Genomic DNA, 57,461 nt, shown 5'->3' on the forward strand with positions numbered 1-57,461 from the left:
CCACACCATAAACACGACGATGATGATGGCTAGAATACTTGCAAGACCGATTCCGATTCGTTTGATCCATTTCTTCATATTCATCTCTCCCCTCTCTTTCTTCTACCCCTTACAATGTGATACATCACATATGAAAATTAAGTTTTGAATTTTCAGTTAATGTAAGCGTATCTATCTCTTTTTCAATATTTGGTTTAAGATAAAAAAAGTATCGGTTATTCGAAAGGGGAATCATTTGTTTTGCCACGTACTGTTGTCTCTACGATTCAGTGGTTTTTATTTATCATTTGTACGAACATCGCCCCGCCGCTTGCGATTGCTGCCGCATTTGAACTGTCAAGTGCAGATACACTCGCTTTCCTCTCACGTTGTTTATTCGTTTTTGCGATTTTAAGTCTCATTCAAGTTTTATTTGGTCACCGTCTGCCGATCATGGAAGGACCTGCCGGAATCTGGTGGGGTGTATTCGCCCTCTACTCGTCGATTGGCATCACATTATACGGCAGTTATTCCACGACACTGCAGTCGCTTGGATTCCTGCTGATCCTCAGTGGGATCATCTGTATCATTCTCACCCTGACCGGTGTCCTGCGTCGACTGGTTCCGTTGTTCACGCCACAAGTCATCGGTGTTTACATGTTACTGTTATCTGCTCAATTATCAGGGTCCGTCATGAAAGGGTTGCTCAACATCGAGGGCGGCAAGATTCAAGTCCTTCCTGCCATCATCTCCATCTTGACCGTCATCGTCTCGCTTTATCTCGAACGCAGTGACCGATTGCGGCAATATGCGTTATTGATTACCTTACTCGTCGGCTGGAGTATGTTTGCCTTAATTGGACGTGCCGAAATGCCGACGTTTGATGGTCCGTTCTTTACCTTCCCTGATCTGATGCCGTTTGGTGGCATTCATCTCGACTGGAGCCTGCTTCCGACCGCATTGATCATCTCGTTGTTACTGATGACAAACGTTCTGGCGAACATCAAAGTCATTGAACGCATCATCAGCGCGAAGCGTGGCGAACAGGTCAAAGGACAAGTCGCGACAGCGGGTGTCACAGCCGGAATCGGTCAAATTTTCGCTGGAATGTTCGGAACGGTCGGTCCGGTCGCGATTTCCGGAACAGCCGGGTTCATTGCTTCGACAGACAATACGGATCGTAAAGCCTTTGCGATTGCCAATGTCATCTGTCTTTTTCTCAGTATCGTCACGCCGTTCGTCGGACTGATTGCAAAAATTCCCGTTGCTGTCGGGTATGCGATGGTCGCCCCAATTGTTGCCGGTATGGCGATCATCGGTGTCACCGAAGCGTCTAGGGAACTGAATCGACAGACGGCGATGATTACGGTCGGACTTCCGTTACTCGTCGGGATCGGCTCGTTGCTCTTGCCGAAAGGTGCGACGACTGACTTGCCGCCACTCGTCACGACGCTGATCTCAAACGGTCTTGTGCTCGGAACACTTGTCGCACTACTCGCTGAATCGCTGCGTCATATTCGGACAAATGATTAAATAAACGCCCTCAGGAAAATTTCCTGAGGGCGTTTATTATGCGCTACGGTACTTAGCGGACACCGCGCATGTATTTTTGAAGACGTGGTGCAAAGATGAATAAAATGACACCAAATACGATGGCGACGACACCTGTAATTCCGAAGTACAAAATCTCGGTATCGGCTGTATAGTACTTAACGATTTGTGCGTTGACTGCTTGACCTGTCGCATTCGTCAAGAACCATAAACTCATCGTCTGTGCCGAGAAGGCAGCAGGCGCCAGTTTAGTTGTTGCCGATAATCCGACCGGTGACAAGAACAGCTCCCCGATAACGACGAGGAAGAAGCTTAAGGCGAGCCAAAGCGGACTTACCGTCGTCTCTGTTCCGAACAAGAGGCCCGGTAACGTCATGACGATGAACGATAATCCGGCAAACGTCAGACCAAACGAGAACTTTTGCATCGTCGTCGGTTGACGATCACCAAGCTTCACCCAGAAGCTGGCAAAGACAGGTGCCAACACGATGATGAAGAGTGGGTTCAGCGATTGGAAAAAGGCCGGTTCCAGTTTAAATCCAAGGAATGACAGGTTGGTCCGTTCGTCTGCAAAAATCGAGAGCACGTATGAACCTTGTTCCTGGATGGCCCAAAAGATCGCCGCTGCGATGAACAACGGGATATACGCAATCAAGCGTGAACGTTCATCCTCCGTGATTTTCGGGCTCCGTAACATGACGGTGAAGTAAGCGATCGGGATCAAAATCCCTAAAATTGTAACCATCAATGTAAATCGACTGATTGTCAGCAAGCCAGTTGTTGCTGCAATCGTTCCTAAAATCGCAATCAAGACGACGACTACGGTCGCAATCGTGAAGAAACGTTTCCGTTCACTGCCGACCAGTGGATTTAAGACATATGTTCCGGCTTGTCCAAGATTCTTTTTCTTCGTCAAGACAAAGACGACAAGACCAACGAACATACCGATTGCCGCTAATGCAAAACCAGCATGGTAGCCGGAAGTATCCGATACTTTACCAACGACGAGCGGTGCAAGGAACGCTCCGGCGTTGATTCCCATATAGAAGATACTGAAACCCGCATCGCGGCGGTTATCGGTCTTACTGTAAAGGTCACCGACGATGTTCGAAACGTTGGGTTTCAAGAACCCTGTTCCGATGACGATCAGTCCCATCGAGATGAACAATGCTGTAATTCCTGCCGGCAATGCCAACACGATATGACCAAGCATGATGAGAATCCCACCATAAAAGACGGTTCGTGAAGTGCCTAACAGACGGTCAGCGACCCATCCTCCGATGATTCCTGACATATAAACAAGTGATCCGTAAACTGCCATGATGGACGCTGCCGTCGTTTTATCGATGCCGAGACCACCATTTGCGACAGAATCGTACATATAGAAGATGAGGATGGCACGCATTCCATAGTAGGAAAAACGTTCCCAAAACTCGGTGAAAAACAGGGTGAACAACCCTTTCGGATTCCCGAAGAATCCTTTTTGCGGAACAGTCTTGTAGACCTGATCGCGATCAAACTCTGCCATATGATCGGCTCCTTTCGTCTACTTTCAATATGTGCACATTGTTCAATCTTTTTCCCGCTTTCCCCAAACGATAAGCGTGAACCAACCAATCGAACGTAAATACACTGTTTTGCCTGAATTGTCTCACTTCTTTTTTGTTTGTGAGACAGCACTATATCATTCAACCGTAAATCATTTGATGAGTCAAATATTAATTTTGTTACAAAAAAAGAGCGATACGAAAAATCCGTTCGCTCAAGTCTGCATTTCTTTTGATTCGATGATTGTCACACCTGGTGGCGCATGTAAGGTATGGTGAATCATGGCTTCTGCCACCTTCGTTGCTTCAATTGGGGCAAAGGTACTGCGTTTTAATAAAGGACGCAGGACAGTCGATACACGCGCAGCCGCTTGTTCGCCGAAACGGAATTCGTCCCGGTCCCCGAGCAATAGCGATGGTCGGAAAATAAGTAAGGCCTCGTACCCGAGTACACGCAAACCGTTTTCCGTATCGCCTTTGACACGGTTATAAAACGTCTTGGCATTCGGATGGGCACCGAGTGCGGAAATCAAAGCAAATCGTGTTGCACCTAGGTCAAGCAATTCACGTCCCACTTCAACGGGATACGTATAATCCACTTGGCGAAATGCTTCCTGCGATCCCGCCTGTTTGATGGTCGTCCCTAGCGCACAGTAGACATGGTCCACTTCCGGAAGTTCGATCTCCGTCACACGGTCAAAATCAATCACCCATTCTTCCAGCTTTTGATGAAATCGATTCATCGGACGACGTACGAGCACGTGCACTTCCTGATAGTCTTCATGCGCCAGTAGTTGATCGACGAGCTCTTGACCCACTAATCCAGTCGCCCCTAAAATAGCTGCCTTCATCATTTATCCTCCTCTTGATGTTCCTGTTGTCCAATTGGTAAGAAATAAGAGCGGTTCCCTGTGATTCGCTCACCCGCCCGCACACCGACGGCACTCGGCTGTCCCCCTAGGACAAATACGCCGAACATATACGCGACTTCGGTTCCGTTTTCCAACTGCCAGGTCGGTAATTCTTGATAACGTTGATAAACGGCCGATTGATCGGCAAATGAACGTTGTTCGTTGCTGTACATAACGTCTCCATTCCCTTGATGGATCGTCACGGTATCTCCTTCTCTTCCAAAAATCGGTTTTTCGACGAATGCTTGACGCCGCTCTAAAAAGGATGCCGGACTTAAGTAGGTCGGTAGAAAATAGCGTTCAATGATCTCGTGTTCCTGGTCCGTCAGGTAGGCGTGTTTTGATTCATGTAACAGCCAAATCAATGCCAAGACCGACTTCGCCTGCATCAAAAACGCAGACGGTGGATTGATGATCTCAAGCAAACCCATTTCGACGAGTTGAAGCAATAACGCACCTAATTCTTTCCCGTCTTCATCGCGATCGAGAAGCGCCATTTCGATTGGAAAAGTCTGTCGGTACAAGATATCGATTCGTTTCCCGTCTTGATCGTACAGTCCATCCTCCGGACGAATCTCTAACTCATCCAGCGGGCAATATCCGGCACCGGCAACAAACTGTTGCAAATACTCTGTCGTCAAGCGATCTTCGATGTTGTCACCGTGTGACGTGAAGACAACATGCGGCCGTTGACTGATCCGGTGTGCGGCCGCATCGACGGCACGACAAACACTTTCAGCGAGTTGCGTCGCTTGCCCTGGATTGATCGGCTGAAGCCCTACTTTTTCAGCAATCCGATCATTGACCTCAAAGGACTCCTTGATGAACGTCGGTGTATCCGCATTCCATTCCATCACAGAAATTTTTTCCCCGGTGACGATAAAATCAAACCGGCTGATGACGGATAAGGGGCGCATCGTCTGTAACCGTAAAAACGGTACAGCTGCTTCCGGAAAACCAAGTTCAAGTAATCCCTGATCATCCATCGTCCACAAAATCGGAATCACCTTTTCAAAAATCGAATAGGCATCCCGTGCCGCTAGTCGTAAGTTTTCAATCGTTCCCTTTGAAACAGGCATCACTTCTGTCAATGCGTAGATGTCGCCATCCAGCAGATCCCAAAACGATTCGATATCGCCATACAGTTTCTGACGTTCATTCATCCTCCGAAGAAACCGGACGACGACCCCGTCCCAAACCCTTTTGTCTTCGCGTTATAACTTTTGACCTCTTTTGATTTAGGGGTATATCCTTTTGTTCGCATCGCGCTATGCATCAAAGCACGCGACGCAAAATAACTGCCTCCCCAATAGAAGAAACCGGAATGGGTCGATCTTGCATCGTCGCAATACCAAACACCTTCATCATTATCGTATTCATAATCGTCACAATCCGGATCATCCGGACGTTCCGCTTTTGCATTGTCCGATCCACATCCACTGAGCGTCGTCCCAATCAATAACGTAGCCGCAAGTGATGCCTGTTTCATCCAACTCACATCTCATACCCCTTTCGTGACAATTTGTTATTCTAAGTATACGCTTTTTCCACCAAAAAAGTTTCTAAGTCGTGTCGGAACTTTTTTTGCTCAACACAGTAGAACAACTAAGAAGACTTGAGGAGGAAATCAGATGTCACTTGCCTATTATGTCGAAGATCAAAATGAATTCAAATCGATTTATCAATACAGCCGTTTTGCGATTGAACCGGACGAAATCATCGCCCACCAATTATGTGAGTTTCATATTATCGAAGGTCACCTCTATGAATTACGTTCCAATGAAATGGAGGGCGAATACGATCAGTTGATCGTCGATCATGTCGAAGCTTCACCGCGTGATCCAAGTGATCGCGTCTATCCACCCCACCAGATTCATTTAGAATTTCGACGGTATCAAGACAGTGGTCCACACCCTGTCATCAAAACAGTGACCGTCCCGAATCATATCCAGGCGATGCGCTTTTTGATTAAAGATAAATTAAACGTTCCCGATCACGGCGTCTTCGAACGAGACAGCTGTGAGATTGATTTAGACCGGAATTGTTACGTCATTTATTTGGGCGAAGAAGTCGTCTAACGAAAGAAATAAGCATAGTTCGTTTTCAAGACACGTTTTTTTTGGCATACTAGATGGTAAGAACGAATTAATCGAGGTGAACACACATGAGCGAACAACCAAAAAAATTGTCTCTTCAAGAAGCAATGATGGAGCAACTAAAAGCAAAAAAACAATCACAAACAAAACGTCCGACTGGTTTGCGCGGAACAGAAACAAAACAAATGACAAGCCAAAAAACGAAAAAAACGAACAACCAGAAAAAACGGACAGGCGTCTAATTGAATTCGTGAAATAAGGGAGTAGTTATGAGTATTTTAACGGTATCAAACTTAAGCCACGGTTTTGGCGATCGAGCAATTTTCGAAGATGTGTCCTTCCGTTTATTAAAAGGAGAACACATCGGTCTCGTCGGCGCAAACGGTGAAGGAAAATCAACGTTCATGAACATCATCACTTCACAGCTTGAGCCGGACGAAGGAAAAGTCGAGTGGGCGAAACACGTTCGTGTCGGTTACCTGGATCAGCATGCAGTTCTCGCTAAAGGAGTGACGATTCGCGACGCCTTAAAAGGAGCATTCCAATACCTGTTCGACATCGAGCAGGAAATCAATGACCTCTATACGAAAATGGGTGAAGTCGAACCGGACGAACTCGAAAAATTGCTAGAAGAAGTCGGGGTCTTACAAGACATCTTGACGAACAATGATTTTTATACGATTGATGCGAAAGTCGAAGAAATCGCACGGGGATTAGGGCTCGACGAAATTGGGCTCGATCGTGACGTGCAAGAACTCAGTGGTGGGCAACGGACAAAAATCTTGCTCGCAAAACTGTTGCTTGAAAAACCAGATATCCTGCTACTCGATGAGCCGACCAACTATTTGGATGTCCAGCACATCGAATGGTTGAAACGATACCTCAATGACTATGAGAATGCCTTCATTCTGATTTCGCACGATATTCCATTCTTAAATAGTGTCATCAATTTGATTTACCATATGGAAAATCAGGGGCTTAACCGTTATGTCGGTGATTACGACAACTTCTTGACTGTCCATGAGGCAAAGAAGAAGCAACATGAGTCGGCGTTCAAACGTCAACAACAGGAAATTTCTGAGCTCAAAGATTTTGTCGCCCGGAACAAGGCACGGGTCTCGACGCGTAACATGGCGATGTCCCGTCAGAAAAAGCTCGACAAGATGGATGTCATCGAAATGGCACAAGAACGTCCAAAACCAGAGTTCCATTTCCAGACAGCTCGCACACCAAGTAAACTGATGTTCGAAGCCAAAGGACTGGTCATCGGGTATGACGAACCGTTATCCCGTCCACTTGATTTGATGATCGAACGTGGGCAAAAAATCGCGTTACACGGGGCAAACGGAATCGGGAAATCGACGCTTCTAAAAAGCCTGCTCGGTGAGATTCCTTCGGTTTCAGGGACGGTCGAACGTGGAGAGAACCTTCATATCGGCTACTTCGAGCAAGAGATCAAGGAAAAGAATTCGAACACGTGTATCGAAGAGATTTGGGGTACGTTCCCGTCCCTGACGCAGCAACAGGTCCGAGCGATGCTCGCGAAATGTGGACTGATGACGAAACACATCGAATCGAAAATCGAAGTCCTCAGTGGTGGCGAAAAGGCGAAGGTCCGCCTTTGTAAATTGATGAATACGGAATCGAATATTCTGGTTCTCGATGAGCCGACGAACCACTTGGATGTCGAAGCAAAAGAAGAATTAAAACGTGCGTTGCAAGCGTATAAAGGAACGGTTCTCTTGATTTCACACGAACCTGAATTTTATGAAGCAGTCGCGACGGACTTATGGAATTGTGAATCGTGGACGACGAAGGTCTTCTAAGTTTCGCAGGAAACATACGACGGGGTTTGATTTCGGTGTCTCATCGAATCAGACGACCGTCGTTTTTTGATTCTTTTTTAATTCATAGACTTAACGATTGCCTTGTTCGTAGATTTGTATCACACTAAATGACAGAAGAAACTTTTTAGAAGGAGTGGATGTCATGGAAACCATCACCAAGAAAGCGAGCTTATCACTCATTGAACTTCAAAGCGGCGGAGATGAGTCCTTATTTTGTCGTCTATATTCCCCAGCTTTAACGCGTCCCGCTCCTTTGATCGTCTTATTTCACGGATTCCCTGGGAAACAATTGAACATGGACTGGGCCGTTCGACTGCAGGAACTTGGTTTTCATGTCCTCGTCACTTCGTATCGCGGCACGATCGGTAGCCCCGGTGCCTTCCGTTTTCGCCATACGCTCGAAGATGCAACAGCCATCATGAAACACGTTGCTTCTCCCGCCTTTACAGAACAACATGATGTTGCAGCTGATCAGATTACAATCGTTGGTCACAGCATGGGCGGTTTTGCCGGACTTCATGCCTTTGCAAATGTCCCGACGATTGCCCATTACATCGGCATCTCGCCCTTTAATTTTGGTTTGATCGGACAGCTGGTACTCGAGTATCCGGAACATGAGGAAGCCTTGCGCGGTGTCCTCAGCCGCGGGGCGACCTTCCTGTCGCATACCGATGGGGACACGTTGCTGAAAGAGTTGACTGAACATCATGCCGAGTGGAATCTACTGGCGCTAAAAGAGCAACTGCGCACCCGTTCCGCGCTGCTTGTCACATCTGAGCGCGACGAGACATCCATTAAATCCCTGCACCATGATCTCTTACAAGATGCCAGTACGTTTGAAGAAATCATCGTCGACAGCGATCACAACTACATCGACAACCGGGAAGAAGCCTTTCAGTCTTGGACAACGTGGTTGCAGCAACGCTAAAAAAACAGGAATCCTCACCCTGACACGGAGGATTCCTGCTTTGTTTGTGTTTTCACGTTTGGTCGTAACTGCATCCGGTACAACACGAGTGTGAATAAGGTCAGTGTCGAACAGGCATACCAGATCGTCGTAAAAAGTGTTCCCGTATCTGTTCCGATGAGGATGCCGTGAAGGGTCATCAGGAGCCATGCCGGTAAGACGAGCCAGTGGGTCAATTTCCATAATGTTTTCCCAAGCGTCTCCTTCAGGAAGTCGGATGTGACCAACACGAAACCAAACAGGTAGAGACTGATTGTCCCGAAGGCGTTCCAAAGAGGTTCATACGAAGCATTCCCTGGGATGATGATTTCAAGAATCGTTAACGGCGCATACGTATCGACGACAATCAATGTCGCGTGCAGGATAATCGCAAGCAACCCCGCCCACCCACTGTACAGATGAATGTTGTGCAAACGGGCTTTTTGTTTTTTTAAAGTCGGAAAAGATCCGAGTAATCCCGCCAAGACAGACAGTGTCAAAAAGAAGTGACCTGTCAGTCCGCTTAAACGAATCATCGTCCATGTCGAAAACAACCATTTCATCCAGTCCATATCGATTGTCCTCCTTTCTCTTCCGCCACCATTTTTCCCGACTCATCCATCAATAAAAGTCGTCCCTTCGGAAACCATTTAAAGAGTTTGTCCTGCCGCTCCGCTTCCGTCATCTGAAACGCCAGCTTCGTCATCACTTCGGCTTCATAAAGTTGTGGCGCCGAAGCTGTGACTTGAACAAAGTCCGTTTCAATCGGTCGACCTGTTTTGCCGCTCAACAAATGATGGTTCGTGCGTTGCCCGACCTTCCACGAACGGTATACCCGATTGGATGTCGCAATCGCCCCTTGACGTAACTGAACTTCGGCAATCGCCTGTTCCGTTTGCGGATCGGTGATCGCAACCTTCCACGGTTGTGTATCCGACCAGACGATGACATCGCCTCCCGCCTCAATCAAACCACGCGGTTGTTTTTTCCGTAACCGTTGTGCTGCGAGCATCGCCGCAGCGCCTTTTCCAATGCCGCCTAAATCAATCGCGCCGTGACTCACTCGCGTCACGTCGCATCCTTCCACTACAAACGGACTGCTCTCGGGTGGGGCTTCGATCCTGAATGATTCAATGGCACGTTGGAATGGAAACGAGCGGTCGTATCCATTTGCCTGTTGCTGCTCAAGTAAAAAGGGCGAAAAATACTGTTCCGTCTGTTCAAAGTAACGAATCGCACGTTGCAATAAGCGTGCAAGCGGTAACGAGACACTGAGCGCCTCTCCGACCATCAGGCAATTTAATCGGCTGACCTCACTTGCCGGATCAAATCGTGACCATTGACGGTCGACATATTGAAAAAATTGTTGGATGGCTTGCCATTCGTCCTCTGTGATCGGTTGATCGGTGACGAACCGAATGGTGTTATGCATCGCATACAATTGACGGTTCATTCCGATTCACCTCCTATTTCGAATGACTGGACTGTCCGTCACTTCCACCGCTCGGCTGTTCAAAGCCGGATGTCTCATTGCTCTGCCACCCTTCATCATCATCGTCCTCCTCATAACTGTCCTCATCTGACTCGCCCCACTCATCGTCATCACCTTGCGACGGCTGACTTGGAATCGTCGTCTCATCGGAATACGAATCGCCGGTCTTCACCGGATTCGTCGGCTGATCAATCGAAGCGACACTCAATTGACCGATTGCAAGACCTAAAAAGACACTGCTGCTCAGACCAACAATCCACTTCGCAAATGGTTTTGGTTTCACATTTTTCCTCTCCTCTCGTTTCCTGTTATCTTTATTGTATCGATAAAAACTGACAACTAGCTGATACCAACTGTGGGATAATAAGAAAAACTACGGGACAGGGGGAATGAGGATGCGTGTCTTGATCGCAGAAGATGATGAACGTCTGGCTAAAATGTTACGCCTTCATCTTGAACGCGCCGGTTACCAGGTGGATGTCGCACATGACGGGGTAACAGCCATCGAACAGTGTCAGACGTTTCGTTATGATTTAGTCGTTCTCGATTGGATGATGCCGCATAAAAGTGGCATTGAAGTTGCAACCGAGTTGCGGGGGGAATGCTTCGAAGGAGGGATTCTGATGTTGACAGCCCGCGATACGGAAATTGATTTGGTCCATGGTCTTGACAGCGGTGCCGATGACTATCTTGTTAAACCGTTTCAGGCAAACGAACTTTTAGCCAGACTCCGGGCATTGAGCCGCCGTCACAAAAAAGCATTTGTCTCGCTTGTTTCCTATCAGGGACTTGAACTCGATATTACGACACAAACGATTTCTTATGCTAAGCATCCCCTTGACTTAACGCGACGTGAATTTGAATTTTTATCGTTACTCCTCCGTCGCCCTGAACAAGTGATGGGACGTGAATTGATCATCGAGGTCGTCTGGGGAATCGGGGCCGACATTACTGATAATGCCCTTGATGCACTCGTCCGACTTGTACGAAAAAAATTAGAGGCTGTTGGTGCCCCTTCGTTGATCAAAACGGTCCGTGGTTTTGGTTACCGCCTTGGTGGTCCCCATGCTTGAGACGATTCGAAAACGTCTGACGTTATTGTTCAGTGGTACGTTTTTGCTGTTGTTGATCTTGATCTTAGTAGGTGTCTATTTCACGACGGCTCGCCTGCTGGATCAGACCGAGTTAAATCAATTAAAATCGGTTTCCGACCGGGAACTGTTTGAACGAATTGAACATGGCGAAGATCGGGTGATTCGTGATCCCATCTATTTTCAAATTCTTGATTCAGATGGGACAGAACGATATGCACGTCTCCCGGACGATCTCTCTAAAAAAACAGTCAGCCGCTTCGTTTCTTCTGACGCGGAAACGCAAAAGCTCGAACTCGATGATCAACATTTTTTGCTGTATCAACGCAACACGGATGAAAACGGTTGGGCTGTCTTGATGAAGGATATCTCCGCAACAGAAGATACGCTGCAACGGTTAATCGCGATGCTTTTTGGGATTACGGTTCTTTCTACACTCGTTCTGATGGGAATCAGTTATGTCTTAGCCGGTCGTTCGGTTCTACCGGTCCAGCAGGCGTTTGATCGACAACGGCGGTTTACGTCAGATGCCTCGCATGAATTACGTACACCGTTGACGATTTTATACAGCGGGATTGAGTTACTCGAAACAGAACCACTGAGTACGGAAGGGAAAACGATTTTATCGGATTTAAAAGCAGAAACGGCGTCGATGCAATACTTAGTCTCGGATTTATTACTCCTGGCCCGGGAAGGTCATCCGGGTCCGGTGTCATCACTTGATTTGAGTACACTCGTTACACAAACCACTGACCGGTTCCGTCATACATTAGTCGGTCGTACATTCCACCTTGACGTCGCTCCAGGTCTCTTCGTAAAGGGAGATTCGAACCAGTTGATCCGTCTGTTGACTATCTTTTTGGAAAATGCGGTCGCTTATAGTGATGCCGATATTGAGGTGACGCTACAACAAACGTCAACCGATGTTCAATTAACCATCGCTGATCACGGAATCGGCATTCCGCCGGAAAATCACGATAAGATATTTGAACGGTTCTTCCGCGGCGACCACTCTCGCCACGGTACCGGAACAGGTCTTGGGCTCGCCATCGCCAAGTCGATTGCCGATGCTCATCAAGCCACTATCTTTGTCGAATCCACACCCGAAACCGGAACACGCTTCACGATTCTTTTTCCAATTTCTTGATTCCCGTCAGCTAACTGTCAGATAACCTCGTTACAGTAAGAGTATGTTCTTATTACTATCGAGGAGGGTTTTTATATGTTAGCTGGTGTACCGCTCCATCCATTACTCGTCCATGCTCCAATCGCGCTGTTACTGTTTGCGACCGTCCTTTTGGTATTCAGCTTGAAATGGGTCCAGTTAAAATTATTTGTCTTGATCACCTTATTCGCAGGTCTCTTGACGGGGGCCGCTGCTTACTTGTCCGGTGACGGCGCAGAAGAATATGCAGAAGCCAATTTCAGTAGTGTAACGCATGCTGCTGTCGAGAATCATGAACACTTCGCGTTATTCAGTCTTGTCGCTTTTGGGATTGCGTTTGTCTTTTTGCTGCTTGGCTACCGTTCAAGCAAAAAAACGATGCTGATGCTGAGCCTGCTCGTCGCTGTCGTCGGAAGCGGTTTACTCGCTTATACCGGTCATCTCGGCGGACAGATGGTCTATGCCAAATGAAAAATCCCCTTTCCTCCAAGTAAATCACGGAGAAAGGGGATTTTCACTTACTTATTTATGATGATCACGGCCTGGACGGCGGTTGCTCGAGCGGCGTGTATTACCGCGACCTTCCGCCGGTTTTTTCGTTCCTTTACTTTGATCATGCTGCGCACGAATCATTTCATCCGAAAGTTCGACGACGATCGGTGTCACTTCGACACCAAGTTCCCGCTCCATATCACGGAAGCTCCGGCCATCACGTGGTGTGACGATTGAAATCGCTACGCCGTCGTTGCCGGCACGACCTGTCCGACCGATCCGGTGGACATAACTTTCCGCATCGTCCGGTAAATCGTAGTTGAAGACGTGCGTGACACCCGTGACGTCAAGACCACGTGACGCGACATCCGTCGCAATCAGGAATGGTGTTTTTCCTTGATAGAACTTCGCCATCGCTTTTTCACGTTTCCCTTGCGTCAATCCACCATGCAATTCATCCGTCGGATAGCCTTGCATTTGTAATTCTTCGTTCAACTTGCTGACCCGGCGCTGCGTCCGGCAGAAGATGATCGCGGCATAGGGACGCATCTCGTCAAGCATCGTCCGAAGCGTCGCCTGTTTCCGACGGTCCGTCGTCTCGACGACGAACTGTTCGATCGCATCGACGGTTACTTTTTCTGCTTCGACTTGGACTTCAATCGGATCGCGCAAATATGTTTTCGCGAGTTGTTCGACTTTTTCCGGCATCGTCGCTGATAACATGACGAACTGACGATCGACTGGTGCTGCTGCGATGATATCTTCGATTTCTGGTAAAAATCCGATTTGCAGCATCTGATCCGCTTCATCTAAGACAAGCGTCTTTAGTTCGCTCAAATCAAGTGTTCCCCGACCGACGTGATCTAAAATCCGTCCCGGCGTCCCGATGATGATTTGCGGCATGCGACCGAGACGTTGGATTTGTTTGAAGACATCCTGCCCACCGTATACAGCAAGCGCTCGGATATCTTCCATGTTCCGGATTAACTTGTGTGTTTCATCTGCAATCTGACGCGCGAGTTCACGTGTCGGTGCGACGATCAACGCTTGGACCGTTTTGCTTTCTAAATCGATTTGTTCGAGAATCGGCAGAAGAAACGCAAGTGTTTTCCCTGTACCGGTTTGCGCTTTTCCTATTAGATCACGACCGGCGAGCAAATGCGGAATCGCTTGCTCCTGAATCGGCGTTGGTTGTTTGATGCCTTGTTTTTGTAATTTCTTGACCCATTGTTCTTGAATGTGTAGTGCTTCAAATGTTGACATAGTATCCTCCTAAAAATTATCCACAGAAAAAAGCTGTGGATAACCTGCTTCGAATCGACAAAAACAGTTATCCACAGCCGTGCTTTTTCTAGTATACACAATTTACGCGTTTGTTGCTTCCTGTTTTAACTTTCGATCAAGTACAAATGTCCCGAATGGAATGAACGAAGCAATAAAGGCGATCCCTGCTTTTACAAACGACCAGCGGTATTTAAATTTAACGACGGCAAGCCATAACGCATACATGACGAACAAGACACCGTGCATGGCTCCGACGACCGAAACGGCTTCCGGAACACCTGCCATATACTTTAACGGCATGGCAATCAACAATAAGACTAAAAATGAAATGCCTTCTAAAATCGCAATCAATCGAAATTGACCTAACGTAGTTCCTAACATCCCGTCACTCCTTTTTTCTGGTTCCTGTCTTTAGTATACGGGACGCCCGTCAGTCTGTGACCTGTGTCACAGGATTGTCAGATTTCGAGTGGACGAAGACGGGCTTCGATTTGCTCACGTTGCGGCTCGAGGAACGGTGGTAAAGCCAGCGTCTCGCCGAGTGTTTCGACCGATTCATCCGTTGCGAATCCCGGCGTATCCGTCGATAATTCAAACAGGATATGGTTTGGTTCACGGAAATAGAGCGCTTGGAAATAATGACGATCGACTTTCCCTGAGTTCGGTAAGCGATATTCATTCAGTCGTTTCACCCATAAGTCGTATTCTTCACTGTTCGGAACACGGAACGCGACATGATGGACTCCGCCCCGTCCGAGTCGTTCCCGGTCAAGGTCCGGTCGCGCTTCGAGATGGACTTCCGCTCCGATTCCGCCTTGACCCGTCGAATAGACTTCGATTTCTGCAAAATCACCGATAAGTGAAGGATAACTTCCGATTTTTTTAAAGCCGAGCACTTCCGTCAAGACGAGGGCCGTCGGTTCCGGATCATTGACTGTCAATGTCACGGCACCTAATCCGACAATCGCATGTTCTGCTGGAATCTCATCGTGTTTCCATGGCACGCCGCCCGCTACACCTTCTTCACCGTCTTCTGCGACGAGAATCAACCGGGTTCCTTCCTGATCGCGGAACGCCAGCGTCTGTCGACCTGCCCGTTCGACAATCGCATCATGGTCGACACCTTGTTGCGTAAAACGTTCTGCCCAAAATGTGAGCGATGCCGTCGTTTTGACACGGAGTGATGTTGACGAGATACTCGATGCACCCGGAACACCGGTCCCTAGGTGTGGGATATCAAAAAAAGTCAGATCCGTTCCCGGATTCCCTTCTGCATCGCCGTAAAATAAATGGTATGACGTCGTATCATCCTGATTGACCGTCTTTTTGATCAGACGCATCCCTAATACTTGTGTATAAAATTGATAATTCTGCTCTGCCATTCCTGTTAAAATCGACACATGATGAATACCAAGTAATTCCATAGTTGCCACGTCCTTTTCTTGATTTGTAGTTTGTACCGTCAGTATAATGTACAAATATATTGAATTCAAGATATTAACTCAGTAAAAAAAATCGCCCTTTCGAAAAAGGACGATTGAAAAGTTAAGATTAAAGTTTTACGACGTTAGCAGCTTGTGCTCCACGTGCGCCTTCAGTGATTTCGAATTCAACTTCTTGACCTTCGTCAAGTGATTTGAAACCTTCACCAGTGATTGCTGAGAAATGTACGAATACGTCTTCTCCGCCTTCAACTTCGATGAAACCGAAACCTTTTTCTGCGTTAAACCATTTTACTTTACCTGTGTTCATGGGAACAACCTCCAAAAATAAATTACTTAATACATATGCCACGCATATGAAAGAAATTCATTATTGTCCCGAAATACATGGAGCGACGAAAAGATTGTTCGTGACGCAATGTGAATCAGTAGTGACAATAACAATATTAAGCTACCGTCAGTATAAAATGATTGCGCTTTAAAAGTCAAGTTGTCTGACCAATAAATTTCCAATTGATTCCACTTTTCGAATTAAAAAGCAGATTCGGAATACTCCGAATCTGCTTCTTCTTTTTAACGGTGGATCCAGACTGCTCCAGCAGAGTTATCTTTCGCTTCACCGATGACTTGAATTTGAAGACCATTTTTCGGGAGCAGTTTTCCTGCATCCGGGATCAACTGATTGATGTACGATTTTGAATCATTAAACGTCGTGACACCAGCAAGTCCTTTGTAGTCGTACAGACCACGTGTCGGCGAATCAATGACCCAAGCCGGTGCTTTATCATAGCTGAAAGCAGCATCCGCGATTTGGTAACGTGTGCTTCCTGCAACGACCGGTTGTCCTTTGAGCGTTCCAACGATTGCTTCAGGGTGCGAATCGACGACACCGAGGAAACCTTCACCCGGGTGAACACCAACCCAGTTATCCGTAAAGCTGCTATCGGCATACCAGACGACGAGACCCGTGTTGTATTTGACACCACGTGCATGCTCAAGTGCTTTATCTGAGCCTGCATAGTTCCGCCATTCGAGGTAGTAGGCGTTATCGGCATAACTGAAACCATCAGAAGCAACAAATCCGTCTAACTTAAATTTCGGTGTACCTTCTGCATCATCTTCAAAAACGACTTTTCCGTCGACTGTCAGTTTCGCGTTATCAAGTGCGAAACCGTCCAGGGCAAGACCAGCATCCCCTGTGTAGTCAAACGTCAACGTGACTTTTTTGCCGGCAAATTCACTGAGATCATACGATTTGTCGACCCATGCCCCTTTTGAAGATTCAGCACGCTGATCGCCATCCGTATCTTCATCTCCGATGACATCGATGACTTTTGATACGCCGTCAGCTGTTGCCGTGACTTCCAAGAAGTCATAGTCAAATTCGACATCGAAATATGCTTTGTAATCAAATTTCGCTGACGTTGCTGCCGTCAAATCAAATTCCGGTGACGTCATAGACGTGTGGAGATCGTTCCCTTTCGTGCTGTAGTAATATTTTTTACCGAATGCCGGCGCGATTCCTTTGACCGGTTTTTTCGGTAAGTTGACTTTGATGATGCCCGGATTGTTTGATTTCGTGACACTTTGGTCAAGGTACGAAGCTGTTCCTTCTGTTGAGAGCGAATCAAAGTCGACGTTTTCAATATTGGCCCAGTTGCCGCCCATCAATGTTTGGAAGTACTCTTTGTTTTGTGGTGAGAAACTGGTTGGTTCTGTCCCGGCAACGTTCCCGTTCCAGCTACCGCCACTCATGATGGACCATGACGCAACCGGCTCACCTTGACCCGTGTACTGCGTATCATACTCATCTGGAAGACCTAAATCATGACCAAATTCGTGTGCGAAGACACCGACTGCGCCGTCTTCTGGTTGAACTGTGTAGTCATAGGCTGCCATCTTTCCGCCCCAGTTCGTTGAATTAGAAGTTGTGTTGGCGACTGGATAAACTCCGCCAAGTGTCCAACGGTGTGACCAGATCGCATCGTCCCCGAGCGTACCACCACCCGCTTCTTGTCCGGTTCCCGCATGGATAATCATCAAGTGATCGACGAGACCATCCGGCTCATTGAAGTTACCATCGCCATCGATGTCGTATTGATCAAACGTATCGTAATCAGCCAGGTTGATACCTGATTTGACAGCAGCGTTCAATGTATCTTTAACAAGATCACGTGGTCCTTTTGGTCCGAGGTTATCGTTTCCACCTTTTGGACTGTCCGCACCGTAATCTTTTGCTGTTCCTGGAACCGTCAACCAATCAGATACTTTACCGTCAACCGTATAGCTTCCACCTGATTGTTCTTCATAGTATTGTTTGAACGTTTTGACCTTTTCACCATTAAATAATTTGAACTCTTCATCACCAAACATCAGTTTTTCATAATGCTCTTTATTAAAGTTATCTGCATACATATAGCCTTCCTCTTGGACGACGTTGTTATGCTTGAAATCGCTGTATTCTGTTAATAGGACAAGTACTTTATCTGTCCGAGTGGAACCATTATAAGCTGCTTGTTTGGCTTTATCGACTTTGACAAACCCATCTTTTTTCCCTTTTTTGTAATTGTTATGATTTTTAGCGAGCTGTTTTGCGAGCTGCTCTTTTTGTTTCGTTAAGAAGTCTTTTGTTTTTTGATCAAATTTCGCTTCTTTTTCTGACTCGTGATCATGATCTGCTTCCGGTTTCCCGTTTGCCTTTTTATCAAGATATTTTTGAACCGCCTTTTGTTTTTCTGCTGCAGATGCTGCTTTTGAGACGACCCCACGTTTTTCCAATACTTTCAATAAACGTTCCTGATCAACCGTATTCAAATCCATCGGTGCGCCGGCTACTGCTTTTTCAGCAGCTTCAACAGATTTTACCTTCCCACCAGGTAAAACTGGACCAACGGCAAAAGCGGCTGCCGTAATTCCGGACAAGACGGCTAAGCTAAGCTGTTTCTTTTTTCCCACGTGAACTGACCCCCTATGTAGTAGTGAAAAGCATGACTGAGATAACTTTTCTGAATATTCAAATCATATGTTGTTTTAGTTGCTTAATCAATTACTTTTTGAACAATTAGTACTTTGTAACTATACCTATTTTTGGGATTTAGTTCATGTTTACGGAAATTTGCCGATAATGTTAATAAACGTTCATTCATTCTTACCCTTATTTTTAAAATAAAGCAGATTGCATCTTGCTACCGCAATACGCTAAAAACATCACTTATCCCTAAAGGAGGAACCTTATGACACCTCTACAGAAATTCGAACGGCAACTGCTAAAAAACTATTTGATCGGCTCATTCGTCGCCGTGTTTGGTGTCGGTTGTCTGTTTATCTTTGAAACACTGACTTTTGATATACGGGAGCGCGTAATTTTGCTGGCCATCATGACGATTTCCGTCATTTTGATGTTCAGCTTCGAATATACGGTCTATCGAAAACATATGCGTCCGCTGTATCACGTCTTTCAGACATCCGTCCCCAGTCAGGAACAACTGTCTGCTGCCTTTCGGACGACGCATCGTTTTCCATTATTGACGATCAAGCGGATTCTCGGTCCGCACTTCCTTGGCTTATCGATCCCGTCCTCCGGCTTGACGGCACTCGCCATTTACTCTGGTTGGCTGGATATGCCGTATTACTTGATCGGGCTTGCTTGTTTCGGTGCGATACTCGTTGCGATTTTGCATGCCTTGATTGAATTTTTCCTGACGTATCGTGTGACGGAAGCGATGTTAGCCGAGTTAACGACTCAAGCCAAGACACGTGGTCATGGTGAGCTTGTCTTGACCAAAAAAGACTTCGTCAGCCTCCGTCAAAAAATGTTGATCAGCACACTCATCATTGGTGTTTTTCCAATTTTATTGTTCGTTCTCGCCTCTGCTGTCCAGTTGACGGAAAATGAAAGTTTGCGTTCCTATTGGAGTTGGTCGACCCTGATCTTGATCGTCATCCTCTGCCTTGCGACATTTTGCAGCTTGCTTCTATATGAAAATATCCAAAAACCGATTTTGGCTTTACAAGAAGGTGTTTCACAAATCGAGTCCGGACGATTGAATACGCTCGCCAATCCTTTTTCGGACGAGTTCTCTCAACTGATCGGCGGATTTAACTTGATGGTCGAAGGGATTCAAGGACGGGATCAAGAAAACGAGCAGCTGCTCGATAGTCTATTCACCTTGTTTGCTGCCACACTCGATGCACGTGATCCCTATACGGCCGGGCATTCTCTTCGTGTATCCGAATATTCGGTTGAGATTGCCCGTGCTGCTGGTTTACCCGACGAGCAGATCGAGCTGTTACGTAAATCAGCACTCTTGCACGATATCGGAAAAATTGGGATTCGGGATGATGTGTTGTTGAAGGAAGGACGATTGACCGAGGAAGAATTCGACAAAATCAAACAACATCCCGTCATCGGTGTCCATATTTTATCGCAAGTTCATCTCCCGATGAAGTTACAACCGATTCTTCCCGGGGTAAAGTACCACCATGAACGCTACGATGGAAAAGGATATCCAGAAGGATTAGCCGGTGAAGCAATCCCTGTCTTCGGACGAATCATGGCGATTGCCGATGCGTATGATGCGATGATATCCGATCGTCCCTACCGTACAGGAATGCCAGTTGAACGCGCATTGGCCATCTTGGAAGAAGGTAGCGGGACGCAGTGGGACGCTTCCTTTACCCAACTGTTTCTGGACTTGAAAAGACGTTCCATCACTACAGCCTCTTGATTCTCACGAAAGGAGTTTCTCATGCATCCAAAAATTGTGGATCGTCACGAACTATATGTCATCGGTCTTGGTCTGACTTGCGAAGAAAATGAATTGCATGCATTGATGCCGGAACTATGGCGTGAGTTCTCACGTCGCTCACATGAAATTCCTGCTGAGCCGGGTAGTTATCCGCTCGATGTATCACTTGGTCAACGTGGAACGACACACACGCAATGTATCGGACTCCCTGTCGCTTCACTCGACCGTGTGCCAAAAGGGATGAAAGGACACCACGTTCCGTCGGCTCGTTATGTTTTTTGGAAACATGAAGGTCCTGACATCGAGATCTGGAAGTCGTTTGAAAAGATTCAACGGTTTGCTCAAAAACAAGGAATCACATTGGACCCTCTTGATTTCAAAATCGACGAGACACGTGACAAGACACATCACCTCTATCAAAGAATTCTCTAAAACCGCTTTCTTAAGCGGTTTTTTTGATGTCCTCTCACATATTTTTCTGTCAATTAACTATTCAGTGCAGGTATTAAGTACTATATTCAGAAAATTCTAATTAATACGAACGGCTTATTCTCGCTTTTCCTTTTCTTTGGCATAGTTAGACTCAACCCAAACAAGGAGGCGATTTATTTTGAAAAAGTTTCTCGCTACATCGCTTGTCGCAAGTGTACTTGTCGTTCCTACAGTCGTCGGAGCAGAAGGTCTTCAATCTGGTAAGCTGACGAAAGCTTCATCAGAACCCGCTGCATCGATCGTCAAAGAGTACGTGAACAAAAAAGGTGATTTCTCTGTCCAAGATGTCCAAAAAGATGGATCTTCTAACATCGTACGTCTCCAACAAGAAGTGGATGGCGTCCCGGTCTTCGGTAGTGTCGTCGTCGGTAACGTTGCGAAAGACGGTACATTAAAAGCAGTCGTCAACGACGCCGTTGACGTCAAAGGAAAACCAGGTCTCGCTAAAAAAGCTTCCATCTCTGAAAAGAAAGCACTCAAACTATACAAAAAAGCAATCAAAGCAACTGAATTCGAAGTGGCTCCAAAAGCTGAACTCGTCATCTATCCGGTCAAAAATGACGCGGTCTATGCCTACAAAATCACATCTACGGTCTTAGCAGGCAAAGAGCCATCACGCTGGACGTACTTCATCGATGCGAACTCCGGTAAAGTCATCAATAAATTCGACCAACTGGCTCACGCGACAGGTACGACAGTACTCGGAACAAGTGCGACATTCAACACGACGTTGAGTGCTGGGAAATACTACCTTCAAGATACGACGCGCGGCAAAGGTGTTTACACATACGACGCGAAAAACCGCACATCGCTTCCGGGAACACTCTGGGCAGATGCGGATAACGTCTTCAACGCTACTTACGACCGTGCTGCTGTCAGTGCACACGTCAATGCAGCGAAAACGTATGATTTCTACAAAAACACGTACGGCCGTAACAGTTATGACAATGCAGGTGCACGCTTGAACTCTACGGTCCATTACTCGACGAACTACAACAACGCATTCTGGGATGGAACGAAGATGGTTTACGGTGATGGAGACGGCACAACATTCGTCGCACTCTCTGGTGCACTTGACGTCGTTGCTCACGAATTGACGCACGCTGTCACAGAATACACAGCTGGACTTGTGTATCAAAATGAGTCTGGTGCGATCAACGAAGCGGTTTCCGATATCATGGGTACGGTTGCTGAGTACTCTGTCGGATCAAACTTCGACTGGCTCGTTGGTGAAGACATCTACACTCCAGGTGTAAGTGGTGACGCCCTTCGTTCCATGTCGAACCCGGCAGCTTACGGTGACCCGGACCACTATTCAAAACGTTACACAGGTACAGAGGATAACGGTGGTGTCCATATCAACTCTGGTATTGTTAATAAATCAGCCTACCTCCTCGCAAACGGCGGCACATTCTACAATGTTTCCGTTACAGGAATCGGCGTACCGAAACTCGGTGCGATCTACTACCGTGCGCTTAACGTCTACTTGACTCCGAACTCGAACTTCAGCTCACTTCGTGCAGCAGTCGTTCAATCGGCGAAAGATCTTTACGGTTCAACAAGTGCAGAAGCAACAGCAGCAGCAAAATCTTTTGATGCTGTTGGCGTCTACTAAGAACACTTCCTCCCAAGGATTTTTGACCTCTCGAGTCCATGACTCGGGAGGTTTTTTTGCGAAAAAAAACGATCTGTCAAAGACAGACCGCTTTTACTTATTTTCCAGGATCACGTGCGAGACGCAATCGTGTCGAACCATTATCCGGGAAAGCTTTCAATTGTAATTTCTCACCTTGATACCATGTCCCATAACTTGTTTCGACGATAGGTTTTCCTAAAGCCGACAAGCCGGAAGCCGACGCATTCGTCCAGTCGATGGCTTCGACGATTCCGTCAGATACGACAAGCAGATAACCCGCATTCGAGAAGTGATATGTGTTCACAGCATCCTTTTGGGTGTTGCTAAGCGCACCATACTTTGCTTCGAACTTTTCGAGCGGTTGCCCGAGGTATTGCTCCGGCTTCTCGATTGGTTGATTCGTGACGACTTGTTGTAATGTCGCAAGAAGTGTCTTATCTTTGACCGCTGACGGCACATCCATCCGGACGTCCGTTTCCGGGATGTACCCTTCGACGGCATCACTTAATTTTAAGTGAACCATGCCATTTTCTGCATCCAGAATTTCGTAGACGTCTCCTAAATCCGCTTTATAGATGACGCTACTCCGATTGGCATCTTGATACACATCAACAAAGGGACGTGTCACCCATGCAGCTTGACGGATTTCTGGTTTGTCCGTCTTTTTCTTCGCTTTTGGTTCCTTTTTCTTTTGATCAGTTGAAGCTGACTTTTCTATTTTTTTCTCTTTTTCTTTTTCGCTGTCGACGGACTTAGGTGATTCTACTGTTGATGTCGCTTGACTCGCATCATTCGTCGACACCATGTAACCCCAACCGCCAACGATCAGGACGGTTGCTAAGACACCACCAAGGGCGACACTACGCCGATTACGTTTCTGCTTGCGGCGCTCTTTCCGGGACAAGCGCTCTTGTTCTTTCTGTTGTTCATGTTGATCCATCTATTGTTCCTCCTGAATTGACCTAGACACTTTTTAACCACTATACCATCGAATAGTGCCTCGACAGTGGTTAAATTTCGATGACAGTTCTGCCTTGATGGGTTCCGGCGAGCAGAGACGCTACGACGTCCGGAAGATCGTGTAAACTTTTCGTTTCGACCCATTCAAGGGCCGGTAATCGCCAGTCGCCTGCGAGGTGTTGCCAAAGGCGGGTACGCTCCGAGATCGGCACTTGGACGGCATCGATTCCAATCAAGCGAACGCCACGCAGGATGAACGGGTAGACAGTCAGCGTCATTTCAGCACCGCCGACGTTGCCACATGTCGTGACTAATCTGCCGTATTGTACGTACCGAATAATGGACGCGAGTAACGGTCCACCGACCGTATCGATGATGCCGGCATAACTTCCCTTCTTCAATGGACGTGTCGTTTCGTCCAAAAACGATTGCCGGGATAATACTTCCGTCACGCCTGCTTGTTTCAAACGATCCGCTTCCGCTTCTTTTCCCGTTACGGCATGAACGGTGAATCCGAGCTTCAGAAGAAGTGCGACAGCAATACTTCCGACTCCACCCGTCGCGCCTGTAACGAGCACTGGACCATCATCCGGCTTCACCCGCTGCAACAGTTCCTCCACCGATTGTGCGGCGGTCAAACCGGCCGTACCGTACGCCATCGCTTCAAACGTCGTGAGTCCGTCCGGTAACGGTGTGATCCAGTCCCCGGGGACACGTATGTATTCCTGAAAGCCGCCTGACGTGTTCATCCCAAAATCAAATCCATTGACGACGACTGCCTCTCCTTCATGAAACCGTGCATCGGTCGAGCTGACGACATGACCTGCTGCATCGACACCCGGTGTATGCGGATACTGTTTCGTCACCCCCCGGTTCCCCGTAACAGACAACGCATCCTTATAGTTGACGCACGAGTAATCGACACGAATCAACACGTCTCCTTCCGGCAAGTCGGCGATCTGCTTCTGTTCGAGTGCTCCTGTAAACTCCCCCTCCTGTTCCCGGACAACAAATGCTTTGAATGTATCTTTCATCTTCAGGTCCCCTTCCATGAATGACTCCAGTAAGCTATACCCGAACACAGTCATCGGCATACCTTTTATGAAAGTTTTGTTCATACAAAAAAACCGTGAATGCCGAAGCACTCACGGTTTTTGGCGTCTGACGAAAAGAAACGTTTTTCCGTAGGTAGTCACTGGTGACAGGTCAGAACGTCATCGGTCAGTGGTCATGGGTGTGCCGTGGCCGTTGAAATTCCCGATTGGAAGAGGTTTTGTGTCAGAAGCGCCGTCCCTGATCAGGAGTCTCACCTGACCAGAGTCTTACATGTAACGTGTACCGTCAAAATCAATTTCCGTCCGGTAGTTGGCGGCATTGATCGCATTTGAAATCCGATGTGCTGCCCGCTCCATCTCCTGCGCTTTAACCCGGTAGGCATCCGGATCATACAACGCATGCCGGATGACGGTCGTTCCTTCAAATCCATATTGGAATTCGCGTTTCGGACGGGCGGCGAGTTCTTGGAACTGTGTGGCTTTTGCCCGGAGTTGGGTTGCCAGTTCAATCGCTTCGACGAGAGGTACTTCGCCTTCCGTCGTCTCGATCGTCGTCGACAAGTTCGCAGCATAAACTAACCGGTCCAGTGTCCGCATATCCCGGCGAACTTCATCCATCGCCGATTCGACATCCAGTAGCGTCCGCTCTTGACCGGTCGGCAAAGCCTCCCCTTTTTCAAGATCAATGAACGCAATCCGGTCCACTTCTTCGACTAATTGTTCGAGTTGTTTCCGTAAGATACTTTTTAATTTCACGGCATCTGCTAAGTACATTGTTCAGTCCCCCGTTTCCTGATTCTGCTCTAGTGTCTATTACGTCCTGACATTATGAAAGTTTTCAGTTAAGTTGCCCGAGATAACTGGAAAAATCATTTTCAATGTCCGCCAATACGGTTGCCGTCACATCGGTTGATTGGTTCGGATCATAGCGGATCGTTTTATATAACTCCTGTAACTCCAGTGATGGATGAAAACCGATCCGTTCGAACCATTCCCGGAACGACTCGGTCTCCCGACGTTTCAATTTTTGCGGGAGCTGACGGTTAAACAAGACGACTTGTTGCCGGACCTGCTCGACCGGTAAAGGCGGCAGTTCGTCTTCTGGATTCGTTTCTCCCAGGCGTTTTTTTATTCGAACCGAACGTGGTACTAACTCGTCTTCAGTACTGTCCCATTTCTTTCGTTTCCGGAAACGGCGTCCCATCAGAAACAGTAATACTAAACCGGCGAGACCGGCTAAGATCAGCCAGTACGGAAAGCTGCTGTCGCCTTCCTTGCCCTCGCCTTTTGCGAATGAGTAAAAGCCAAGTATCTTAATTTTTTCTTTTTCTGGTTTTCCACCGACTTCTCCCGGTTCATCTGTTTTATACCCATATCCGACTTTTTCAGTCGGTAATTCTTTTTTCTTGAACAAGTAGGACCACCAAAACGTCAACGGTTCGGATTCACAGCCTCTTACACACTTCTGCTGACTGCCTCCTGGAAACACTTCGACCTTTTGCACAGCACTATACCCTGCCTCAACCAACGGTTTTATGATACCAAGTCCTAAAATGACCACACCTATCAAAATAAGTAATCGACTTCGAAAACGCATGTTCCCACCTCATTAATGTAATTTTTATCCATTATATACGAGTTCAACCCTAATTATCGGAATTTTTTGTTTTTTAAAGAAAAGAGCTTGAATCCGGAGTGGGACGGGAAAAGGAAAGAAGTGATTTTTAGAGAGGGGTTTCAAGTATGTTGAACTTAGATCATACACATGATCCATATCAAAACGGACAACTGATTGCAGAATATACCGAAACGAAATCAAATCAAGAAGCCGTCTTCCGGGCGGAGCAACTGATGAAAGACAGTCCGTTTGTCGCGCCGCACCGCACACCGCATCCAAGCCGGTATCTCCGGTCCTTGATTTCGCCACTGTTTTTAACGGACCGGGATAAACATATCTTGCCGTTAACGAAAGCCTTTGTCAGCGAACAGGACGAAATCCGACCAAGCTGGTTCGGACGGCTGACGTATGAGTTCGAACAGTTGATCAGCCGGGTCGAAAAAGTTGATATCCGGACTTACGGAGCAGTCGGGGACGGTATTGCAGACGATACACTCGCCTTCAAGGAAGCACTGGCTGACGGACACCGCCAAGTCCATGTCCCGGCCGGCACGTATCTCGTCCGCGGCATCCGCCTGCCGAGTTATACGATTTTGACCGGGGACGGCAAAGGACAGACGATTATCAAGCTCCACGATGCGGCTCCCAAAGGACGCCGGTTGATCACGAATCAAAACTACTTACTCGGGAATCATCATCTGCTCGTCGAACGGATGACACTGGATTGGAACATCGAACGGATCGGGGATGCGAAAAAGAGCAGTACGTGGGGCAATCATTCCAGTTGTTTGACGTATGCGCATGTGACGTACGGTTGGGTCTTTGACGTCGATGCCGTCAATCCCGGTCTGCACTGCTTTGATGTCTCGACGCCTTACTACAACTACAATGGGGACGGTGCACGCGCCAACCTCAGCAGTTCGTTTATCTGGTTCGACGGACTGACGGGATCCGGTTTTGGAGACGACGGCATCACGACCCACCACAGTGATCATCTGTTCATCTCAAACTGTTTTATGCGTGATCCGAGCGGACGTGCGCATGCCACAGGTTTTTCGAATTCAAACGGGATTGAAATCGATGACGGTTCCCGTGATGTCTGGTTGTTCAACAATGCGACGACACGTTGTTTCGGCGGACTTGAAATCAAGGCCCACGCAACGTCTTCTGCCGCATCGACCGTTAAAATCGTCGGTCACTTGTCCGTCGATGATCACCGGTCGTTCAACTTCCGTCATATCGGACATCATCAAGCAACGGATCCGACGTCGCAGACCGCATACAACATCGTCGCGACACGTCTGATTGCCCAGACACCGCAATATACGGCGCTGTATCAAAATTCAAAGCCGCGGGCACTCATCGTCTCAGCGTACCGGAACGTCGTCATTCACGACTTCACGGTGCTCGGTGACCCCTATTATGACTATCAGGAACAACCCATGATCGGAATTCAGTACAAAGCACGTAACGTGACGTTGAGCCAAGTCAAGATGAGTGGTTTCCGACGCGCCAAAACGGATATTCAAATATTCGGGGGCGACAACCGGGCGGAAGATGTCCGATTGATGGATGTCCGGATCGAGGACTCTGCCAAACACGGTATTACGATTGGTCCAAGCATCGAGCACATCCGATTAGTGAATGTCGCCATCAAAGGAGATGGGACGGTCGGTCTGAATGCCAAGTCCGAACCAGAACTCGAACGGTTTATTGCGACCGGCTATAAAGTACCGGTTCGCACGCATTCGACATAACTCGTTTCCAGATGATTCAGAACACGAAATAAGGCTGATTCGACGCATGTCGAATCAGCCTTATTTCTATTATTGGGCCCGAAGGTATGCTAAGACCCGGGTATCAAGGGAACGGTCTTTTTGTTCCCGCATCTCGAAGTTTTCGGTATGCAGATACGTCCGGAATGCTTCGTCGAACGAGCCGCGGTATCCGAGCTCCAGTAACTTATCCATCACTTCTGACTCCAGCGCATCGTCGATCGGTTTGATTTCTTCCGGTTTACTTGGCTGTAGATACAGAGTATGCAGTTGATAGATCCGTTCCAGTTCCTGAATCGGACTCGTATGATCGTCGACACGCAGATCGATGTACCGGTCATTGAATCCACCGTATCCGCCACCTTCTTTGACGACCAACAAGGCGGCTGACTGCATCCCCCGTGAATCTCCTCCCGCTGCTTGACCGGCTGCGAGTGCGCGTAATAATCGTTCTGCGAGCGGTCCCTCTGTCGTCTCGAACACACGGGCCATTTCCTTGACTGTGTTGCCGTCAACTAAAATGTTTCCTTGCGCAGCGAAGTGTTTCCCGGCGATGCCGCCCGCCCAATCGTTGCACCCTTCACCTGTGAACGTCGCACTTTTACCAGAGGCATCCACGATTCCGACCTGACGATCCGCTCGCCCTTCGTCCGCTTCCGTCAGACGTTTCAAGACTTCATCCGCCGACTTGCCTTCCGTAATCATCCGCAGTCCGTCTGGTCCATAAGCTGTATTCGCAAAGGATTGTGTCGCAATCGCACCGACACCCGCTTTCGCAAATGGAACCGCACTGCCGACCGCTAAAAATTTAGATTGAACCGCTACACCCCAAGCTTGTTCCTTTTCACAATACCCAACGATTGAATATGTCATGTTCTAAAATCCCCCTTGATTGTCATAACTATCCGTTCGTCGTAGGGATTCCCGTTTCCTGCACACGAAAAACCTTCCGTCCCTTTCGAACGGAAGGTAAAGCTTCATTGAATCCCCAATACAACGGCGAGCAGAAGAGCACCACAGGCGAGCGAAATCCAAATCGCAAACAATTTCCAAACGAACCGTAACCATTTTTCATAAGGAATGCCGGCAATCGCTAAGAATGCCATCAAATGGGCACTCGTCGGAAAAATCATATTCGTCAATCCATCTCCGTACTGAAAGGCTAGCACGGCGACTTGACGCTCAATCCCGAGCAAGTCAGCGAGTGGCGCCATGATTGGCATCGTCGTCGCCGCTTGTCCACTTCCTGATGGAATAAAGAAGTTCGTAATCAGTTGGACGATATACATCCCGATGACAGCAAGTGATGTCGGTAACTGGCCGACGGCGTTCGATAAACCGTAGATGACCGTATCGATGACACGACCATCTTCTAGAATAACGACGATCGCTCGGGCGAATCCAACAATCAAGGCACCAAATGTGACCGCTTTCGCACCATCAATTAAACTCTCAAACGTCCGGTTGACGCCCATCGTCACAATCCCGGCAAGGAGACCAATGATGAGGAATGACGCCGTCAGTTCCGTCAAATACCAACCCCATTCGAAGATCCCGATGACGTTCAGCGTAATGCCGCCGATCAATACGACTAGAACAAACAGATGTTTTTTCGAGAACCGTGAAAAGGTTGTCGTCGTCTCTTCTTTCCGATGTTGTTCCAGATCATGTACAAGACTCTTTGTTGGATCTTTTTTTACTTTTTGCGCATAATTCATCACGTATAGAATCGTGACGACTAAAAAAACAAGATAAACTGCTGTCCGGTAACCCAGTCCGCTAAACAGCGGCACTTCGGCAATCGATTGCGCGACACCGACCGTAAACGGGTTCAACATTCCGCCGGCAAAGCCGACTGCTGCTCCGAGACTGACGATGGCGGCACCGGTCATCGCATCGTATCCAAGTGCACGTGCCAACATGATGCCGATCGGAACGAAGATGATGGTTTCTTCTGCCATCCCAATCGTTGCGCCCGCGACTGAAAAGACGAACATCGTCATTGGAATCATGATGTGTCCCTTTTGACCAAAACGGTTGATCAATTGATTGATGCCGGATTCGATCGCCCCTGTCTGGCGGATGATCCCGAAGACGCCACCGACCAAGAAGATGTAAAAGATGATGGCAGCGCCTGCCTCCATTCCTTTCGGGATTGCTTCAAATAAACCAAATAAGTTGACCGGAGCCGACTCGACCGCACGATAGGTACCGTCAATGACAACGGTTTGTCCGTCCTGTTTTTCCCGATCGAACTGTCCTGCCGGTAATGTATACGTCAAGATGACTGCAATCAGTAAAATCCCCATGATAATCGCGTACGTGTGAGGCATCTTGAAGAAGGAGCGCTCCGAAGCATTTGCCTGTGGTTTCTGTTCGTTCATCCGTTTGCCCCCTGACCTACTTTTAAATTTTGACTCTCTTAAGAGATAATGCCCTATTTATGGAAAAAATAACAGCGTATTTCGTCATTTAATTTTTTTGTAATATATTATTCACTGGTTTTTCTTTTTAGAAACCACAAAAAAACCTGACAGTTGTCAGGTTTTACGAATTTCTCTACTTATGCGTTAAAAGATTGAACATCTAACGGTTTCGCAAGCGCTGTTTGAGCAAATGCTACGAACTGACCGAAATGAGCACTTGTGTTGTGCGACTCGATCGCTGCTTGATCTTCCCATTTCTCGATCATCATGAAGACATTTTCGTCTTCGATGCTTTGAAAGAGATCATAACTGATATTGCCTGCTTCCAGACGTGATCCTTCAATCAATGTTTTAGTAGCTTCTAAAAATTCTTGGCGTTTTGCAGGTTGTACTTCTAATTTTGCTTCAATGGCGATCATTGGAAAGCCTCCTCTAAAATTTCATTAACGCAAGTATCGTAGCACCTTCCCTTTCGATTCTCCATTAAGATGCTTGTACGATTAAGGAAGTTATATTTCGGGTAAAAAAATGTATCATTTTTACAACAGAGAGGAGTTCATCTATGAACGTCGAGACTTTTTATTTCGAGGATGATGGCGAAATCCCAAATAATCCAGAATTCCCTGTACTTATTTATCGCCACGTCTTTGACGATCCTTCTTCCATTGAAGACACCTTTCATTCGCACAATTGGCAGAACAGCTGGGTCGACGGTATTTTTGATTTCCACCATTATCACAGCGTTGCCCATGAGGTCATCGGTATTCTCGAGGGACATGCCAGTATCCAACTCGGTGGACCGCTCGGAAAGACCTTCACCTTGACGGCCGGTGATGTCGTCGTCCTTCCTGCCGGTACGGGACATAAAGCACTGCATACAAGCCGGCAGTTCAAAGTCGTTGGTGCATACCCAAACGGTCAAGACTATGATACGTTGACGGGTGATCCGTGTGAACGGCCGGATAATCTGGAACGGATTTCAAGAGTTGAACGTCCGCAAACAGATCCCGTTTATGGAAAAGAAGGCCCCTTATTTGAACACTGGTAGACACGTTTGCTTTCCGACAATCGGAAGGCAGACGTTTTTTTCTGCTCCATCAGTGGTAAACCCTACTATTGTATTTTTTAAAAGGAGGAAGAAAAATGAATGAGACAGAACGGACCGTCATACTTGCGGCACTTAAACAAAAAACAGTCACGCTTCCGGATCAGACTCACGTACGCGCACTGGGTCAAGGGACATGGCGTATGGGGGAAGATCAAAGTAAACGCCAGGCTGAAATCGAAGCCTTGTCTGTCGGTCTCGACAGCGGGATGGAGCTGATCGATACCGCGGAAATGTACGGGGAAGGGGCATCCGAACAACTGATTCGTGAGGTGCTCAAAGAGCGGCGCGACGAAGTGTTCCTCGTCTCGAAAGTCTACCCGCATAATGCCGGTGGTGAAAAGTTACGCACAGCGTGTGAGCAGACACTTGAAAATCTCGGTACTGATTATTTGGATCTTTATCTATTGCACTGGCGCGGCAGCATTCCGTTGCAGGAAACAGTCGACGGTCTCGAGCAATTAAAGGCAGAAGGTAAAATACGTCGTTGGGGTGTCTCAAACTTTGACGTCTCTGACATGAACGAACTTTTATCACTTCGTAACGGCGATCAATGTGCTGTCAACCAAGTGCTGTATCATCTTGGTTCGCGTGGTATCGAGTATGAGTTGATGCCGCTCTTAAAACAACACGGGATTCCGGTGATGGCCTATTGCCCACTCGCAGAAGGCGGCAGCTTACGGGACCAATTGCTTGATCATCCGACTGTCGAACGTCTTGCGGAAGAACATGGCGTCAAACCGGCACAAATTCTACTTGCCTGGGCGATTCGCAGCGGTGACGTCATCGCAATCCCGAAAGCCGGACAGGTACAACACGTGGAAGAAAACGGGAAATCGGCGCTCGTCGAGTTGACCGACGAAGAATATACAGCACTCGATGAAGCATTCCCGGCACCAACTAAAAAAGAACCACTCGATATCGTTTAAGGAGGAAAAAGTCATGAACAAATCAGTCACTCTTGGAAAATCTAATCTTACCGTCAATCCAATCGGTCTTGGAACGAATGCGGTCGGAGGACACAACCTTTATCCGAATCTCGATGAACAGGCAGGTCGGGATCTTGTCCGCGTCGCTTTGATGAACGGTATTAACTTCTTGGATACCGCCTACATTTATGGTCCGGAACGTTCGGAAGAACTGGTCGGAGAAGTGTGGAGTGAAACGGTTGAGCGTGAAGAGGTCATTCTCGCGACAAAAGGGGCGCATCAACTGGTTGACGGGGATGTTGTCATGAACAACTCACCTGAATTTTTGAAACAATCGGTCGAGGACAGCTTAAAACGTCTACGAACAGACTATATCGATCTCTATTATATTCATTTCCCGGACGAGCAGACGCCAAAAGACGAAGCGGTCGCAGCACTTGCCGAGGTGAAAGCCGAAGGAAAAATCCGAGCGATTGGGGTCTCGAACTTCTCACTCGAACAATTAAAAGAAGCGAACAAAGACGGTCATATCGATGTCTATCAAGGGGAATACAACCTCTTTAAGCGCGATGCCGAAAAAGAGATTCTGCCGTACATCCGGGAACACGGCATTTCGTTTGTCCCTTACTTCCCGCTCGCAGCCGGTCTGCTTGCCGGAAAATACGATGCCGAAACGAAATTTGATGACCTTCGGAAAAATGATCCGTTGTTCCAAGAGGATGTATTTAAAGACAATTTGGCGAAAGTCGACTTATTGCGTCCGATCGCGGAAGCGAAAGATGCCGAAGTGGCCCATATCGTCCTCGCCTGGTATCTGGCACAAGACGGCATTGATGCCATCATTCCAGGTGCGAAACGAGCTGATCAAGTCACGGATACAATCCGAACACTTGATGTAGAATTGACGGAAGAGGAAATCCGCCAGATCGATCACATCTTTAGCTGATCCAACAAAACCACGCCATTTTGACTTGGCGTGGTTTTATTTGAGCAAATTAAGCGAAAATCGGACAGATGACTCGTATGATGAATGAAGAAGGAGGCGATTATTCATGAAACACCATTTTCATCTCACAGCCGACTGGCCCGGCAATCGGAATGATGTCGGACAGATCGAGACAGGTGAACTGAAAACGAAAATTTCGATTCCGGACGCGATGGACGGTCCCGGTGTCGGAACCAATCCGGACGAAATGTTACTCGGTGCGGCAGCAACGTGTTACATCATCACGCTGGCCGCGATGCTTGAACGCAACAACATTCCGAAAGTGTCCCTGACGATGGAATCGGAAGGAATCGTCGACGTCACGAATGGGGTCTTCACCTATGACGCCATCATTCATCGACCGACCTTGATTCTTCCGGCGGACACAACAGAAGCGAACCTGACAAAAGCACGCCGCCTGGCTGAAAAAGCAGAAGGATCGTGTATGATTACACGTGCACTGGCGGGTAATGTGAAGGTTTCGTTAGAGGCGGTTGTGGAGTTGGAAGGCTGAGGATTCTTTTCGATGTATGCTTATACAGTACGACTTCATTTCTTTATTGAAATGAGGTCTTTTATTTTTGATTAGATTCTTGCTGCACAATTTTCAGTTCCTTCGTATACTGAACTTAGTTTGGAATTTATTGGAGGTCATCAGATGTCATCGTTTCAGGAAAAGTTACGCAGTCAAAATACCGAATCTCTATCATCCAGAAAAAGCTCGCCGATTCAACCGGCAGATTATACCGCCGAATTACTGACACATTTAAACGAGCTTTTCTATAAATCGATTGTTGAACTTCAACAAAATCAACTAACCGGAGAAATGATTGAAACCACAAACCGTTGGCTCTCTGCATTAGATGAGCCGCTTTTAGTTGCACCCTTACATCGTGAACTAACATCCTCTACTACTACACCCGTACAATATGAAAAATCATTAAGAGCATGGGACTTAATTGCACCGGGTCAAGAAAATCAGGAAAAACTGTTGCATCATTTAATTGATGAATTAGCGACAGCTCAATCAGCGGATTGGATGGTCAGTTTTACACGACATTCTGGAATTCAAGCTTTGATCCCTTCTCTTCAAGAAGCAGAGCGTATCAATAAGCCAATTCGTATTTTGACTTCATTTTATATGAACATTACAGAAGCTAAGGCATTACGCACCCTGATGCAATTTAAAAATATCGAGATTAAAATTTATGAACCGATCAAAAAAAATCAAGCCTTCCATCCAAAAGCGTATTTATTTACACGGGAAACTGATTTACACAGTGCGATTATCGGTTCATCTAATTTATCAAAGTCTGCTTTAACAAATGGATTAGAATGGAATGTTCGAATTCCCCATTCTCCTCTCACCTCTTTAGTTTCTCAAGCACAAACATTATTTAATAATCTCTGGAACAGTGAAGAAGCGATTTCCTGCACCTCAGCTATTTTAGATCAATATGAACAACATCATTTAGACTCTCCGAAGATCAAACAGTTTGTTGTGAATGATCGAGTCGCAGAACCCTCTGTTGAATACGAAGTGATTCAACCAAATGAAATGCAGCTTCCGGCTTTGGAACAATTACACCGTTTACGATTAAAGCAACAAACTAAAGCCATGGTCATTGCAGCGACCGGCACAGGAAAAACATACCTGGCTGCCTTTGATGTGAAACAATTTGATGCCAAACGTGTTCTGTTCGTTGCCCATCGTGGAAAACTGTTATCTCAAGCGGAAGAAACATTCAAAAAGATTTTCACAGGTGGCGATGCTACTTTTGGTCGTTATCAAGCAAATCAAAAAGATCTTGATAAACAATTTATCTTTGCGACAATCCAAACGTTTTCAAAAGAAATTCATCTGGAGCAATTCGATCCAAACACTTTTGATTACATCATCATCGATGAGTTTCACCATGCTGCTTCCGAGTCTTACCAAAAAATCCTCAACTACTTTACACCGCAATTTTTACTCGGAATTACGGCAACACCGGAACGAATGGACGGATTAAATATCTTTAAGTTAGTGGAGCACAATATTGCATACGAAATTCGATTATATGATGCTCTGGCCCAAGACTTGTTAACACCGTTCCATTACTTTGGTATTCAAGATGATGAAGCCATTGATTACGAAGTCATTCCGCAAAAAAATGGATTATACATTGAAAAAGATTTAGTGGAAGCACTCGAACGTTCTTCCCGGACGGACTATATCCTCGAGATGATGACTAAATTTGGTCACAGCGGTACGGCTCGGGTCGGACTCGGTTTTTGTGTCAATATTGATCATGCCGAATACATGGCTGCTGAGTTTAACAAGCACCAGATCGAGTCACTGGCCATCACGAGTAAACAAACGGAAGCAGAACGGGAACACGCCATTCAACGGCTGGAAGATGATCAGGATCCGCTATCGTTTATCTTTACAGTCGATCTTTTTAATGAAGGTGTCGATATTCCCAAAATTAATGTCATGCTGTTTTTACGTCCAACAGAATCTCCAACCATCTTTATTCAACAACTCGGTCGCGGTTTGCGAAAACATGAATCCAAAGAATACGTCACAATTTTAGATTTCATCGGCAATAGTCAACGAGCTTTTGTAGCACCACTTGTATTATCCGGTCAGCAATCTTTCCATTCAATTGACCGATATCACGTAGCGAATGCTGTTCAAAATCATTTTCCGATCTTGCCTGAAGGATCTTTAGCGATTTTAGACCGTGTGACAGAAACATTTATCATTGAACAAATGAAAAAAATTGAGTTCTCAGCCAGTAAACAGTTGCGTGAAAGTTACCAGCGTCTTATGACTATGATCGGCGACACACCATCATTAAATGATTTGGTCACGCATCCGGATGCTCCGGCCATTGAAACCATTATTCAACAGTGGAAAAGTGTCCTGCGATTAAAACAACTGGAAAAAGTAGCAACCGATGAAGAAGTGGCTCTGTTGCTTAATCCGGACACACGACGTGTGCTTCAACATCTCGAAAGTTGGTTCCCGATCCGTGAACCGTTCAGCTTATTGATGGTTCAATTGCTGTTCAACCAGCAAACTATTTCCGCTGATGATGTCATTCAAGCGACAGCAACCCGCTTTGCAGTTTCACAAGAAGACTTAACACATCGTTTGTCTTTGATTCAGCATTTATTCAATCGCTGGTCTACTTCTTTAAAACATGATCGGATTATTTTGCTCGTTGAATCTGCCGCTGGTGAATATACATTCTCGGAAGAGATGAACCGGATTTTAGCATTGTCACCAGAGTTAGTCGACTATTTGCAGGAGCTGATTCAAGCAGGCCTCCACTCATTTGAACAACTTTCTGGAGGGGAAACCTGGTTGACTAGCACTCAATCGCTGATTTCGAGAATGACCTACAGCCGGGCTGTCATCCAGCGATTATTACAATCTCCAAGCCAGGAAGGTTCATGGCGTGAAGGTGTTGCTCAAGCTGGAAATGATTATGTATTATTCGTTAATTTACACAAAAACGAATCGATTGAAGAACAGTTGAATTACCAAGACTACTTTATCGATAAAAATTATTTCCACTGGCAGTCTCAAAGTATCACTACAGCGAACGGGAAATCCGGTGAACTTTACCGCCATCATGAAGCGCGCGGAATCAAAGTTCATCTCTTTATCCGAAAAGCTGAAAAGGAACAAGGTCGCTCCCTGCCCTTTACGTATTTTGGTGAACTACTTCATAGGAGCAGCCACGGATCTAAACCGATTAATGTAGAGTGGACTTTAAAAGAGCCTTTAACTAGCGAAGAATTTATTTCGTGGAAAAAGCTTTCATAATTTTTTCAACAGCTGGCACATCAGCCGGCGCCCAGTTTAAAGAATCCAACTGTTTGACGGGTACCCATCGTAATTCGGCATGTTCCAGTGCTTCAGGTGCACCTGATACAATCGTTGATTGAAAAGTCGATAACTCGACAATCACTTTTTCGTATTCGTATCGTGTCGTTTCGATGTGCGCGTCCACTTGAATGGTACAATTTAATTCTTCCTGAATTTCGCGGAAAAGTGATTCTTCAGGACGTTCACCCGGTTCAATTTTTCCACCCGGAAACTCCCAAAGGTTCGGTAACGACATGACAGGGCTGCGAAGAGCACACAGGACTTCATCTTTTGAATTAATAACTACTGCACCTACAACAGAAATTGTTTTTTTGAACATTACGCTCATCCTTTCTTTGACGAATTTATTTTCATTATGCATCTGCTAAGCAAGTAACGTAAATCCAACAACGTTCTTATTCGTGAAAAAAACTCACTCATTTCATGCGACTCCTACAGGAAAAAGCGCAGGGATCTGCGCTGTCAGAGACAAACAAGACCCGGCTCTCGATTCATTCGAATCGGGAGCTCTGGCTTGTGTCTCGCCTGAGGAAAGCGCATGAAGAAGAAGTGAGTTTTTTATCTTTCTCTTAAAGTTATCCACAAAATATAAGATATTTTGCTTGATCTTCTTTTAATCCAAATTATCCACATGTGGATAACTTCCCCTGTGGTATAATAACTGAACTTATCCACAATACGAAATGAGGAACTTATGTGCCACGTGAAATCTATCCGGTCGTCGTCAAAGCGACGGCCATCGAACAAATTAAAAATGGACAACCGCTTCTATATAAAGAGCTGTTCCAAAAGAGTAATCATTTAAAAGAAGCAGGCGCGTTGCTTCGATTGATTACAGAAGATAAAGAATACCTTGCGACCGGTTATTTTGGCAAGCAGGAAAAAGGACTCGGTTGGTTACTCTCCACTGATGAACTGCAAGACATCGATGATCTTTTCTTCAAAGAAAAAATCGAGGTTGCCCTCGATCGTCGAAATGCTTTTTTTGAGAACGATTTAATCGATACATTCCGTGTCTTTAATGGCTCCGGTGATGGCATCGGTGGACTGACGATTGATTGTTTTGATCACCATTACTTGATTACATTCGAGAATGAAGGCATCTATTCGTTTAAGTCAGACATCGTCTCGGCGCTCGAGTCACTCATTCATTTTAAGAGCATTTACGAAAAACGAACGTTCCAGATCGATGGTCAACCCGTTAAAGGGGATGACTTCCTAGCCGGCGAACGCGGTGATTTCCCGGAAGTCCTGCAAGAAAACGGACTACCGTTGCTGTATCATCTAGATGCCGGTATGCGCACCGGACTCGATATCCAGCAACGCGAACTTCGTTCTATCGTTAAGGAACATGCCGCAGACCGACGTGTCTTGAATCTCTTTTCTGATACCGGTACGTTAACGGCAGCTGCATTAATTGGTGGTGCAGTTGAGACGACAAGCGTCGATTTCTCGACCCGGAGCCGCAATAAGACGATCGAACAACTGGAGCTGCATCAACTGGATTCGGCGACACAAACGATTCTTGTCCAAGATGCGTTTGATTACATTGATCAAGCGGACAAAAAAACACGGTTTGACTTTGTCATCGTTCATCCACCGGCGCTCGTCAAAACACAGGCACGTCATTTCCGGGCCGAAGTCGATTTGACGGCATTGATTCAACAGACGATTCATATGACCCATCGTGGCGGCTTGTTGCTCGTGACGACGGATTGTCCGCTATTTGATCAAGTTCGGTTTATGAAGATGGTCGACCAAGCCTTCAAAAAGCTTCGCCAAACGTACGAAATCATTTGGGAAAGTACGTCGTTACCTGATTTTCCGGAACACCCTTCTTTAAAAGAAGTCGCGTTAAAATCGGTTTTAGTCCGCCGTAAATAATCAATAATCCAACGATTCTGCTGATGAAAAAACCATCAGCAGATTTTTTTTTGGGATTAAAAGGAAAAGTATACTGAATAGCGAATCATTACTCTTAGGAAAAATAACTACTCACGTAGTGATACTTACTTTTCCAAAATGCGACTGTCGATCAAAAGCTTGATAGGCAGCATTTAATGCATCGACCTGACGAGGCACGTGCTCTTCGATCACGAGTTCGATGACTCCGTCTGCTACGAGTTGCGCGACTTCTGCCAAATGCTTTTTTTGACGTAACATCTCTTCCTCTTTCCCTTTCAGTAATGGAAGAGCAACAAACACGGCTTCGAGCGTTAGTGCCTTGCTGTGCATCGGCGTCAAATCTTGTGTCGTCCGGGTTGCGATAGAGATGATTTTTCCGCGTTCTTTTGCGAGGATGAAGGACTCTTGCAAATGATCTCCTCCGACCGTATCGATGATGACATCAAATCCGTCATGACCAAGACGTTTTAAAAGTTGTTCGGCTGATTCGTCCCGGTAACGGTGTGGACGAATGCCATGTTCGTCCAGCCACGTTGCTTTTTCATCATTTGCCGCACTTGCCGTCACGTCACACCCATAGTGTTTGGCGAGTTGTCCGACAAGATGTCCGACACCACCTGTTCCACCAGCTACATACAATCGCATGGCCGGCTGAACGTTTGCCCGTTCCTTCAGTGCTTCCATCGCCGTCAGACTGATGACCGGCAGACACCCTGCCGTCGCAATATCAAGATTTTCTGGTCTGTGTACCGCCATCTGTTCCGGAACTAACATCTCATCTGCCAGTGCACCGGACCGGTTTCCGAGTCCACCACCAAACGCGATGACGTGATCGCCGACGGAAAAAGACGTCACACTCTCTCCGATTTCAATGATTGTCCCCGTAACATCTCCCTGGAGAATTCCAGTTGACGGAGCTGCCGCCACATGACCAAAAAACATTTTTGTGTCCAGTGGATTCAAGCTCGTGCCCTTCACTTTAATCTTCAAATCATAGTTCCCCGTTTGATCGAGTGTGACGTCTTTTTCTGTTAGTGTAGCGTCTTTTCCATACTGTTCCACGACAAATGCTTTCATGCAAAGCTCCCCCTTTTTGAACCCTTAGTTTACCACGGCTCAGAATACTCTAACCTTCCTGCTTCATGATATGATGAAACTACCTTAACTCAGAAAGGACGTTTTTTCTTTGAAACATGATTTGATTCGTCGTTTGACTACATATGCGAAAATCGATACACAGTCTGACTACGCAAGTACGACCGTTCCGACAACAGACGGGCAATGGACACTCGCACGACTACTGGTTGATGAACTGAACGATATTGGCATGAGTGATGTGACCGTCGATGCCAATGGATATGTCATGGCGACCCTTCCTGCAAATACCGATGCGGACATTCCGACAATCGGATTTTTAGCCCACCTGGATACGGCGACTGATTTCACGGGAACAAACGTCAATCCGCAAATCGTCGAAGGATATGATGGAGAAGACCTTGTACTCAACGCAACGCTTCCTGTCATCCTGTCACCAAAGGATTTCCCAGCACTTAAAAACTATGTCGGACATACACTGATGACGACAGACGGGACAACTTTGCTTGGTGCAGATAATAAAGCCGGCATCGCCGAAATCATGACAGCGATGCATCACCTTATCACCCATCCGGAAATCGAACACGGTCGGATTCGTGTCGCTTTTACACCGGATGAAGAAATCGGTCGTGGTCCCCACCATTTTGATGTCGCGGCCTTTGATGCGAAGTTTGCGTATACAGTCGACGGTGGTCCACTCGGCGAACTCGAATATGAAAGCTTTAACGCCGCTGCGGCAGAAATCGTTTTCCATGGCACGAACGTCCACCCAGGGACGGCGAAAGACAAGATGGTCAATTCGCAAAAACACGCGATGGCTTTCCAAAACCGGTTACCGGGTGACGAAGCTCCTGAATTTACGGATGGTTTCGAAGGATTCTACCATTTGATTTCGTTTGAAGGATCGGTCGAAAAAACGACGGTCCAGTACATCATCCGTGATTTTGACCGGACGAAGTTCGAAGCCCGGAAACACTTCCTGACGGCTTTAGTCGAAGAATGGAACAAGAAATATGGAGCGGGAAGCGTTGAACTGGAGCTAAACGACCAATACTACAACATGCGTGAAAAAATCGAGCCGCACATGGAAATCGTTGATATCGCACATGCGGCGATGGAGTCACGTGGTATCACACCTATTATCAAACCAATCCGTGGCGGGACGGACGGTTCGCAACTGTCGTACATGGGACTTCCGACACCAAACATCTTCACGGGTGGCGAAAACTACCACGGAAAGTTTGAATTCATTTCCGTCGACAATATGGTGAAAGCAACGGAAGTCGTTGTGGCAATTGCTGAACGATTCGCCCAGTCAAGTAAATAAGACGGTATAACGAAAGCAGATTCTCGCTATGAGAACCTGCTTTTTTCATGACGTATGCTGTTGTTTCTTCAATCGATAGATATATCCGAGTAAGAGAAAAATGATCAACGTTGAGGCAACCATTAATTCCTTGGACCATTCTCCAATGAAAGAATTCGGATTTTTTTCGATTTTCGGAATCTTCTCTTCCATTTGTTTGACTTGTTTTTTCGTCACTTTAAATTCATCATTCCATTTCCACGTCCGTTCCTTCCCTTCGACAAGAACAGCCATTTGATACGTACCTGCTTGTAAAATACCCATTGTTTCAATGGGTACCGTCATATAGGTCGATGGTGCAAATCGTACCTCCATTGTTTTACGGACGACGACCTTTTTATTTTTCGTCACCACCGCTTCAAACTTCATCGGCTGCGTAATAGTAGGTGTTTGGTTTGCAAGCTTCACCAAAACATTCGGACGCGTCAGATACGATTTGGTTTGTACTCCTTCATAGGTTAATTCGGGAGAAAGATCTTTAATTTCAGAACGCACTTTCAATCCGATAATATAGGCGTGCCGGTTTTGAATTCCAATCGTATCTTTTTTTGTATCCCCTTCACTAAATTTTTTCTCGACCCGAATTCCTGCAAGAACCGTTCCGGTCAATTTATTTGGAATTCGCAACGGAAGCGATACTACTTTGGATTCCCCACCCTTGATGAAGGTCGATTGTGTAGCCGGTCGAATCATCTCTGTTAAAGATATGGGAGCCAATGCGAGCTGTTTTTTCTGCTCGTAAACAATCAATCCGTTTCCATTTGTCGTTGCATTCCGGACAGATGTTAAAAACGTTTGATCATATGAACTATGGTTATAGATCCGAATTCGAACATCCGTTTTTTGATTGGCTGCCATTCGTAAATCAAAGTACGTGACACCCGAGTCGACTTGAAATTTGTTTGGTATCGCTTCAATTGAAAAATTGATATGTTCATCTGCTTTGGCAAAAGATGGATTCCCTGCATTGATGAACAGATACAATATAGCAGCAAGACTAGTGATGCCCCATTTTTTCATCTCTACTCCCCCTTGATTCCGAATCAATTCACGACGTCAGAGAGAACCCATTCAAGAGTAGCCGTGTGTGTTCCTTCAACTTGTGTATTGATTGGAACATCTAGCGAGATACGGGTATTAGGAGCTTGTCCTACCAAGTCTCCTGGCCAGTAAACGAGCCATGTCGAGAACGTACCGGCAGCTGAAGATAAAATCGATGTACCGTCTGTTGCGCCTGCTTCTAATACAACATCTTGAGTAGTCGGTGCCTGAATGTCAGTTAATACAATCGCTGATTTAACAATCCCGTTTTTGATGGATAGTTTCGCTCCTGCTAAAGAATCATCTGATGTTTGTGAGTTTGTAAATTTGCCCAGCTTCACTTTCACGTCCCACTTGGAACGAATTGCGCGTCGATCGGTTACTTGCAGGAACGGTTTTTTATCCAGCGCTTGATAGACGGCTGAATTGGTCGCACGTGATTCGTGCGAACCGAAATTAAAATTTGGTGCATAGTCAAGAGTAAGGGGACCCGTATTTCCTGTCGGATTGTTTCCTCCATCGCCGGCAGGATCATAAGGTTTTGTTGGATCTGGAGTTTCAGGATCGACGATAACGGGTGCTGTATTTGTCGTAAAAGTAATGGTCGCCTTCGAGTTTCCTGTCGACGTCGTAGCAGCGAATGCAGAAGTCGTTCCAAGCAATAAAACTGTACTCATCAATACCGAGGTTGCAACAAACCGTTTTTTCATCTAAATTTCCTCCTCCTTGTTAAGGCGCATTGACTAAACTCCATTGAATATCTGTACTATATGTTGAAGGTGTAGCGTATTTTCCAGTCAAATCTAAAATAATTCCTTCTTCTTTGGCATAGGTGAGAGGCGATTGATTCTGGTTTGTCGTCATTTGTCCGGCTGCGATTTCAATCTCTGCCGCTTGAAGCAGCTGCTTTTTCGTCGCCGTCTTGAAATATAAGACATCTTTAAGGACATCCCCTTCCGTGCTGGTCAATGGACGGGTCAGACTGGCTTGTAACCGCCAGTTATATCCTGCTGCATTTTCATGCGCGATTAAAATCGTCATTGCTTCAAGTCGCGAAATGACAGTTTCCCGTCCCGTTAACTCGTGACTTCCAAAATCGAGCGTCGATGGAACAGTCAGACTGAACGTCGGACCGATTCCGAGTGTCGCCGTTGCGGTATTGCCACTTAATACATTTAAATCAATCAAACCGTCGACTAAAGCACTTTTGAAGGTATAGGTTTTATCTAGACCAACCGGTAATTGCCCGACTTTAAACGATAATATGAAACGATCATTACTTAGTAAAGATAGTTTTAGTAAGGAACTGACATCGGCGTAAATTTGATTAGTGGTTCGATCAATTACCGGTACCACATCGACCGTTCGTGTTCCGATTCCTAACAATCCGCTATATCGATACTGGAGTTGAACTGAATTCGCTTCAATGCTCTGCATCACCTCGGGTGGCAACCGAAAGGTGATATAGCCACTCGATAAGTTAGCGTTCAGTAAGCTCGAAACATCATTGACGAGTTGAATCGTTTTCGTAGTGGCATTATACGTAACACTCAAGCTGGAATTTCCGAGCACAGCGATACCGGCAAGACGAGGGGTTACCGCTTGTCGCTTTGCTACTGGCTCTTTTTTTGTTGCTTTAGGTACCGGCAGTTCTTCCGGCGAGGTTTCCTTTTTTTCTACAGGAGAATCCTTCTGTTGTTCATTCGATTTTTCTTCTGTTGATGAAGGTGGAGCGATTGGAGATTCTTCCTCTTCAGAAAGAGGGGAATCAGAATTTTCGGAATCAGAGTTTGCTGGAGTATCGTCCTCGGATGCTGGTATATCTGGAGGCATCGGGTTTTCAGTCCCGGATGTGGATGGTTCTGGGGTCGTCGGGGTGTCGCTCTCAGGTGTGGGTGAAGTCACGGACTCGTCCTTCTCTGGATCTGCTGGTGAGATTACTTCTTCATTTGGTTCCTCTTGTTCTTCCGGAGATGTCTTGTCCGGAACGGCTGTTTCATCTTCTTGATCCGCCTCTTTTAATTCTGCTTCTTCCAGTACTACTTCGCATGCTTTCAGTTTTTCTAAAAGAAGAGGATTATCAGACGCGTCCGTCTCCTTTTCCATTTCTTCTAAGAAATTTTTGCACAGTTCAACCGTTAATGGTTCTTCTGACTCAGTCTGATTCGTGACAGCTCGGCTCGAATTCACAGGTAAAAGTAATGAACAGAGAAAAATCATGAGGATGATGAGATTCGGGGAACGATTTCTATACATATATCTTTTTCCCTCCCATTGACCTATTTCAATAGACCTAGTACATAGTAACGTTTATTTCCTTCAAAACAGGTAAATAAACTAATTAATGGGTATTTTAAAAAGGTACTTTACAGATTTTTTTCTTGAAATATGATTTTAAGCGTCTTCCACTTAACTTTTTACTTTATTTTACTTTTTCAGAATTACAGTTTCCTTTTAAATTTTCAGCAAAAAAAATACGCCTTTCGATCGAAAGACGTACCCATTTCTTACTTTTCTTCTGTTGTTGTTTGCTGATCCGGAATCGGCAATTGAACCATGCTACCGGATCCACTGACGAGCGGTGATTTTCCGTCCCATTTCTTGACAGCTTCGTATTGGATCATCTCTTCCGTCAATGTCTTCTGCAATTCTTTTTGGGCTTTGGCGAGTCCTTGGGCTTCGATCAGTCGAGCATCTGCCGCACCCTTCGCTTCGACTCGCAGACGTTCCGCTTCTGCTTTCGCAATCGCAAGATCCGTTTTCTTTTTATCGAGTTCTTGCGAGGCTTTGACACGCGCATCGATCGCTTCCTGTGTTTTCGCGTCCGGTTTCGGTGCACCGAGTGCGACGTCCTCGATGATGAATCCGATTTTTTTGACGTCTTCCGCAAACTGTGTCTGAATGCTTGTCGAGACGTTTCCAGACTGCTCCCCGAACAATTCGAGGACCGTTACTTTTGAAATTTGTTCACGTGATGCATCGTAGAGGCGTTGTTTCAAATAACCTGCAGCGATCTCGTCAATCTCGATTGGACCAAATTTATTGAAGACTTCCGTCACTTGATCCGGTGAAACAGAAAAACTATACGTAAAGTCGACGACGATGTTTTTTCCGTCCTTTGTCGCGAGTGTCATGTTATCCAGTGCTTTCGTCTGGGTCCGGATTGGATACTCCGTGACACGCGTGATCGGTGACACGATATGCCACCCTTGTGACAGCGTCTCATCCTGGACACCGCTTGACGGTTTGTAGACGACACCGACTTGCCCCGGTTCAATCTGTTCGATGATGAACGGTGTCATCGCAAGAAGGGCGACGACGATCACACCCGCGATGATCATCGACGGTCTGATACGTTTCTTTGGCTTGATTTCTCTCATTTGGAATCCCCTTTATCGATTTTGTCTTGGATATACTTATACAGTTCAATCGCAAGTAAGACGATGAGTGCAAACAACAGCAAGGTGAAAAGTGCTGCCATGACGTCCTCCTCCTTCGTAAACTTTCTATCTATTCTTACGCCTCAGATTGGAAAATGTTTCATTTTTTAAAAAGCGAGGTTGCTAATTTGGTGAATCCGGTCTAAGATGTAAAGAACTTTGTCCTTGAAACGAGACGTATCATTTTGTGGTACACTCGTAACAGCACATCACACACTAGAAACGAGGGTTCATCTCTATATGATTACAGTACAAAACGTCGGTCTCCGCTTTGCGGACCGCAAATTATTCGAAGACGTCAACATCAAGTTCACACCAGGTAATTGTTACGGTCTCATCGGCGCAAACGGTGCCGGTAAATCAACGTTCCTTAAAATTCTTGCAGGCGATATCGAAGCGCAACAAGGAGACGTCATCATCACACCGGGCGAACGTCTTGGTGTCCTTCGTCAGAACCATTATGAATATGAAGAGTTCCAAGTCATCGAAACGGTCATGATGGGACATAAACGTCTATATGAAGTCATGAAAGAAAAAGATGCGATTTATATGAAAGAAAACTTCTCGGACGAAGACGGCATGCGTGCCGCTGAGCTCGAAGGTGAGTTCGCAGAAATGAACGGATGGGAAGCAGAGTCGGAAGCGGCGATGCTCTTACAAGGTCTTGGAATCAAAGAAAACTTGCACACAAAAACGATGGCCGAATTAACCGGTGGCGAGAAAGTCAAAGTCTTGCTTGCCCAAGCCTTATTCGGTAAACCGGACATCCTGTTACTCGATGAGCCTACCAACGGTCTTGATTTGAAAGCCGTCAAATGGCTCGAAGAATTCTTGATTGGTTTTGAGAACACGGTCATCGTCATTTCCCATGATCGTCACTTCCTCAACAACGTGTGTACGCACATGGCCGATCTCGACTACGGAAAAATCCAACTCTATATCGGAAACTATGATTTCTGGTACGAGTCAAGTCAGCTCGCTTCACGTATGGCAGGCGACCAAAACAAGAAAAAAGAAGAAAAAATCAAAGAACTTCAAGCCTTCATCGCCCGTTTCAGCTCGAACGCCTCAAAAGCGAAACAAGCGACATCACGGAAGAAGTTGCTCGATAAGATCACACTCGATGATATCCGTCCATCGTCACGCCGTTATCCGTTCGTCGGTTTTACGCCGGAACGTGAAATCGGAAATGATCTGTTGATCGTCGATGGTATCTCGAAGACGATCGATGGTGTCAAAGTCCTCGACAATGTCCGTTTCTCATTAAACAAAACAGATAAAGTCGTCTTTATCAGCCAAAATGACATTGCGATCACGACACTCTTTAAAATCCTCATGGGTGAAGTCGAAGCAGACAGCGGCACATTCAAATGGGGCGTCACGACGTCACAATCGTATCTGCCAAAAGATAACTCTGCTTTCTTCGAAGGCTCGGACAAAACGATTCTCGACTGGTTACGCCAGTATTCGCCAGCCGATGAGAGCGACACGTTCCTTCGTGGTTTCCTCGGTCGGATGCTCTTCTCAGGCGAAGAAGTCATGAAAAAAGCCTCTGTTTTATCCGGGGGAGAGAAAGTCCGTTGTATGTTATCAAAAGCGATGCTCAGCGGCTCAAATGTTCTTGTTCTCGACGATCCGACGAATCACTTGGATCTTGAATCGATCACAGCACTCAACGATGGCTTGATCGCTTATAAAGGCGCGATGCTGTTCAGCTCGCATGACCATCAGTTCGTTGAAACGATTGCAAACCGGATCATCGAATTGACACCAAACGGTATCGTCGACAAAGAAACGACGTATGATGAATACCTCAACAACGACTCTGTCCAACAACAATTAACAACGTTGTACGCGACGAACTAAGCACCGGAGAGACCTGTCCTAGCGGATTGGGTCTCTTTTTTTGTAAACTGAAGGTATCATCCATTACGACTGGAGGAGGACACTGATTTGAAAAAACGTCATCGTGCCTGTGGAGTCTTGATTGAGAACGGTCGGATTCTGATGGTCCGGCTTGAGACGAACGACCGAAGTTTCTGGACGTTACCCGGTGGAGGACTCGAAGCCAATGAAACCTTCGAACACGCCGTCATTCGGGAGTTCCAAGAAGAAGTGAATCTCGCCATCCGCATCATCAAACCTCTTTACTCAGAGACTAACTCAAGAGGACAAGAAATCTGCTTTCTAGTCAGACAAATCGATTCATCCGAACCGGTTTTAGGGTATGATCCAGAGCGCACGGAGGTAGACCAAGTTCTGACCGAAGTGAAGTGGAGTCCACTTTCGGAGATGAACGCCGATCGACAAGTCGCAAAATTTTTAACTGCTTTAGGATAAGACCTCCTCTTTTTTTGAATCAAAACGAAAGGCATCTGCTCCAGTCGAGTAGATGCCTTTGTCGATTATGCACGCAGGTGACTCGCCTCTTCTTCCACACGACGGAGTAACCCTTGCACGATTTTTTCCGTCTCCCGTTCGCCTCCGAGTGACAACAGACTTCGGCCGACAAAGTTGGCGCCTTCGTTTTTTCCGGTATAAATCAGCTGACAGCTCGTTTCGTCGAGCCGTTTCAGTGTAAACGTCATCTCGAGCTGAAAGATTTTCGCAAGCGTAAAGCCAATCGTGTTTTGTTTAAAGTCCGGTTCGCTTGTATAGGCAAGATCCGTCACGATGTACGTCTCTAACCGGTTCCCCTGCATATACGTTTGCCGGTACGTCGAACCGACGACTTCCGGTTTGCGCTCAATCACTTCGTGCTGGACGACACCCGGAATCAGGCGTTGCAGCCGATCATGATCGAATAGATGCCAAGCCTGTTCGATTGGAACGTCGAGGACTTTTTCTTCGTGCCACGTTACCATCCCAAAACCTCCTTTTGTTAAAAAATACCCTGATGTGTGTAGTTCTAACTTCAGACTACGTCACATGCAGGGTATTTGGCTCATTTTAATCGGTAGAAAATATTTATTTTACGGTTTGACGTTCAAGTGCAGCACCGAGGAACTTCGCGAGCTCCAACATCCCGAACTTACCGGCGGCCGCTTCCGCATCCGAGTTGTAGTTCGTGTTCGTGTTGACGTCATACGTATAGATCGTTCCATCCGCATCCTTGATGAATTCGATCCCGGCGACAGCAATCTGATTCGCTTGCAGGAAGGCTTCGTACTTTTGAATGATTGGATCATCAAATCCGTCAACGACTTTAAATTTCATCGGTGTTTGCGGGGTTTCTTCCCCGACCGGGCAGAATAAGTCATCGATCACACAGGCATCCGCCGGGCACAGTTCAAAGCCTTCTGATGTATCGACTTGGACAGCGTAAACAAACTTCCCGCCGACGAACTCACAGCGCGTGATATACGGTTCCGGTGCCTGGATATACTCTTGAATCAGGGTGATCCCGTCGACCGGTTCATCAAACGTTGGTCCATCAAGATATGTCTCAAGTGCTTCGATCGAATGGAACAACTGGACACCAAGTCCTTTTCCGGCGCGGTTGTGTTTTGTGATGAACGAAGATACGCCGATATTTTTCGCCGCTTCGACAATCTGATCACGACCGACGGCAGCCGTCGTCTTCGGAACACGGATACCGGCTTTTCGAAGAGCCGTATATTGATTGATTTTACTGACTTCCAGTCGCAACGCACGTGTTCCGTTGAAGACGGTCCGGTCGTGTTCCTCGAGCCATGCAAGTACCCCTTCCGTCAGTTCCGGTGCGTAACGGTGACCGCGCGTATGCGAAGATGCACTCATCCGGCTGTAAAAGACACCGAACGGCGGGACTTCATCAAGCGGGACTTGTCCTTCGTCGAGATGCCACTGTTCATACGGCAACTCCAGTTCCTCGAGTCGTTTGATCAGATGATCCGTCCATTCCTGGTTTTCGTGTAAGATATGAATTTTTGTCATTTGGTTTGACCTACCTTTCGTTTTTCTTCGACGAGCGGCATGACGTCGCGCGCGAAGCGTTCCATTTCTTCCAGTTGCGGTGAGAACTGCAGGAGCAAAAGGCTGACTCCGACTTCTTCAAAGGCAAGAATCCGCTCGGCAATCTGTTCCGGTGTTCCAATTAAATCAGGACGGAGTCCACGGTTCGAGACCGAATAGTCATTCCGCTTCACCTGTTGTTCGAGTTGCGATTTGCTGACGAAGTCGTCGTATCCTGCGTATCCAGCACTGTCTTCTTTGACGTCCGTGATCCGTTGCCATTCTTGAACGGCCTCTTCCTCCGTATCGCGGCAGATGATATAAGCAGCCAGTCCAAAACTTTCAAGCGGCGGCTGTCCTGTTGCATGTCGACGCGCTTTCATATCCTCAATCTTGACGGCCACTTCTTCCACCGTTCCGCCGTGCATGACATAGGCATCACAATGATTGACGATGGTTTGTTTGCCGGCTTCACTTTCCCCACCTGCGTACAACTTGATGCCCGGTCGTTGAACCGGCTTCGGATGCAGTTGTGTCTGCTCGAGCGTATAGTAGTTCCCGTCGAAGCTGTACGGTGAGGCATCTGCCCATAATCCTTTCATGATCGTGACAAACTCTTCCGTCCGCGCATACCGTTCGTCATGGGCCGTGAAGATCCCGTTGTATTGCCGCGCTTCTTCTTCCCACCAAGCAGAGACGACGTTCAGTGTAAAGCGTCCGTTGCTAAGTTGGTCGATGTTTGCTGCCATCTTCGCGGTCGTCGCCGGATTATGGAACCCGGGACGGACAGCCGTCATGATTTCCAGTCGTTCCGTCGTCGCGGCAATTGCAGCTGCCGTCGTCCATGCTTCTAAGCTTGGTGCTTCAAGCCCTTTAATGTCATTTAAGTTCAATTCCGCAATCAGCGTCGTCGAAAACCCGATTTGCTCTGCTGTTTGCGCGACCTGTTTGGCATAGTCGAACGTCGCCGGCATCTGTTCGTCCTCGACGTTTCGTAACCACCCTCCAAAAATCGGTAACCAAAATCCATACTCCATCCGTTATGTCCCCCTTATTAAAAAATCGCTCTTCTCGAAAATCGAAAAGAGCGACGGATTAATCATGTCTGCTCTTATCTGTAAAGGGATTGCCCCCTTTAGGAAGTAGCACCTTCCGCTCATGATGCGGGGTTGCTGAAGTGTCTTCGGGCCATTCCCTCGACTTCTCTTGATAAGAATTATTGGAATTATCGTACACTTTTTAGCAGAGTAAAGCAACCATTAAACCTTGTTTTCCAATCGGAATTAAAAAGAGACATTTAAAAAAGGACGAGAGCTGAGCTCTCATCCTCCTCGTCTTAATATGGGGCAACAAACGTCGATTCTTCGACAGGGGCTTCTTCACCGCGGATGCGATCATAAAATTTCGCGAGTGTGACGCTGAAGTAAGGAATAATCCATAAGAACCCGATTCCGATTGTAATCACGCCAAGTAAAAACCAACCGATGAATGACAAAATCAATAGGAATGCTTCCATTTTGTGTCCATCCATCATTTGGCGTGAGCGCGTAATTGCATCCATAATGCCAATTGACGGCTCATCACGTAAAATATAGAACGTTAACATATACGAAAACGACTTGATTATTCCAGGAACGATTAACAACATAAACCATAAAACTAACAAAAGTGAGCGAACAATGGTTAGACCGATTACTTTTAAGAACATTTTGTATGGTTCAAATAAATCAGTCACTTTTGTTTGTTCTTGGCGTGCGATAGACATTGTAATCCATGTCCAACCAACTGAAAGTGGTAATGCGACAATCATTAAGATAAAAGCAACCCCATCACCAGCAGTAAAGGAATCATTCGTATCAGATGCAAAACTTCCTGGAATGCTTTGAAGTACAGAAAACAGTACAAACATGAGAATGGTAAATCCCCAACGACCGCTCAGTGCTTCCTTCGCTGATTTTTTTAATTGTGCTGACATGAATAAGATCCTCCTCAAAATAAGTTCTACTCTTATTTACGGTTTATCCGGCGAGGAGTTTCAGTTTTTTTCAGGATTTCCCTGTTTTTAGCTTGTGCAGGCGGGCTTTCTCAAGCTGACGCTGACAGGCCGTATAAAGTGAACGGCGACCGTCGAGTCGTTCCATCGCAAATGGGATGGCATGTTTTTTCGCTTGCGCAATGACATGTGCTGACGCAGCATGCGAGACACGACTCGTGATGACATCGGTCTTTTTAGCCAGGCTGGCGATTTTTTTAGCCGACTGGGCGTCTCCCGCTAAATGAATGAGCTCGATTCCGGTCTCGGCGAAAAATGTCCGGTAGACCGGTGCCTGCTGTTCGTTTCCGACGATGACAAGCCGCATTCCTTTAAACGATGCAAACTCAAGCGGCTCCTTGTCGACATAATCGATTGGTTGTCCCGGCAGCGATGTCGTGACGAGCGGCGTCATCGGTTGTTGTTTCTTTTCCCGAATCCGGCGTGGTTGCCGGACCTTTTTTACGTTCGGTTTTCGCTTCATCTGCTTGGCATATCGTCCGGTCGATTTTTTTGATGCGGGTGTCACGGTCATTTCTGCCGTCGCGTCTGCTGGTTTCGTTTCTGTTGACGGATCGAACGGTTGAACGATCGGCTCTTCATATTGAAAAGCATACTTCCAGGCAATCGTCAGTGTTTCCGGATGACCTTTCCACATGACCAAGTCGACGAGTTGCCCTTCCTTCAATTGAAAGAATCGCATGTCTTCCACCGGTGTTGCATAGTAAAACGGTTTCCCCGTCTCATCCTTCAACGGTCCTTCGACTGTCGACTCGATGATACCGTGATTCTTGACGATACATTTCTCGAAGACGATTCGTTCCTCAAGCGTCTTCATTTGATTGGTTGCGACGACGGCGAGCACTTCCAGTGACGTCCGGCGATGGTCTTGATGGATGATCTGAACACGGACTTCCATTCCATGCTCGAGGTTCCATTGGCGGATTTCCTTTTCCGAGATCTGGCTGTTCGGCCATTCCCGTAATGAGCCACCCTTCAGCTCACGGACAAACGTGTACGCATATCGTTGCTCGACGGTGGATGTGTCTTCTTCCATCTGCTGACTGAGTAATGGTGCCGGTTCGTCTTTTACCGGTTCGACAGGTCCAGATTGATTCTTGCGTGGTGTGTAAAAACGCGATAGTTGGACCCATTCATCGATTCCCCGGATTTCCTCGAGCAGCAACTCCCAGTCTTCTGCCGTTTCAACAATCTGTAATTTACTTGCGACCAAATCTTTCGCCCGCTCCATGATCTGTTGCATCATTTTCAACAACCCCTTTGCTTTTTTTCAACTATAGCAAGGGAGTTTAGCAAAGGTTGGTCTAAAAATGACCTGGTATTTTTTTGTTTAAGGTTCACTTTTAGTTTCGATTGACGGATCACCCAGTCGGTATTTTTCGACGGCAACAATCAAAATCGTGATGATGACAAGTAAGAACCAGGAGGAGAGTTTACCGAAGTCGACCACTTCCCATCCATCCTGCTGATTCGGGTAGACCCACCCCTTAAAAAACGTCACGATGTTTTCTGCAAGCCAGATGAACCAGGCAATCAAACCGAACGACAGGACAAGCGGCATCCGGTAGACGGTCTCATCCAACCGGTAATAGACCCATGATTTTAAGAAGACCAGTGCGACCAGTGCCATCAAAATCCAGCGAAAATCAAGTAACCAGTGATGGGTAAAAAAATTCAAGTAGACTAAGAGACCTATCACTAAGGCAAGTCCAGGACGTGGAAACGCGGTGACACGGAGATCAAACCGCCGAAAGGCCTGACAAATGTAACTTGCGACACTGGCATACATGAAGCCGGCATAGAGCGGTACACCAAAGACTTTGCTCCAGGCTTCTTCCGGATAACTCCAGGAACCGACCTGGACCTTGAACAATTCAAGACCTAGACCAATCGCATGGAAGATTAAGATCAGTTTAAACTCTTCTTTTGTTTCATACCGTGTCACGAGCAACACGATTTGCACGATGAGACACCAGAGCAGCAACAAATCATAACGGGCAATCGGTTCAGACGGCAGATAACGGGATGCCGCAAGCGCAAAGAAAATTGCGACCGGGAAGACACAACAGATGGCTTCAAGATATGTAAAACGGATGAAATGCTGAATTTTCTGCAAGACGATCCCCCCTTTTTCTTAGTATACGGATAAGATGTCCTCATTCCCTCCATCTCAAGATGGAAAATATCGGATTCGCTTTAATTTTCTCTACCAAACATGATACAGTTAATGAATCAATTTTAATCCAGAATGAGGTGTTATCCGTAAATGATGCAGACCCTTCAAACGTCCTGGCTGTTACGTTCAGTCTTAAAATGGGCATTGTTCTTATTTGGTCTTTTTTTACTCGCCGTCGGTTCATCAATGATGATCACGGCACAACTTGGTGTCTCGACGTGGGACGTCCTTCACCTTGGCCTCCAAAATAAAACACCGTTTTCCGTCGGGACGATCATCCTCCTTGTCGGATTGTTGTTGGTATTCGTCAAGTATTTGCTCGACCGGATCACACCCCAGGTCGGTACACTCGTCAACGCGATCTTCGTCGGGGTGTTCATGAACTTAGTCCTCGGTTCTGGTCTCTTACCCTCCTTTTCATCCGTTTGGCAAAATACGCTTTGGCTGATCACTGGTATCTTCATCATTGGAATGGGAGCGGGGCTTTATGTCGCTGTCGGGTATGGCGCCGGCCCCCGTGATGGACTGACCTTGACGCTTGCTGAACGCTTTGGAACGTCGATCCGGATGATGCGGACGTTCATGGAAATCACCGCCTGCGGAATCGGTTGGTTACTCGGTGGACCGGTTTTCTTTGGAACGATCTTATCTATTTTCTTGATCGGTCCGTTCCTGCAGTTTTGGTTAGGTCATTTCCGGCGGATGATTGCCGCGATCGATGCCGGGACGACTCCTCGGAAACAACAAAAAATCAGTTAAATCAGATACCCTTTCACTTGAAACGGTATCTTTTTTGCGTCGATCAAGCATATTCGTTGCAACAGTGAAACAGACACGTTATATTCGTTTACATATCAATCTTTGATACGTCAAGGATTTTTCGGACGAAGGGAAGGATGTGATGAAGTTGAGTATTTCCTGTACTGAAAAAGGACGGCTGATTTATGCACTTGTCTCCGTCAATAAGACGATTGCTCAAAAATTCGATCTCTGTACGGACGGCTTTAGCCAAACCCGGATGGACTTATTAGCCCAACTCGAGGTCGATACGACGATCAGCCAAAAAGAGTTACAGCAACGGGTCAACGTCGATAATGCTGCCGTGACACGCCATTTGAAGCATCTCGAAACAAAAGGGATGATTGAACGTGTGCGTTCAGCAACGGATAACCGCGTCATTCTCGTTTCATTGACGCAAGAAGGCGCAACCCGCATTACACGACTACGTGAGCAAAAAGATGAATTCCTCGAGCAGTTGCTCGAAGGATTCACGGCAGACGAACAACATCAGTTGGCTCAAATGATGCAACGAATTGAAAACAATGCGCTCACTTTACCTAAAACAACCGTTAATTAAAAAGGAGAATGTCAGATGACTACACAAACTACGACTGATTTCATGGAAATCGTTAAAGGACGCCGCTCGATCCGTAACTACGACACAAACGTCAAAATTTCTAAAGAAGAGATGACACAAATTCTTGAAGAAGCAACACTTGCTCCATCTTCTGTCAACATGCAACCATGGCGTTTCCTCGTCATCGACAGCGCTGAAGGGAAAGCGACGCTTGCTCCACTCGCTAAATTCAACCAAGTTCAAGTTGAGTCATCCTCTGCTGTCATCGCTGTCTTCGGCGACATGAATGCAATCGATCAACTTGAAAACATTTATGATACAGCAGTCGCACAAGGACTCATGCCGCAAGAAGTCCGCGACCGTCAAGTACCTGCGATTCAAGGCATGTACGAACATGTACCTGCGAGCGCACTCAAAGACAGTATCTTGATCGATTCAGGTCTCGTCTCCATGCAATTGATGCTCGTCGCGCGTGCGCACGGATATGACACAAATCCGATCGGCGGCTACGAAAAAGAGCAAATCGCAGAAGCATTCGGCATGGATAAAGACCGTTATGTACCGGTCATGCTCCTTTCGATCGGAAAAGCCGTTGACGCCGGGTACCCATCCGTTCGCCTGCCAATCAACGACATCACAGACTGGAAATAAATACGACGTAACTCAAAAAATAGAGATCAGATAAAAGGGAGATTAATGACTATGACAACTCAAACAACTACAGACTTTATGGAAATCGTTAAAGGACGCCGCTCAATCCGCAACTACGACACAAACGTCAAGATTTCAAAAGAAGAGATGACACAAATCCTTGAAGAAGCAACACTTGCTCCATCTTCGGTCAACATGCAGCCATGGCGTTTCCTCGTCATCGACAGCGCAGAAGGTAAAGCGACACTCGCTCCACTCGCTAGATTCAACCAAGTCCAAGTCGAGACATCATCTGCTGTCATCGCCGTCTTCGGTGACATGAATGCCGTCGACAGCATCGATACGATCTACGATATGGCTGTTGAAAAAGGACTTATGCCGCAAGATGTCCGCGATCGTCAAGTACCTGCCATCAAAGGATTCTACAGCCCGGAAGATACGGACACACTCCGCGACAGCATCTTGATCGATTCAGGTCTCGTCTCGATGCAATTGATGCTCGTCGCGCGTGCGCACGGCTATGACACAAACCCAATCGGTGGCTACGAAAAAGATCAAATCGCGGAAGCGTTCGGTATGGATAAAGACCGTTATCTTCCTGTCATGCTCCTTTCAATCGGGAAAGCCGTTGACGCTGGGTACCCATCAGTCCGTCTGCCAATCAACGACATCACAGACTGGAAATAATCGTTTTCGAACTCCGGATTCCTCAACAGGAATCCGGTTTTTTTTGTATACTGACGAAAAGGAGCTGGTCAAACGATGTATGATGTGACAATTATCGGTGCCGGTGTCGCCGGAATCTTTTTAGCCCATGAATTGATGGAGCAGGGTCAGACGGTCCTATTGGTCGATGCCGGAAAACCACTTGAGCAACGGACCAAGCAGGAAGCCTATCTTGGCTTTGGCGGACTTGGTAAGTCAGAAGGGAAATACAACTATTCTGCTGGGTTTGGAGGCGAACTCGCTGAGAAGCTTGGACCGGAAACAAC

58 protein-coding genes and 1 riboswitch (2 of these 59 running past the window's edge) are annotated in these 57,461 nt (G+C 46.7%); of the genes, 26 read left to right on the top strand and 32 right to left on the bottom strand.

All coding sequences use genetic code 11. The features are described from left to right. Positions 1–78 carry the 5' end (the start) of an alpha/beta hydrolase gene (locus tag BLD48_RS04960; protein ID WP_071499199.1) on the bottom strand. The gene continues 618 nt to the left of window position 1, outside the view, so only the first 78 of its 696 coding nucleotides appear in the window; the start codon lies at positions 76–78; the stop codon falls past the left edge of the window. A gap of 162 nt (positions 79–240) precedes the next feature. Here BLD48_RS04960 and BLD48_RS04965 point away from each other — a divergent pair, with 162 nt between their 5' ends. Beyond that, complete coding sequence (locus BLD48_RS04965) at positions 241–1,512, top strand: purine/pyrimidine permease (protein ID WP_071499200.1); 1,272 nt, start codon at positions 241–243, stop codon at positions 1,510–1,512. A gap of 52 nt (positions 1,513–1,564) precedes the next feature. On the opposite strand, the gene BLD48_RS04970 is transcribed toward BLD48_RS04965, so the two are convergent. From BLD48_RS04970 to BLD48_RS04985, 4 genes are all read right to left on the bottom strand, one after another. Continuing rightward, positions 1,565–3,058 (bottom strand): peptide MFS transporter, encoded by a 1,494-nt coding sequence (locus BLD48_RS04970; protein ID WP_071499201.1) that lies wholly within the window; start codon positions 3,056–3,058, stop codon positions 1,565–1,567. Between the two features lie 234 nt (positions 3,059–3,292). After that, the gene (locus BLD48_RS04975) at positions 3,293–3,928 is read right to left on the bottom strand and encodes an NAD(P)H-binding protein (RefSeq protein ID WP_071499202.1); all 636 of its coding nucleotides are present in this window, start codon (positions 3,926–3,928) and stop codon (positions 3,293–3,295) included. Then, positions 3,928–5,151 carry a glutathionylspermidine synthase family protein gene (locus BLD48_RS04980; protein ID WP_071499203.1) on the bottom strand — a complete coding sequence of 408 codons (1,224 nt, stop codon included), beginning with the start codon at positions 5,149–5,151 and terminating at the stop codon, positions 3,928–3,930. The genes BLD48_RS04975 and BLD48_RS04980 overlap by 1 nt, the downstream gene beginning before the upstream one ends. Next, positions 5,148–5,477, bottom strand: a complete 330-nt coding sequence (locus BLD48_RS04985) for a hypothetical protein (protein WP_071499314.1) — start codon at positions 5,475–5,477, stop codon at positions 5,148–5,150. The genes BLD48_RS04980 and BLD48_RS04985 overlap by 4 nt, the downstream gene beginning before the upstream one ends. 142 nt (positions 5,478–5,619) lie before the next feature. Between BLD48_RS04985 and BLD48_RS04990 the strand changes: the two genes are divergently transcribed. The 4 genes from BLD48_RS04990 (at position 5,620) to BLD48_RS05000 (ending at position 8,859) form a co-directional block, all read left to right on the top strand. Continuing rightward, positions 5,620–6,066: a hypothetical protein gene (locus tag BLD48_RS04990; RefSeq protein ID WP_071499204.1), complete on the top strand. Its 447-nt coding sequence runs from the start codon at positions 5,620–5,622 to the stop codon at positions 6,064–6,066. An 86-nt stretch (positions 6,067–6,152) separates the two neighbouring features. Beyond that, positions 6,153–6,326: a hypothetical protein gene (locus tag BLD48_RS16360; RefSeq protein ID WP_014971633.1), complete on the top strand. Its 174-nt coding sequence runs from the start codon at positions 6,153–6,155 to the stop codon at positions 6,324–6,326. 27 nt (positions 6,327–6,353) lie between these two features. After that, the gene (locus tag BLD48_RS04995; RefSeq protein ID WP_071499205.1) at positions 6,354–7,910 is read left to right on the top strand and encodes an ABC-F family ATP-binding cassette domain-containing protein; all 1,557 of its coding nucleotides are present in this window, start codon (positions 6,354–6,356) and stop codon (positions 7,908–7,910) included. A 163-nt stretch (positions 7,911–8,073) separates the two neighbouring features. Next, entirely contained in the window at positions 8,074–8,859 is a 786-nt protein-coding gene (locus BLD48_RS05000) for an alpha/beta hydrolase (RefSeq protein ID WP_071499206.1), read from the top strand. Between the two features lie 14 nt (positions 8,860–8,873). Here the strand turns inward: BLD48_RS05000 and BLD48_RS05005 are convergent, their stop codons facing one another. Genes BLD48_RS05005 through BLD48_RS05015 form a run of 3 tightly spaced genes read right to left on the bottom strand, consistent with a single transcriptional unit; the run spans position 8,874 to position 10,652 of the window. After that, positions 8,874–9,449, bottom strand: a complete 576-nt coding sequence (locus tag BLD48_RS05005) for a ferric reductase-like transmembrane domain-containing protein (protein ID WP_071499207.1) — start codon at positions 9,447–9,449, stop codon at positions 8,874–8,876. After that, on the bottom strand, positions 9,437–10,330 hold the full coding sequence (locus BLD48_RS05010) for an FAD:protein FMN transferase (protein WP_071499208.1): 894 nt from the start codon (positions 10,328–10,330) through the stop codon (positions 9,437–9,439). Before BLD48_RS05010 ends, BLD48_RS05005 begins: the two co-directional genes overlap by 13 nt. Before the next feature lie 13 nt (positions 10,331–10,343). After that, positions 10,344–10,652 carry a hypothetical protein gene (locus BLD48_RS05015; protein ID WP_071499209.1) on the bottom strand — a complete coding sequence of 103 codons (309 nt, stop codon included), beginning with the start codon at positions 10,650–10,652 and terminating at the stop codon, positions 10,344–10,346. 112 nt (positions 10,653–10,764) lie between these two features. Between BLD48_RS05015 and BLD48_RS05020 the strand changes: the two genes are divergently transcribed. The 3 genes from BLD48_RS05020 (at position 10,765) to BLD48_RS05030 (ending at position 13,096) form a co-directional block, all read left to right on the top strand. Continuing rightward, entirely contained in the window at positions 10,765–11,442 is a 678-nt protein-coding gene (locus BLD48_RS05020) for a response regulator transcription factor (RefSeq protein ID WP_071499210.1), read from the top strand. Further along, positions 11,435–12,607 (top strand): sensor histidine kinase, encoded by a 1,173-nt coding sequence (locus BLD48_RS05025; protein WP_071499211.1) that lies wholly within the window; start codon positions 11,435–11,437, stop codon positions 12,605–12,607. The genes BLD48_RS05020 and BLD48_RS05025 overlap by 8 nt, the downstream gene beginning before the upstream one ends. A 75-nt stretch (positions 12,608–12,682) precedes the next feature. After that, the gene (locus BLD48_RS05030; protein WP_071499212.1) at positions 12,683–13,096 is read left to right on the top strand and encodes a DUF2231 domain-containing protein; all 414 of its coding nucleotides are present in this window, start codon (positions 12,683–12,685) and stop codon (positions 13,094–13,096) included. 51 nt (positions 13,097–13,147) lie between these two features. Here the strand turns inward: BLD48_RS05030 and BLD48_RS05035 are convergent, their stop codons facing one another. From BLD48_RS05035 to BLD48_RS05055, 5 genes are all read right to left on the bottom strand, one after another. Continuing rightward, positions 13,148–14,380, bottom strand: coding sequence for a DEAD/DEAH box helicase (locus tag BLD48_RS05035; RefSeq protein ID WP_012371794.1), 1,233 nt, complete (start codon positions 14,378–14,380; stop codon positions 13,148–13,150). Positions 14,381–14,482: 102 nt separating this feature from the next. Continuing rightward, positions 14,483–14,782 carry a DUF3817 domain-containing protein gene (locus tag BLD48_RS05040; protein ID WP_026827128.1) on the bottom strand — a complete coding sequence of 100 codons (300 nt, stop codon included), beginning with the start codon at positions 14,780–14,782 and terminating at the stop codon, positions 14,483–14,485. A 77-nt stretch (positions 14,783–14,859) separates the two neighbouring features. Further along, the gene (locus BLD48_RS05045) at positions 14,860–15,825 is read right to left on the bottom strand and encodes a ring-cleaving dioxygenase (protein WP_071499213.1); all 966 of its coding nucleotides are present in this window, start codon (positions 15,823–15,825) and stop codon (positions 14,860–14,862) included. 127 nt (positions 15,826–15,952) lie between these two features. Continuing rightward, complete coding sequence (locus BLD48_RS05050; RefSeq protein WP_012371797.1) at positions 15,953–16,153, bottom strand: cold-shock protein; 201 nt, start codon at positions 16,151–16,153, stop codon at positions 15,953–15,955. 263 nt (positions 16,154–16,416) lie between these two features. Continuing rightward, complete coding sequence (locus tag BLD48_RS05055; RefSeq protein WP_071499214.1) at positions 16,417–18,798, bottom strand: immune inhibitor A domain-containing protein; 2,382 nt, start codon at positions 18,796–18,798, stop codon at positions 16,417–16,419. A 278-nt stretch (positions 18,799–19,076) separates the two neighbouring features. On the opposite strand from BLD48_RS05055, the gene BLD48_RS05060 reads away from it, so the two are divergent. The 3 genes from BLD48_RS05060 to BLD48_RS05070 all read left to right on the top strand — a co-directional run bounded on the left by BLD48_RS05060 (position 19,077) and on the right by BLD48_RS05070 (position 22,698). Next, positions 19,077–20,570 carry an HD-GYP domain-containing protein gene (locus BLD48_RS05060; RefSeq protein ID WP_071499215.1) on the top strand — a complete coding sequence of 498 codons (1,494 nt, stop codon included), beginning with the start codon at positions 19,077–19,079 and terminating at the stop codon, positions 20,568–20,570. A gap of 21 nt (positions 20,571–20,591) precedes the next feature. Then, entirely contained in the window at positions 20,592–21,023 is a 432-nt protein-coding gene (locus BLD48_RS05065) for a GyrI-like domain-containing protein (protein ID WP_071499216.1), read from the top strand. A gap of 178 nt (positions 21,024–21,201) precedes the next feature. Then, the gene (locus BLD48_RS05070) at positions 21,202–22,698 is read left to right on the top strand and encodes a M4 family metallopeptidase (RefSeq protein ID WP_071499217.1); all 1,497 of its coding nucleotides are present in this window, start codon (positions 21,202–21,204) and stop codon (positions 22,696–22,698) included. 97 nt (positions 22,699–22,795) lie between these two features. Here BLD48_RS05070 and BLD48_RS05075 read toward each other — a convergent pair whose 3' ends face one another. From BLD48_RS05075 to BLD48_RS05090, 4 genes are all read right to left on the bottom strand, one after another. Further along, positions 22,796–23,659: a hypothetical protein gene (locus BLD48_RS05075; RefSeq protein ID WP_071499218.1), complete on the bottom strand. Its 864-nt coding sequence runs from the start codon at positions 23,657–23,659 to the stop codon at positions 22,796–22,798. Positions 23,660–23,729: 70 nt separating this feature from the next. Beyond that, positions 23,730–24,713, bottom strand: a complete 984-nt coding sequence (locus BLD48_RS05080) for a YhdH/YhfP family quinone oxidoreductase (RefSeq protein WP_071499219.1) — start codon at positions 24,711–24,713, stop codon at positions 23,730–23,732. Positions 24,714–25,001: 288 nt separating this feature from the next. Then, complete coding sequence (locus BLD48_RS05085) at positions 25,002–25,508, bottom strand: hypothetical protein (protein ID WP_026831683.1); 507 nt, start codon at positions 25,506–25,508, stop codon at positions 25,002–25,004. A 64-nt stretch (positions 25,509–25,572) separates the two neighbouring features. Continuing rightward, positions 25,573–26,331 (bottom strand): hypothetical protein, encoded by a 759-nt coding sequence (locus BLD48_RS05090; RefSeq protein ID WP_071499220.1) that lies wholly within the window; start codon positions 26,329–26,331, stop codon positions 25,573–25,575. Between the two features lie 146 nt (positions 26,332–26,477). Between BLD48_RS05090 and BLD48_RS05095 the strand changes: the two genes are divergently transcribed. Beyond that, the gene (locus tag BLD48_RS05095; protein ID WP_071499221.1) at positions 26,478–28,109 is read left to right on the top strand and encodes a glycosyl hydrolase family 28-related protein; all 1,632 of its coding nucleotides are present in this window, start codon (positions 26,478–26,480) and stop codon (positions 28,107–28,109) included. A 69-nt stretch (positions 28,110–28,178) separates the two neighbouring features. Here the strand turns inward: BLD48_RS05095 and BLD48_RS05100 are convergent, their stop codons facing one another. From BLD48_RS05100 to BLD48_RS05110, 3 genes are all read right to left on the bottom strand, one after another. After that, on the bottom strand, positions 28,179–29,000 hold the full coding sequence (locus BLD48_RS05100; RefSeq protein ID WP_071499222.1) for a DUF1028 domain-containing protein: 822 nt from the start codon (positions 28,998–29,000) through the stop codon (positions 28,179–28,181). A gap of 104 nt (positions 29,001–29,104) precedes the next feature. After that, positions 29,105–30,511: a YfcC family protein gene (locus BLD48_RS05105; RefSeq protein ID WP_071499223.1), complete on the bottom strand. Its 1,407-nt coding sequence runs from the start codon at positions 30,509–30,511 to the stop codon at positions 29,105–29,107. A 179-nt stretch (positions 30,512–30,690) separates the two neighbouring features. Continuing rightward, positions 30,691–30,972, bottom strand: a complete 282-nt coding sequence (locus tag BLD48_RS05110) for a putative quinol monooxygenase (protein ID WP_071499224.1) — start codon at positions 30,970–30,972, stop codon at positions 30,691–30,693. A 143-nt stretch (positions 30,973–31,115) separates the two neighbouring features. Here BLD48_RS05110 and BLD48_RS05115 point away from each other — a divergent pair, with 143 nt between their 5' ends. The 5 genes from BLD48_RS05115 (at position 31,116) to BLD48_RS05135 (ending at position 37,389) form a co-directional block, all read left to right on the top strand. Next, a complete protein-coding gene (locus tag BLD48_RS05115) occupies positions 31,116–31,601 on the top strand; it encodes a cupin domain-containing protein (RefSeq protein ID WP_071499225.1) in 486 nt (161 codons plus the stop codon). A gap of 95 nt (positions 31,602–31,696) precedes the next feature. Then, positions 31,697–32,587, top strand: a complete 891-nt coding sequence (locus BLD48_RS05120) for an aldo/keto reductase (RefSeq protein WP_071499226.1) — start codon at positions 31,697–31,699, stop codon at positions 32,585–32,587. 13 nt (positions 32,588–32,600) lie between these two features. Then, positions 32,601–33,533, top strand: a complete 933-nt coding sequence (locus BLD48_RS05125; protein WP_071499227.1) for an aldo/keto reductase — start codon at positions 32,601–32,603, stop codon at positions 33,531–33,533. 106 nt (positions 33,534–33,639) lie between these two features. After that, on the top strand, positions 33,640–34,086 hold the full coding sequence (locus BLD48_RS05130; RefSeq protein ID WP_071499228.1) for an OsmC family protein: 447 nt from the start codon (positions 33,640–33,642) through the stop codon (positions 34,084–34,086). Positions 34,087–34,230: 144 nt separating this feature from the next. Continuing rightward, positions 34,231–37,389, top strand: coding sequence for a DUF3427 domain-containing protein (locus tag BLD48_RS05135; protein ID WP_071499229.1), 3,159 nt, complete (start codon positions 34,231–34,233; stop codon positions 37,387–37,389). Here BLD48_RS05135 and BLD48_RS05140 read toward each other — a convergent pair. Then, the gene (locus tag BLD48_RS05140; protein WP_236629945.1) at positions 37,364–37,813 is read right to left on the bottom strand and encodes a (deoxy)nucleoside triphosphate pyrophosphohydrolase; all 450 of its coding nucleotides are present in this window, start codon (positions 37,811–37,813) and stop codon (positions 37,364–37,366) included. The genes BLD48_RS05135 and BLD48_RS05140 overlap by 26 nt on opposite strands. 335 nt (positions 37,814–38,148) lie before the next feature. Here BLD48_RS05140 and BLD48_RS05145 point away from each other — a divergent pair, with 335 nt between their 5' ends. Further along, positions 38,149–39,336: a class I SAM-dependent rRNA methyltransferase gene (locus BLD48_RS05145; RefSeq protein ID WP_071499231.1), complete on the top strand. Its 1,188-nt coding sequence runs from the start codon at positions 38,149–38,151 to the stop codon at positions 39,334–39,336. 111 nt (positions 39,337–39,447) lie between these two features. On the opposite strand, the gene BLD48_RS05150 is transcribed toward BLD48_RS05145, so the two are convergent. Continuing rightward, positions 39,448–40,434, bottom strand: coding sequence for a zinc-binding dehydrogenase (locus BLD48_RS05150; protein WP_071499232.1), 987 nt, complete (start codon positions 40,432–40,434; stop codon positions 39,448–39,450). A 109-nt stretch (positions 40,435–40,543) separates the two neighbouring features. Here BLD48_RS05150 and pepT point away from each other — a divergent pair, with 109 nt between their 5' ends. Further along, complete coding sequence (gene pepT / locus BLD48_RS05155) at positions 40,544–41,779, top strand: peptidase T (protein WP_071499233.1); 1,236 nt, start codon at positions 40,544–40,546, stop codon at positions 41,777–41,779. A gap of 45 nt (positions 41,780–41,824) precedes the next feature. Here pepT and BLD48_RS05160 read toward each other — a convergent pair whose 3' ends face one another. The 4 genes from BLD48_RS05160 to BLD48_RS05175 form a co-directional block, all read right to left on the bottom strand. After that, the gene (locus BLD48_RS05160) at positions 41,825–42,838 is read right to left on the bottom strand and encodes a DUF916 domain-containing protein (RefSeq protein ID WP_071499234.1); all 1,014 of its coding nucleotides are present in this window, start codon (positions 42,836–42,838) and stop codon (positions 41,825–41,827) included. Between the two features lie 23 nt (positions 42,839–42,861). Then, positions 42,862–43,569, bottom strand: a complete 708-nt coding sequence (locus BLD48_RS05165) for a WxL domain-containing protein (protein ID WP_083412243.1) — start codon at positions 43,567–43,569, stop codon at positions 42,862–42,864. A 19-nt stretch (positions 43,570–43,588) separates the two neighbouring features. Beyond that, a complete protein-coding gene (locus tag BLD48_RS05170) occupies positions 43,589–45,049 on the bottom strand; it encodes a hypothetical protein (protein WP_161487692.1) in 1,461 nt (486 codons plus the stop codon). Between the two features lie 317 nt (positions 45,050–45,366). Next, positions 45,367–46,239 (bottom strand): prohibitin family protein, encoded by an 873-nt coding sequence (locus BLD48_RS05175; protein ID WP_071499236.1) that lies wholly within the window; start codon positions 46,237–46,239, stop codon positions 45,367–45,369. Between the two features lie 300 nt (positions 46,240–46,539). Here BLD48_RS05175 and BLD48_RS05180 point away from each other — a divergent pair, with 300 nt between their 5' ends. Further along, the gene (locus BLD48_RS05180) at positions 46,540–48,165 is read left to right on the top strand and encodes an ABC-F family ATP-binding cassette domain-containing protein (protein WP_071499237.1); all 1,626 of its coding nucleotides are present in this window, start codon (positions 46,540–46,542) and stop codon (positions 48,163–48,165) included. Between the two features lie 87 nt (positions 48,166–48,252). Then, positions 48,253–48,639: an NUDIX domain-containing protein gene (locus tag BLD48_RS05185; RefSeq protein WP_071499238.1), complete on the top strand. Its 387-nt coding sequence runs from the start codon at positions 48,253–48,255 to the stop codon at positions 48,637–48,639. Between the two features lie 65 nt (positions 48,640–48,704). Here BLD48_RS05185 and BLD48_RS05190 read toward each other — a convergent pair whose 3' ends face one another. The 6 genes from BLD48_RS05190 to BLD48_RS05215 all read right to left on the bottom strand — a co-directional run bounded on the left by BLD48_RS05190 (position 48,705) and on the right by BLD48_RS05215 (position 54,401). Further along, positions 48,705–49,163 carry an SRPBCC family protein gene (locus tag BLD48_RS05190; RefSeq protein WP_071499239.1) on the bottom strand — a complete coding sequence of 153 codons (459 nt, stop codon included), beginning with the start codon at positions 49,161–49,163 and terminating at the stop codon, positions 48,705–48,707. Between the two features lie 103 nt (positions 49,164–49,266). After that, positions 49,267–50,214 (bottom strand): ATP-grasp domain-containing protein, encoded by a 948-nt coding sequence (locus BLD48_RS05195; RefSeq protein WP_071499240.1) that lies wholly within the window; start codon positions 50,212–50,214, stop codon positions 49,267–49,269. Beyond that, complete coding sequence (locus BLD48_RS05200; RefSeq protein ID WP_071499241.1) at positions 50,211–51,269, bottom strand: LLM class flavin-dependent oxidoreductase; 1,059 nt, start codon at positions 51,267–51,269, stop codon at positions 50,211–50,213. Before BLD48_RS05200 ends, BLD48_RS05195 begins: the two co-directional genes overlap by 4 nt. A gap of 71 nt (positions 51,270–51,340) precedes the next feature. Next, positions 51,341–51,448: riboswitch (SAM riboswitch) on the bottom strand. Between the two features lie 120 nt (positions 51,449–51,568). Beyond that, positions 51,569–52,207, bottom strand: a complete 639-nt coding sequence (locus BLD48_RS05205) for a DUF975 family protein (RefSeq protein WP_071499242.1) — start codon at positions 52,205–52,207, stop codon at positions 51,569–51,571. A gap of 70 nt (positions 52,208–52,277) precedes the next feature. After that, positions 52,278–53,531, bottom strand: coding sequence for a DUF2325 domain-containing protein (locus BLD48_RS05210; protein ID WP_071499243.1), 1,254 nt, complete (start codon positions 53,529–53,531; stop codon positions 52,278–52,280). 84 nt (positions 53,532–53,615) lie between these two features. Then, entirely contained in the window at positions 53,616–54,401 is a 786-nt protein-coding gene (locus BLD48_RS05215; protein ID WP_071499244.1) for a DUF817 domain-containing protein, read from the bottom strand. A gap of 150 nt (positions 54,402–54,551) precedes the next feature. On the opposite strand from BLD48_RS05215, the gene BLD48_RS05220 reads away from it, so the two are divergent. The 5 genes from BLD48_RS05220 to BLD48_RS05240 form a co-directional block, all read left to right on the top strand. Then, the gene (locus BLD48_RS05220) at positions 54,552–55,220 is read left to right on the top strand and encodes a YczE/YyaS/YitT family protein (RefSeq protein WP_071499245.1); all 669 of its coding nucleotides are present in this window, start codon (positions 54,552–54,554) and stop codon (positions 55,218–55,220) included. A 142-nt stretch (positions 55,221–55,362) separates the two neighbouring features. Next, positions 55,363–55,818 (top strand): MarR family winged helix-turn-helix transcriptional regulator, encoded by a 456-nt coding sequence (locus BLD48_RS05225; protein ID WP_071499246.1) that lies wholly within the window; start codon positions 55,363–55,365, stop codon positions 55,816–55,818. Between the two features lie 15 nt (positions 55,819–55,833). Further along, positions 55,834–56,469: a nitroreductase family protein gene (locus BLD48_RS05230; protein WP_071499247.1), complete on the top strand. Its 636-nt coding sequence runs from the start codon at positions 55,834–55,836 to the stop codon at positions 56,467–56,469. A gap of 51 nt (positions 56,470–56,520) precedes the next feature. Continuing rightward, entirely contained in the window at positions 56,521–57,156 is a 636-nt protein-coding gene (locus BLD48_RS05235) for a nitroreductase family protein (protein ID WP_071499248.1), read from the top strand. A 75-nt stretch (positions 57,157–57,231) separates the two neighbouring features. Beyond that, positions 57,232–57,461, top strand: the 5' portion of a protein-coding gene (locus BLD48_RS05240) for an NAD(P)/FAD-dependent oxidoreductase (protein ID WP_071499249.1). 1,081 nt of this gene lie beyond the right edge of the window; only the first 230 of its 1,311 coding nucleotides appear in the window; its start codon is at positions 57,232–57,234; its stop codon lies beyond the right edge, outside the window.

Origin of the sequence: Exiguobacterium sp. KRL4, assembly GCF_001870785.1 — a bacterium.
Taxonomy (GTDB): Bacteria; Bacillota; Bacilli; order Exiguobacteriales; family Exiguobacteriaceae; genus Exiguobacterium_A.

Bases quoted from the DNA above. Each gene is read 5' to 3' on its own strand.
- BLD48_RS05190 (WP_071499239.1), bottom strand. From the start codon at position 49,163: ATGGTAACGTGGCACGAAGAAAAAGTCCTCGACGTTCCAATCGAACAG.
- BLD48_RS05100 (WP_071499222.1), bottom strand. From the start codon at position 29,000: ATGACATATTCAATCGTTGGGTATTGTGAAAAGGAACAAGCTTGGGGT.
- BLD48_RS05045 (WP_071499213.1), bottom strand. From the start codon at position 15,825: ATGGAATTACTTGGTATTCATCATGTGTCGATTTTAACAGGAATGGCA.
- BLD48_RS05000 (WP_071499206.1), top strand. From the start codon at position 8,074: ATGGAAACCATCACCAAGAAAGCGAGCTTATCACTCATTGAACTTCAA.
- BLD48_RS05225 (WP_071499246.1), top strand. From the start codon at position 55,363: ATGAAGTTGAGTATTTCCTGTACTGAAAAAGGACGGCTGATTTATGCA.
- BLD48_RS05235 (WP_071499248.1), top strand. From the start codon at position 56,521: ATGACAACTCAAACAACTACAGACTTTATGGAAATCGTTAAAGGACGC.
- BLD48_RS05080 (WP_071499219.1), bottom strand. From the start codon at position 24,713: ATGAAAGATACATTCAAAGCATTTGTTGTCCGGGAACAGGAGGGGGAG.
- BLD48_RS05200 (WP_071499241.1), bottom strand. From the start codon at position 51,269: ATGGAGTATGGATTTTGGTTACCGATTTTTGGAGGGTGGTTACGAAAC.
- BLD48_RS05180 (WP_071499237.1), top strand. From the start codon at position 46,540: ATGATTACAGTACAAAACGTCGGTCTCCGCTTTGCGGACCGCAAATTA.
- BLD48_RS05195 (WP_071499240.1), bottom strand. From the start codon at position 50,214: ATGACAAAAATTCATATCTTACACGAAAACCAGGAATGGACGGATCAT.
- BLD48_RS05230 (WP_071499247.1), top strand. From the start codon at position 55,834: ATGACTACACAAACTACGACTGATTTCATGGAAATCGTTAAAGGACGC.
- BLD48_RS05010 (WP_071499208.1), bottom strand. From the start codon at position 10,330: ATGAACCGTCAATTGTATGCGATGCATAACACCATTCGGTTCGTCACC.
- BLD48_RS05005 (WP_071499207.1), bottom strand. From the start codon at position 9,449: ATGGACTGGATGAAATGGTTGTTTTCGACATGGACGATGATTCGTTTA.
- BLD48_RS05140 (WP_236629945.1), bottom strand. From the start codon at position 37,813: ATGCATAATGAAAATAAATTCGTCAAAGAAAGGATGAGCGTAATGTTC.
- BLD48_RS04990 (WP_071499204.1), top strand. From the start codon at position 5,620: ATGTCACTTGCCTATTATGTCGAAGATCAAAATGAATTCAAATCGATT.
- BLD48_RS04980 (WP_071499203.1), bottom strand. From the start codon at position 5,151: ATGAATGAACGTCAGAAACTGTATGGCGATATCGAATCGTTTTGGGAT.
- BLD48_RS05175 (WP_071499236.1), bottom strand. From the start codon at position 46,239: ATGAGAGAAATCAAGCCAAAGAAACGTATCAGACCGTCGATGATCATC.
- BLD48_RS05115 (WP_071499225.1), top strand. From the start codon at position 31,116: ATGAACGTCGAGACTTTTTATTTCGAGGATGATGGCGAAATCCCAAAT.
- BLD48_RS05020 (WP_071499210.1), top strand. From the start codon at position 10,765: ATGCGTGTCTTGATCGCAGAAGATGATGAACGTCTGGCTAAAATGTTA.
- BLD48_RS05040 (WP_026827128.1), bottom strand. From the start codon at position 14,782: ATGTTAGGAACTACGTTAGGTCAATTTCGATTGATTGCGATTTTAGAA.
- BLD48_RS05085 (WP_026831683.1), bottom strand. From the start codon at position 25,508: ATGTACTTAGCAGATGCCGTGAAATTAAAAAGTATCTTACGGAAACAA.
- BLD48_RS05220 (WP_071499245.1), top strand. From the start codon at position 54,552: ATGATGCAGACCCTTCAAACGTCCTGGCTGTTACGTTCAGTCTTAAAA.
- BLD48_RS05110 (WP_071499224.1), bottom strand. From the start codon at position 30,972: ATGATCGCCATTGAAGCAAAATTAGAAGTACAACCTGCAAAACGCCAA.
- BLD48_RS05210 (WP_071499243.1), bottom strand. From the start codon at position 53,531: ATGATGCAACAGATCATGGAGCGGGCGAAAGATTTGGTCGCAAGTAAA.
- BLD48_RS05065 (WP_071499216.1), top strand. From the start codon at position 20,592: ATGCATCCAAAAATTGTGGATCGTCACGAACTATATGTCATCGGTCTT.
- BLD48_RS05035 (WP_012371794.1), bottom strand. From the start codon at position 14,380: ATGTCAACATTTGAAGCACTACACATTCAAGAACAATGGGTCAAGAAA.
- BLD48_RS05060 (WP_071499215.1), top strand. From the start codon at position 19,077: ATGACACCTCTACAGAAATTCGAACGGCAACTGCTAAAAAACTATTTG.
- BLD48_RS05125 (WP_071499227.1), top strand. From the start codon at position 32,601: ATGAACAAATCAGTCACTCTTGGAAAATCTAATCTTACCGTCAATCCA.
- BLD48_RS05050 (WP_012371797.1), bottom strand. From the start codon at position 16,153: ATGAACACAGGTAAAGTAAAATGGTTTAACGCAGAAAAAGGTTTCGGT.
- BLD48_RS05090 (WP_071499220.1), bottom strand. From the start codon at position 26,331: ATGCGTTTTCGAAGTCGATTACTTATTTTGATAGGTGTGGTCATTTTA.
- BLD48_RS05025 (WP_071499211.1), top strand. From the start codon at position 11,435: ATGCTTGAGACGATTCGAAAACGTCTGACGTTATTGTTCAGTGGTACG.
- BLD48_RS05095 (WP_071499221.1), top strand. From the start codon at position 26,478: ATGTTGAACTTAGATCATACACATGATCCATATCAAAACGGACAACTG.
- BLD48_RS05120 (WP_071499226.1), top strand. From the start codon at position 31,697: ATGAATGAGACAGAACGGACCGTCATACTTGCGGCACTTAAACAAAAA.
- BLD48_RS05160 (WP_071499234.1), bottom strand. From the start codon at position 42,838: ATGAAAAAATGGGGCATCACTAGTCTTGCTGCTATATTGTATCTGTTC.
- BLD48_RS04985 (WP_071499314.1), bottom strand. From the start codon at position 5,477: ATGAAACAGGCATCACTTGCGGCTACGTTATTGATTGGGACGACGCTC.
- BLD48_RS05205 (WP_071499242.1), bottom strand. From the start codon at position 52,207: ATGTCAGCACAATTAAAAAAATCAGCGAAGGAAGCACTGAGCGGTCGT.
- BLD48_RS05165 (WP_083412243.1), bottom strand. From the start codon at position 43,569: ATGAAAAAACGGTTTGTTGCAACCTCGGTATTGATGAGTACAGTTTTA.
- BLD48_RS05130 (WP_071499228.1), top strand. From the start codon at position 33,640: ATGAAACACCATTTTCATCTCACAGCCGACTGGCCCGGCAATCGGAAT.
- BLD48_RS05075 (WP_071499218.1), bottom strand. From the start codon at position 23,659: ATGGATCAACATGAACAACAGAAAGAACAAGAGCGCTTGTCCCGGAAA.
- BLD48_RS05135 (WP_071499229.1), top strand. From the start codon at position 34,231: ATGTCATCGTTTCAGGAAAAGTTACGCAGTCAAAATACCGAATCTCTA.
- BLD48_RS05105 (WP_071499223.1), bottom strand. From the start codon at position 30,511: ATGAACGAACAGAAACCACAGGCAAATGCTTCGGAGCGCTCCTTCTTC.
- BLD48_RS04975 (WP_071499202.1), bottom strand. From the start codon at position 3,928: ATGAAGGCAGCTATTTTAGGGGCGACTGGATTAGTGGGTCAAGAGCTC.
- BLD48_RS04970 (WP_071499201.1), bottom strand. From the start codon at position 3,058: ATGGCAGAGTTTGATCGCGATCAGGTCTACAAGACTGTTCCGCAAAAA.
- BLD48_RS16360 (WP_014971633.1), top strand. From the start codon at position 6,153: ATGAGCGAACAACCAAAAAAATTGTCTCTTCAAGAAGCAATGATGGAG.
- BLD48_RS05030 (WP_071499212.1), top strand. From the start codon at position 12,683: ATGTTAGCTGGTGTACCGCTCCATCCATTACTCGTCCATGCTCCAATC.
- BLD48_RS05150 (WP_071499232.1), bottom strand. From the start codon at position 40,434: ATGAAAGCATTTGTCGTGGAACAGTATGGAAAAGACGCTACACTAACA.
- BLD48_RS04995 (WP_071499205.1), top strand. From the start codon at position 6,354: ATGAGTATTTTAACGGTATCAAACTTAAGCCACGGTTTTGGCGATCGA.